The sequence below is a fragment of the Acinetobacter sp. CIP 53.82 genome (genome assembly GCF_000369465.1).
GTDB lineage: Bacteria > Pseudomonadota > Gammaproteobacteria > Pseudomonadales > Moraxellaceae > Acinetobacter > Acinetobacter indicus.
Genome location: NZ_KB850045.1, coordinates 1 through 57,671 on the forward strand (window position 1 = coordinate 1; position 57,671 = coordinate 57,671).

Consider the following 57,671-nt stretch of genomic DNA (forward strand, 5'->3'; position numbering starts at 1 on the left):
AATCATTAACAGATTGGCAAAATTGAGTCTGAAATAAATTGTTCACTCAATCAATATACGTTAACGCGTTGTTATGACGGGTTGATGAACGTAGATTGAATTGAGAACTAGCAAATTAACTGAATCAAGCGTTTTGGTATATGAATTTAGATTGAAGCTGTACGGTGCTTAAGTGCACGAGACTTCGAACTGTAGATTAAATAGATAATTGATTATTTATTTAATTGTCTTAATCCTACTTGTAGGGATTAACGACTGTTTGGGGTTGTATAGTCAAGTAATTAAGTGCATGTGGTGGATGCCTTGGCAGTCAGAGGCGAAGAAAGACGTGATAGCCTGCGAAAAGCTCCGGGGAGGCGGCAAATATCCTTTGATCCGGAGATGTCTGAATGGGGAAACCCACTTACCATAAGGTAGGTATCAATACATGAATACATAGTGTATTGAGGCGAACGAGGGGAAGTGAAACATCTCAGTACCCTTAGGAAAAGAAATCAATTGAGATTCCCTCAGTAGCGGCGAGCGAAAGGGGAACAGCCCATTAAGTTATGTGTGTTTTAGTGGAATGCTCTGGGAAGTGCAACCATAGTGGGTGATAGTCCTGTACACGAAAGGGCACACATAATGATGACGAGTAGGGCGAGGCACGTGAAACCTTGTCTGAATATGGGGGGACCATCCTCCAAGGCTAAATACTCCTGACTGACCGATAGTGAACCAGTACCGTGAGGGAAAGGCGAAAAGAACCCCTGTGAGGGGAGTGAAATAGATCCTGAAACCGCATGCATACAAGCAGTGGGAGCAACTTCGTGTTGTGACTGCGTACCTTTTGTATAATGGGTCAGCGACTTACATTCAGTAGCAAGGTTAACCGCATAGGGGAGCCGTAGGGAAACCGAGTCTTAATAGGGCGTATAGTTGCTGGGTGTAGACCCGAAACCAGGCGATCTATCCATGAGCAGGTTGAAGGTTGGGTAACACTAACTGGAGGACCGAACCCACTGTCGTTGAAAAGCCAGGGGATGACTTGTGGATAGGGGTGAAAGGCTAATCAAGCCTGGTGATAGCTGGTTCTCCCCGAAAGCTATTTAGGTAGCGCCTCGGACGAATACCATTGGGGGTAGAGCACTGTTTCGGCTAGGGGGTCATCCCGACTTACCAAACCGATGCAAACTCCGAATACCGATGAGTACTATCCGGGAGACAGACTGCGGGTGCTAACGTCCGTAGTCAAGAGGAAAACAATCCAGACCGCCAGCTAAGGCCCCAAAATCATAGTTAAGTGGGAAACGATGTGGGAAGGCATAGACAGCTAGGAGGTTGGCTTAGAAGCAGCCACCCTTTAAAGAAAGCGTAATAGCTCACTAGTCGAGTCGGCCTGCGCGGAAGATGTAACGGGGCTAAAACTATGTGCCGAAGCTGCGGATGTATACATTGTATACGTGGTAGGGGAGCGTTCTGTAAGCCGATGAAGGTGGATTGAGAAGTCTGCTGGAGGTATCAGAAGTGCGAATGCTGACGTGAGTAACGACAAAACGGGTGAAAAACCCGTTCGCTGAAAGACCAAGGGTTCCAGTCCAACGTTAATCGGGGCTGGGTGAGTCGACCCCTAAGGCGAGGCCGAGAGGCGTAGTCGATGGGAAATTGGTTAATATTCCAATACTTCAGTGTAATGCGATGAGAGGACGGAGAAGGTTAAGTCAGCCTGGCGTTGGTTGTCCAGGTGGAAGGCTGTAGGCATGCATCTTAGGCAAATCCGGGGTGCTCTATGCTGAGAGCTGATAGCAAGCTAGTTTACTAGCGAAGTGGCTGATACCATGCTTCCAGGAAAAGTCTCTAAGCTTCAGTTACACTGGAATCGTACCCGAAACCGACACAGGTGGTCAGGTCGAGTAGACCAAAGCGCTTGAGAGAACTCTGCTGAAGGAACTAGGCAAAATGGTACCGTAACTTCGGGAGAAGGTACGCTGTTGACGGTGATGGGACTTGCTCCCTGAGCGGTTGATAGCCGCAGAAACCAGGCCGCTGCAACTGTTTATTAAAAACATAGCACTCTGCAAACACGAAAGTGGACGTATAGGGTGTGATGCCTGCCCGGTGCTGGAAGGTTAATTGATGGGGTTAGCGTAAGCGAAGCTCTTGATCGAAGCCCCAGTAAACGGCGGCCGTAACTATAACGGTCCTAAGGTAGCGAAATTCCTTGTCGGGTAAGTTCCGACCTGCACGAATGGCATAATGATGGCGGCGCTGTCTCCAGCAGAGGCTCAGTGAAATCGAAATCGCTGTGAAGATGCAGTGTACCCGCGGCTAGACGGAAAGACCCCGTGAACCTTTACTGCAGCTTGACATTGAACTTTGACCTTACTTGTGTAGGATAGGTGGGAGGCTTTGAAGTTGGAACGCCAGTTCCAATGGAGCCGTCCTTGAAATACCACCCTGGTAATGTTGAGGTTCTAACTCTGTCCCGTGATCCGGGACGAGGACCATGTCTGGTGGGTAGTTTGACTGGGGCGGTCTCCTCCTAAAGAGTAACGGAGGAGTACGAAGGTGCGCTCAGCGTGGTCGGAAATCACGCGTAGAGTATAAAGGCAAAAGCGCGCTTAACTGCGAGACCCACAAGTCGAGCAGGTACGAAAGTAGGTCTTAGTGATCCGGTGGTTCTGTATGGAAGGGCCATCGCTCAACGGATAAAAGGTACTCTGGGGATAACAGGCTGATACCGCCCAAGAGTTCATATCGACGGCGGTGTTTGGCACCTCGATGTCGGCTCATCTCATCCTGGGGCTGAAGCAGGTCCCAAGGGTATGGCTGTTCGCCATTTAAAGAGGTACGCGAGCTGGGTTTAGAACGTCGTGAGACAGTTCGGTCCCTATCTACCGTGGGCGCTGGAAATTTGAGAGGATCTGCTCCTAGTACGAGAGGACCAGAGTGGACGAACCTCTGGTGTACCGGTTGTGACGCCAGTCGCATCGCCGGGTAGCTATGTTCGGAAGGGATAACCGCTGAAAGCATCTAAGCGGGAAGCCTACCTCAAGATAAGATTTCCCTAGGACTTCATGTCCTCTAAAGAGCCGTTCGAGACTAGGACGTTGATAGGTTGGGTGTGGAAGCATAGCGATATGTGAAGCTGACCAATACTAATTGCTCGTGAGGCTTGACTATACAACACCCAAACAGTTGTTGTATCAAGCTGAATTCTAAACTAATCCTTGATTTAGTTAATGCGACACAATAAAATTCAGACCCAATGGCCAATCCGTTAATAACTCATTTGGAACAAAGTAAGGCATTACATGCAAAAGCATCAAGCTTAAGCAAAGTAACTAAGACCCGAACAAGTCCATAACAGTTGTGCTGGCGACAATAGCAAGAGTGAACCACCTGATCCCTTCCCGAACTCAGAAGTGAAACCTCTTAGCGCTGATGGTAGTGTGGGGTTACCCATGTGAGAGTAAGTCATCGCCAGCTCATTATTCAAAATCCCCCGAGCTTAAACAGCAGGGGGATTTTTTTATGCTTTTAATAAAGTTATAGTGCTTCAATATAAATAAAATTATTAAAAAATAATCCATGTATAGAAAATTTTATCCCAGCTATTTGCTGTTAAATCTCTGTATTTCAGTTATTTTTTTGGCTATTGGTATGTATCCTGATCATGTGTTATTGAACTACTGGATGGTGGTAATACATTGGATTCTCGGAATTGTGCTGATGCATATATTGATTATCCGTTTACCGGTTTTTAATCGCTTTTATATTAATCGAAAAAAATTATATTATTCTATTGTACAAACCCCAATATATAAGCATGCAGAGTATAAGGCAGCACCCGTAATGTCTGGATTAGTGGTCTTTGGCTTGGTGTGTACCGTGTTATATGTATTCAACATGACAGAGTTTTATGTTGAGTATGCGTTTATTGCAGGTTTATCTGCAGGGAGTATGAGTTTTTAGTATGCTCCCTAAACCATCTCTAAGGCTCATTGAACTGCCGTAGCAGCATGCTTTAATACGTCCTTTAAGTCTTCTTCAAAGGGGAGATAGGGGGTAAGTAAGAATCTCATCTCAAGATCATACCTTCACCATCTAGCAAGTTGAACGGTATTTATTTTCGTAGTGAGTGTAATGGTAGAGTTGCTGTAGAAAATAAAGAATAGATAAAAAGAAACCCCATCATCCTGACGGGGTTTCTTCGTATTTCGTGCTTTAGGTATAACTCCTGTCGTACCTCACGATCCTGGTGTACAAACTTATTATTGTTGTTTTTCGTTTGGGAAACATCCTGTTTCCTGAGGAATTTAGAATACGAAAATTCTGTGTGTACGCCTAGCCTCAATTATCTTCATTCAGTGTAAGCCAAAACGTACAAGGAGACTGAACTATTTATTGGAAAATTTCAGCCATAAAAAACCGCCTATGTCAGGCGGTTTGGAATCAGACTGCTTAAGCAAACATTTGGCTTGCTGCGCAATATAGAATCCATAGAATCGCAATTGCTACGACAGGTTCCAAAACTTTGGCCCAGCCTGGAACAGTCGGTTCTGCTGCGACTGTGCTTTCTACCGGCGCATGATCGGCTTGTTGATGTAACATTTGATTAAACTCCTTCATCGTATCATCTAATGATAGCTCTTCTTGAGGAAGGGGTTTAGAGCCCTTTAACTCTGTTAGTTCGTTTGTTGACCAAACCCAATCATCTGCCTGACCTGACAGATGTTCAATTTGACCCTGTAGCAGCTCTTTTAAGCCGTTGCTGCCAAAGTTACCGGTTTCATCCAGCTGTTTTAATTCGGTCAGTTGCAGGCTTAAAATTTCACTAATACCGTGTTCGAGTTCAGGTTTAGGCAGTTCAGACTGGTTGTGTACCGAAGTGGTCAGATGACGGGACACTTCCTGAATATACAGCGGATCGAGGGTCTTGATTTCCTGATAGAGCTTATTGTCATCTTCGCGCCACAGACGAATCAGTTTGCCTAGAGTTAGCGCATTGAGTTCCTGGATATATGCATTGCGGCTATCAGCATCGTACTGCTGCAAAAGCTGAGGCTTTTGAATTTTAACCTGATCGCTAAAGTATTGTACTAAATCAAAAGCCATGCATTTACTCCTATTTCTTTTTTAATCTAATAATCTTAGGCTTGGTTTTTTCTTTGGTGTTTCAGTTTGTTCCTCTGTGCTTGATTTTAAAGCATTTGGATCATTTTGGATATGTTCATATTCACTTGGATCAAAGAATAAACCCTGGCCATTTTCGCGAGCATAAATCCCCAAAACTGCAGCAATGGGTACATAAATATCGCGTGCTACGCCACCAAAGCGCGCCGAAAAGCTGATGGCATCATTGGAGATGTGCAAGCCATGGACTGCATGTGGCACGATATTTAACACAATCTGGCCATCCTGAATGAACTGCTCTGGCACCATGGTGTTGGGTTGGGTGGCATCGACCAGAATATGCGGTGTAAGCTGGTTGTCGCAAATCCATTCATAAATGGCACGCACCAGATAGGGACGGGTTGGGCTTAAGTTGAGTTCCTGTTCAGACATATCTACTCTCTACTTATTTATTAAAAATTCGCTATAGCGGTTTTTTTCCTGCACGGTTAAGGATTTTACAAATGCAGGGCGACTAAAAATTCGCTGGCAATATAAATGAATCGGGCGGCAATGCTGTTTTGGCAGTTCAATGCCCATGGCTTTCAGGCGCAGGAAAATTGGGGCCAGCATACAATCCAGGATGCCAAAGTTTTCCGCCATAAAATAAGGGAAATGCTGAAATAATGGTGTGAGTGAGACCAGTGTATCACGAAGCTGCTTTTGTGCCTTGGCCTGTGCTGCGCTATTCAGGGTATCTTCATGGCAAAGCAGGATATCGGCCAGCTTTAGCCAGTCCTGCTCAAAACGCCAGATGTATTGGCGCTGCTCTGCGCGGGGTGCTGGTGCATCGGCATAGAGCTTGTTTTGCCGGTAGCGGTCATCGATATATTCGGAAATAATTGGGGCATGGAACAGTTTTAAATCTTGCTCTACCAGCATGGGTAAGCGATTATAAGGATTCAGGCTGGCTAAATCTTCATCTTCATGGTCGACCAGGACCAGATGATATTTAATATTCTTCTCAGCCAGTACCAGGCGAATCCAGTGCGAGCGGAAATCGTCTGCATGACTGTATAGTGTAATTCCCTGTAGCGGTGTATTTTCCAAGGACATAAATCAGTAAGCAGCAAAATGAATCAGTTAGGATACTAAAATTCAACCTAAAAAGCACGAAGCGAAAAAGGATGAATCGGGTGAAAATGGGTTAGATTATAAAAAAATAACAGGAGCGGCGCAGTATGATGATAAAACTTGTGTTTCTGATGTTCTGCTTAGGAATTGGGGTAGTGAACTATTATTTCAGCAAGGCCTTCTGGCTGCATGAGGGCAGTTGGGGTAAAGATGTACCTGAACAATAAATTCCTTTATCTTTAAAATAACAGCCAATAAAAAAGCCTTGGATAAACCAAGGCTTTTTGTCCAACTCGGTAAACGAATTAACGTTTAGAGAATTGAGGACGTTTACGTGCTTTACGTAAACCAAGTTTCTTACGTTCAACTTCACGAGCGTCACGAGTAACGAAACCAGCTTGACGAAGAGCAGGTTTTAAAGTCTCGTCAGAAGCGATTAATGCACGAGTAATACCGTGACGGATCGCGCCTGCTTGACCACCGATACCACCACCAGCAACAGTGATGTAAAGGTCATATTTTTCAGTTGCTTCAAGAAGCTCTAAAGGTTGACGAACAACCATACGAGCAGTTTCACGACCGAAATATTGCTCTAATGAACGGTTGTTGATCACGAGTTTACCAGTACCAGCAGATAAGAAAACACGTGCAGTTGCGGTCTTACGGCGACCTGTACCATAGTTAGTAGCCATGTGCTGTATCCCTTAGATATCCAAAACTTGTGGCTGTTGAGCAGTATGAGGATGCTCGCTACCAGCGTACACTTTCATTTTCTTGATCATTGCATAACCAAGAGGACCTTTTGGCAACATGCCTTTCACAGCGCGTTGGAAGATTTCTTCAGGTTTGTGAGCAACTAACTTTTCAAAGTTAGTTTCTTTTAAACCGCCTGGGAATTCAGTGTGGCGATAGTATTTTTTGTCAAGTGACTTGTTACCAGTTACTTGAACTTGTTCAGCGTTGATAACAACGATGTAGTCACCAGTGTCAACGTGAGGAGTATAAGAAGTCTTATGCTTACCGCGTAAACGACGAGCGATTTCAGTCGCAAGACGACCTAAAGTTTTGCCAGAAGCATCAACAACGTACCAGTCGTGTTGAACTTCAGCTGGCTTAGCGCTGAGAGTTTTCATTAAACCACTACCTATTATAGTTGGTTTGGACGGTGAATCAGTCCAAACAAAAAGGAGACGAGATTCTAAACGAAATTGTCGAGAACCACAATGAAAATATAAAATTTCAAGCGCTGTATTTTAATCAAAATCCTGAGAAAAGAAAAGACTTGCCAAGAACATCCATCTGCCGTGCCTAGTACTGATCAACTTTCAGCTAAATATCCGCCTTCAAAAGCAGTTTAGATTGCCCCAAAACCGGCCAATCTACCCGAATCTTCAGCAGAATTCACGGCCGCTGCGGTCAAAGTCTGCTTATAATGGGAGATGCCTTATTGTTTAGGATCAATCATGCTGCCTTTATATGTGACCAGTGGTGAACCTGCCGGCATTGGCCCGGATATTTGTCTGCATCTTGCTGACCGTGTAGATGAGCGTCCCGTTGTGGTTCTGGCCGATCTGGCCATGCTGGCCCAGCGTGCGCAAGTGTTGAAGATGCCGGTAGAACTGATTGAATACAGCGGGCAAACTGCTTCTTCAGAAAAAGGGCAGCTCTATGTCGAGCATGTGCCTTTACAGCAAGCTGTGGTGATGGGCGAGCTGAATCCGCAAAATGCCGCTTATGTGTTGGAACAGCTACGTCGTTCGGCCGATTATGCCATGTCAGGCAAAAGTGTCGGGGTAGCGACTGCGCCGGTACAGAAGTCAGTCATCAATGACGCTGGTATAGCCTTTAGTGGCCATACCGAATATTACCAGGAGTTTGCGGGCGTGCCGCGCGTGGTGATGATGCTGGCCACCAAAACCCTAAGAGTGGCCCTGGCCACTACGCATTTACCGCTGCGTGCAGTGGCTGATGCGATTACCGCTGAACGTCTGCATCAGGTGATTGATATTCTCATCCACGATTTAAAATCCAAATTTAAAATTGAGCAGCCGAATATTCTGGTCTGTGGTTTAAATCCGCATGCCGGTGAGGGCGGTTATTTGGGCATGGAAGAAATTGAGGTGATTAATCCGGTGCTGGAAAGCTATCGCGCGCAGGGCATCCAGATGAGTTTAAGCCTGCCGGCTGATACCTTATTTACTCCGGAAAACCTAAAAGATGCCGATGGGGTTCTGGCGATGTATCACGATCAGGGCTTACCTGTGCTAAAATCGCAAGGATTTGGTGAAGCCATCAATATTACTTTGGGCTTGCCGTTTATTCGCACTTCAGTTGATCATGGCACAGCACTCTCCCTCGCAGGCAGCGGTCTTGCGAAAAGCTCAAGCCTGAATGTGGCTGTTGATTTGGCGCTGGATTTAGCGCGTCACTGATCTTGTCTTTATTACACGTTGGAAATCTTTATGTATCAGATTAATGCCTTAAACCCGAAAGATGAAGGGCACCACACGCGCAAGCGTTTTGGTCAAAACTTTTTACATGACCAACGTGTGATTGCGAAAATTGTACGCTCGGTCAATCCGCGTCCGGGCGATAATATTGTTGAAATTGGCCCGGGTCTGGCGGCCTTAACTTCACCATTAATTGGTGAATGTGATGCCTTGACCGTGGTGGAACTGGACCGTGATCTGGCTGCCGGTTTGCCGGGGCGTGTGCCACATCCGGAACGTTTAACCATTATTGAAACCGATGCGCTGAAATATGATTTTAGCAATCTGTTTGAAGATGACCGTCCACTCCGTGTGGTGGGTAACCTGCCGTATAACATTTCAACACCATTGTTGTTCCATCTCTTGGAGTTTGGTGACAAAGTCAAAGACATGCACTTCATGCTGCAAAAAGAAGTGGTCGACCGGATTACTGCTGCGCCAAATACCAAAGAATACGGCCGTTTGTCGGTGATGATTCAGTATTACTGCAAACCAACTTTCCTGTTTGAAGTGCCACCGGGCTCTTTTAACCCGCCACCAAAAGTGACTTCTGCGGTGTTTCGTTTAGAGCCGTATGAAGTGAAACCGATTGTGGCAAAAAATGAAAAGGCTTTATCGCGTCTGGTTTCGCATGTGTTTACCCAGCGTCGTAAAACCTTGCGCAATAGCTTAAAAGGCATGCTGGCAGAAGATGGTTTTGAAAAAGCCGGTGTTGATCCGATGGCACGTCCAGAAACCCTGACCCTGGCCGAATTTGTGGCTTTGGCAGATCAAATGGTGGTGTAAAACAACGATGGCACGTTATAACTATGTGATTGGCGATGTACAGGGCTGTTTTGAAGCCCTGAAAGCCTTGCTCAAGGAAATCCGCTTTGATCCGGATCAGGACTTTATCTGGTTTGCCGGTGATCTGGTGGCACGTGGTGAAAACTCGCTTGGCGTGTTGCGCTTTGTCAAAAAGCTGGCTGATCGTGGTGTTGCGACCACAGTGCTGGGCAATCATGACCTGACTTTGCTGGCTGGTGCACGTGGCCTGAAAGAGATTAAAGACAAAGACCAGACCCGCGATGTGATTGATGCCATTGACAGCGATGAATTGATTGACTGGTTACGCAAGCAGCCGTTATGTGTCTGTCCGAATGAATCGACCATCATTACCCATGCCGGTATTCCGCATTTGTGGAGTGCGGAAAAAACTCAGGCGCTGGCCAAAGAAGTTGAAGCGGTGATTCAGCATGACGATTTTGCGGTGATGGATCATTTTCTGGCCGAGATGTTTGGCAAAGAGCCAGCCCTCTGGTCAGATGATTTGCAAGGCAATGAACGCTTACGCTGTATCGTCAACTATCTAACCCGCATGCGCCTGACCGATGCAGAAGGACGCCTGGAGTTCAGTTTTAAAGACAGTCTGGACGATCCGATGCCGGCCGGCTTTAAACCGTGGTTTGAATATGTTTCGGCTGCAGCTGAAACGCATCAGATTATTTTTGGGCACTGGGCCGCGCTGCAAGGCAAAACTATTTCCGCCCAGATTCAGAATGTCGATGGGGGCTGTGTCTGGGGGCATCAACTGGTGGCTTATCGTTTGGAAGACCAGCAATTGTTTACAGTGGATAATCCACTGGAAGAATGGTAACAATATTTTATCTTTATAATTTAAAAATGTGATGTCGAAGTGAAAACAGCCACCTATTAAAGTGGCTGTTTTTTTGAATTTTATTGAATTCGAATCCAAGTTTGGCTGCGCCCTAGTGTAGACACCCCCATATAAGCGCGCAAAGTCAAACGCTTACCTGTCGAGTTGAGGCGGATTTTTGCATCGTAAATACGACCTGCCAATGGATCAATTACGCGTCCTTTTTCGTAATTATTGCTGTCTTTGATCTGTTTTAAGCCTTTTAAAATATCCATCCCTAAAATAGGTTGGTCAGTATAAGGCGCAGGACACTTATTACAAAGTTCACGTGGGGTATAACCTGGACGTGGAGTTACTTTAATAATTTTACCCGTATAGGTTTGATTGGCTTCTTTACGAATTTCGATGACAGCTTTAGGTGAGCCTGTTTTATCATCAATTTGTTGCCAAGTCCCTGCTAAATCTTGTGCCATCGCCAAAGTGCTTAGACTGCCGAAGATGACGGCTATTCCTAAAGCCAATTTCTGAATCATTTTATTTCCCTTACTCGGTCTTTGCGGCTAGTCTAATCTGTGAATTGACTGACACAAAGTCCCGAGTATCTAGAAAAAATGACCGATGCGACACAATTACTCGCTTATTGTTGGCGAATCCACGTTTGTGTCCGACCAATGGCTGAAATTCCGACGTAACCACGTAAAGTTAGACGTTTATTATTAGACGCTAAACGGCCTTTCAGGCTATACATTTTGCCTGTAAGTGGATCTAAAATACGTCCATCGGCATAGTTGTTATTTTCCACATGCTTTAAGCCATGAATAACTTCCAAACCCACCAAAGGTTTGTTGGTATAAGGTGCAGGACAATTCACACACATAGTTTTTGGAGTATAGCCTGGTCTTGGTGTGACTTTAATAATTTTACCTGTAAAGCTGCCATTTTCAGCTTGGGTAATTTCAATAAGTGCTTTAGGTGAGCCTGTTTTGTCATCAATACTTTGCCAGATACCCGTTAGGTCTGATGCAAACGCTGAGCCACTGAAGATGAAGCTTGCAAATGCGCCCATCAATACATTTTTCTTCATATCAGTTCCTTTGATTGTCGAAAGTTATCACAGAGGTTAATTCAAGGTATAAAGCGAGTTGTGGAAGGAGTCAAGCGATTTGAGAGGTAATTAATCTTAAAGTTGCAACTAAGATGCAGAAAAACCAATAAAAAATGCCACGAACGTGTGGCATTTTATGTGAAAAGAGAAGTGATTAATTATTCGCTTTTAATCCAAGTTTGGCTGCGTCCTAAGGCCGATACACCGACATAACCTCTGAGGGTTAGACGTTTACCGTTGCTGCTCAGTTTAGCTTTGGTACTGTAAATATTGCCAGACAGCGGATCAATAATCTTGCCGCCGCTATAGTTGAGTTTGCCCTTATACGCCAGTCCTTTTAGTACATCCATGCCTAAAATGGGCTGATTGGTATAAGGCGCAGGGCAGTTGACACAGGTTTCTTTTGCTGTGTAACCCGGACGTGGCGTTACTTTGACGATTTTAGCGGTATAAGTGCCATTAGCTTCTTGACGAATCTCTAAAATGGCTTTGGATGAACCGGTTTTATCATCAATATTGCGCCAGGTACCGGAGAGATCTTCCGCGAAAACGCCAGCACTGAATGTGGCTGCCAGAAGTGCCACTGTATATTTAAATTTTCCCATGTTTCTATCCCTTTAATACACTTCAAAAAATTCAATTTTCATCTTAAGAATATTTTTTCATCAACACAAGATGTAAATATTGATTCTTGAGTCACATTTTTTGAATAAAGAGTATAAATGTTGGCAGCCAGACTGCGGTAAACACGGCATTCACCGCCATCCCAAATGCAGCATAACGACCGGCTACACTACCACGCTGCCAGGCCTGTGCTGTGCCAATTGCATGCGCAGCAAGGCCTAAGGCCAACCCTGAGGCGCGCTCATCATTAATATCACGTAGCAGCAGCGGTGAGAAAGCGGCACCAATCACCCCGGATAAAATCACAATCAGAATGGCCAGACTGACCGGTGCTTCCAGCAGGGTGGCAATATTGATGGCAATTGGTGTGGTCACGGCACGGGTGGCAAATGCCATGATGTCATCGCCGGCCATATGTAAGAGATAGGCCAGTCCCATTGGCAAGGCTACGGCACTGATGCTGGCAAACAGCAAAATACCCAGAATAGCTTTGAGTGGCAGATCATCATAGCGCATGGCCGCCAGCGGAATCGCCAGTGCCACGGTCACATAACCCAGCAGATGGTTAAACAGTGGATTGACCTGTGCCATATAATCTTCATAGGGAATGCCAAATACATACAGCAGCAGCACAATAAAAATCATGCCAAAGACAATGACTGGAATTTGCGGCAGTTTCTGGTTACAGGGTTTGGCAAGCAGATAGGCCACCAGGGTGATTAAAAAGCCATAAACAATTGCGAGCATGTTTTAATCTCCTAGAGCCAGCGTTTGGCCATTTTGGCATACAGCCATAACGGCAGCAGGGTGCTGAGGAACAGCACCACCAGAAAGGCCGGAATTTTATTGCCCATATGGGTCAGCATCAGCAGTGAGCCGGCACTAATCGGCAAAAAGGCAAACGCACTTTCTTTCATGATTTTATTGTTGATATCGACAATCCGGGCTGGAATTTTATGCAGTCGGCGCCACAGGAAAAGCACCACCAGCAGGCTGAGTAAACCCATCAGGTTGCCCAGTTCAGGATGGTTGAAATAGGTCGCAATCCAGACGGCTGTTTCACGAAATACAATAATTAAGAGCAGTGTGCCAATCCAAGCTGGCCAGTCGATACGTTTAAGCCTGTTCATTTTTTATCAGTCGGTCATATTTTACTGTTCAAGTTTTAACTGATCTCATCATCAATTTCAAATTCTTCTAAAGGCCGTTTAAATTGCTGAGCCTTGGCACCCAGAATTTCGTCCAGCGGCAAGTGCGCCTGACGGATCATCTGTTCCAGTTTGGCAGGGGCCATATTTACGCGCAGATTCAGTTGTCCCTGCTCATCATAGTGCTCGGACTGAATCACATTCAGTTCATAAAACTGGTTGCGTAATTTGCCATAGGCCGGTTTTAATACCACATCAAAACTTTGAATCTGGCCCATCAGACATTCATGTACCGCCTGACGTAACAGTTCCAGTCCCTGACCCGAATGTGCTGAAATATACACTCGCTCCGGCTGATGAGGCTTGGCATAGACAATTTTGGCCTGCTCGCCGGTGCAGTCGATTTTGTTATAAACCCTGAGCACCGGCACATCTGCGCCAATTTCTTTCAGGACGCGCTCAACTGCTTCAATCTGTTCCAGCATGTCCGGACTGCTGGAATCAATCACATGCAGCAACAAGGTCGCTTCCAGAGTTTCTTCCAGCGTGGCCTTAAATGATTCCACCAGCGAGTGCGAGAGATTACGGACAAAACCCACGGTATCGGCCAGCACCAGCGTACCAATCCCATCCCATTCCAGCCGGCGTAAGGTCGGGTCGAGCGTAGCAAAGAGCTGATCGGCGGCGTAGACATCGCTATTGGCCAGAATATTAAACAGCGTCGATTTGCCGGCATTGGTATAGCCAACCAGTGATACGGTAGGAACGGCGGCTTTTTGACGGGCCACACGACCCTGCATACGGGTCTGGCGGACTTTATCCAGTTTGGCTTTCAGCTGGCCCATACGAATTCTTAACAGGCGGCGGTCGGTTTCCAGCAAGGTTTCACCCGGACCACGTAAACCAATCCCGCCTTTTTGACTGTCCAGATTGCCGCGGCTACGAATCAGGCGTGAGGAGAGGTGATGCAATTGTGCCAGCTCGACCTGCAATTTCCCTTCATAGGTCCGGGCGCGCTGGGCGAAAATATCCAGAATCAGCTCGGTCCGGTCGACCACACGGCATTTCATGATTTTTTCAAGATTACGTGCCTGTGCCGGCGTCAACGCATGATCGAAAATCACCAGTTCAGCCTCGAGTTCTGCAACCAGCGCAGCAATTTCGTCCGCTTTACCAGAACCGATAAATAACTTGGCATCGGGTTTAATCCGCTGGGCAAACACATGCTGCAAAACTTCAGCGCCTGCAGACTTTGCAAGCAGATGAAATTCTTCTGCATCAAGGTCTTCTAAAATCTGTACGCTGACGCTCACGAGCACAACGCGTTCACCGCCTTGATGTTGCTGGTAATCTGGCACCTGGGCATTTCTCCTCATGAAAATTCTATTCTAGAGCAAAAAGCGCCAGCTGCGTGAACTAGATGAAGATGATTACAGCAGCATGACAAAAAGCAGGCGAATCCTCACAATCCTCAATTTGGAATCAGTATCATCCTCTTTGTGAGAGGGAGGCATGGAAAGCTTGATCGTTGTATCTGATTCATCAGCATGATCATTACATCAAGGGATTTGCTGTGGATTTATCCATTGCAGCAAGACTGTAGAAGAATTGGTATAGCGCATTTCAATTGAGCGATCTGGACAGTTTTTCGGTGCTTATGATCAATGTCTGGTCAATTGCTTCAAGATAGAATACAGTTCTCTGAACAATTCTTGCTGTGATTTTCGCAATTCACGATTATGCTATGTCTCAAGTTTCTTTATCTTCATCCGCTTCAATGAATAGTTTGTCCAAATTTTTTCTCTATTCTAAAAAAATCACTGCCGGTCTGGCAGCGGTGAGCGAAGGCTTTTATCTGGTGTATCGTCACAGCTTGTATAAGCAGCCGAATAATCCGCAGAATACCCGTTATGTGCAGCATTTTTGCCGTCAGTTGTGCAAGGTGTTCAATATTGAAGTTGAAGTGCATGGAGAAATTCCCACCCAGCCGGCCTTATGGGTCAGCAACCATGTGTCGTGGCTGGATGTGCCGGTGCTCGGTTCAGGTGCGCGGGTATTTTTTCTGGCCAAAGCTGAAATTGAGCAATGGCCGGTGTTTGGAAAGTTGGCCAAAGGTGGCGGGACCTTATTTATTAAACGCGGTTCCGGGGATTCAATTAAAATCCGCGACCAGATTACCCAGTTTTTAAAACAGGATGTGCCGGTACTGTTTTTCCCGGAGGCCACGACTTCGGATGGGACTAAAATTAAAAAAGTACATGGCCGTTTATTGGGCGCGGCAATTGAAGCGCAGCGTCCGGTGCAAATCTGCCTGATCTGTTATATCAACCAGCAGGGCGAGCTGGATACCGTAGCGCCGTTTATCAATGAAATGACCTTTATTGAGCATGTTAAAAATGTGCTGGAAATGCCGAAAGTCACCGCACATTTAATGGCTCTAAACCCGATTTCGGTAGAAGGGCATACGGTGGAAAGCCTGACCTCGCTGGTTCAAAACAAGATGATTGAGGGCTTAGAGCAGCTGCATCAAAAAGTCCTGATTCAGCAGGCCAGTGCTTAAGCTTTAACCTGTGTTGCAGGCTTACATAAAGCCTTCAATTGGCAGCCAGGAAATGATTTTCATGGCTGCTTTTTCATACCATTTCATTTTCGGTTCTTTAACAAATACGCGTTCTTCGCCTTTGCTGTTCACGACGCGCCAGTTAATGTTGTTTTGTGCATCCAGCACCAGACGGTAGGCATATTTGGATAAATTGGCATCCATGGTCTGATGCACCGATTTTGCCAGCGTTGGACTGTTGAGCAATACCCCAATTTCACTGTTTAAATAGGCTGAGCGCGGGTCAAAGTTAAAAGAGCCAATAAAGACCTGTTTTTCATCCAGTGCCATCAGTTTGGCATGCAGGCTGGAACGGCTCAGGCCTTTTAAGCTGACTTTGGCTTTTTTCGACAGTTCTTCGGTATTGCTGTTCAGATGCTCGGCCTCGGGTGCATATAAAAACTCATACAGCTCGACATCATTTTCCAGTAAGTCCTGACGGTATTTGGCATAAAACGCGTGTACCAGCGGAACGTCATTGGCCTTATAGGAATTGGTCAGTACCCGCACCTGTACGCCGTCATTGGCCAGCTGTTTTAAGCGGTCAGCCCCGGATTCTTCCGGCACAAAATAGGCCGAAATAATATCCACACTTTCAGTCGGTTTTTCCAGATGACTGAGCAGCTGGAAATTCAGTAATTCTTCTTTGGGTGCGCGGTCTTTAATCTTGCTTGGCGAGTCTTTCACCACTTCTGCTTTGACCCAGTCAAACTGGATTTTGTGGTTAAACCACTGTTCAATGGCTTGGGAGCGTGTGGCTAAATCAAGATAATTTTGTACCGCCACTTCTGCAGAATGGTCTTCGAGCTGCTGTTTCAGGCTTTCATAACGCAGATGATGCTGCTGTGGATTGACCAGCTGCTTGACCGAATAGGCATAATCATCATTCCAGTATTCATCAAAGGAGTGAATGATTTCATCGGAGGCAGAACCGACCAGCATCACATCGACATCGGAAAACTGATAGCTGTCGCTGACGTTATAATACTGGTTACTCATATTGCGCCCGCCAATCAGGGCAATCTGGTTATCAGCAATAAAGCTTTTATTGTGCATGCGCCGGTTGATACGTTTTAAATCCAGCACCATGTCCATGGCGCGGTATTTACGGAAGCGGTACGGATTGTACAGCTTGACGTCGATATTGCTGTGCTGGTCCAGCGCCAGATAAATACCTTCCATTTTCTTGGCATTGTTATCATCGACCAGCAAGCGCACTTTCACGCCGCGATCAGCCGCGCGAATAATTGAATGTAGTGCCAGCGCCCCGATTTTGTCGTTGTCCCAGATATAATATTGCAGGTCTAGGGTTTCTTCTGCCTTATCAATTAAATACAAGCGTGCTGACAGGGCTTCCAGCGGATCGTACAGTACCCGATAACCGGTCAGCTGCGGATTTTTTTCACGCAGCGGCAATACAACCTGGGCCAGATGGGTATGCTCGGTTGGCGTTTCAAAGGCCATTTGAACCGGATATTCAATCTGTTTGGGCAGGGTTGAACAGCCACTGACTCCCAACACTAAACTGCAACTCAACAGCATGGCCGCGGTAGAAGCAGATGCAGAGCTTCTCGCGTATGTATTTGATTGCAAATTAAATTTGTCAGGATGTATCATATTGTCTAAAACAAGTCCAAAATTTGGTTTGAGTATAATTGCCAGCTGTGAAAAGATAAATATAAGAACGGACGAATTTAGTCGCCGGGGGAGAGTCGGGCATAACTATGTGGGATAGCCAATCAATTATACTGTATTTCTATATCGGCTTGGCCATACTGGCAGTTTGGGCTGTGTCGCAGGCATGGCGCAGTCAGGCCAATACAGAAACGATTCATCCCTTTAAAGCCTTTGTGCATCTGCTGGCCTTTTATCTGTCTTACTTATTAATTCCGCTGTTTTTCTTTAGTATTTATGCCGGCTGGATTGGCTATTACTCCTTGCATGAAGCCATTTTTATCGGGCTGGTCAGTGGTGTGCTGGTCTATGCGCGTTTTATTGAACCGCATCTGATTTTGGTCAAAACCACCCGCTATCAGATGCTGCCCGATCAGCCGCTACAACGCCCGGTCCGAATTGCCCTGATTGCCGACCTGCACATTGGTCTGTTTTCCGGGCATGAACGCCAGCTCAAGCAGATTGTCGCCAAGATTAACCAGGAAGAACCGGAAATGGTGCTGGTGGCAGGTGACTGGACCTATGAGCCGGAAAATAAACTGGCCGATGAACTGGCAATACTAAAAGAGATTAAAGCGCCAATTTATTCCGTGACCGGCAATCATGATGAACAGTATCCCGGACCGCCGATTCAGGAACTGCTCAAACATGCGCTTGAGGTCAATCATGTGATTGATATTGAAGGGAAGATTGTCGAATTTGACGAGTTTCGCCTGATTGGGATTGGTGACTTATGGTCCGGCCGTACCGATATGCGCTATATGCCGGATTTACCGCAAGACAAGCCGTGGCTGATTTTGTCGCATAACCCTGATACGGTTGATATGGTGCCAAAATTGCCGACCCATCCCTTAATGCTGTCGGGGCATACCCATGGCGGTCAGGTGGAATTGCCGTGGCTGACCGATTATGTAATGAAACGCGTATCTATTGTCGGCCATAAAAAAGGCCTGTACCGGCATGAACATGCCGATGTGTTTGTCACTGTCGGTACCGGAATGGTGGGTGTGCCATTTCGTTTCCGGGTACCACCGACCATTGATATTATTGAACTCTGCTAATGCCAAAGGGGGTATTTTAAAAGACCCACCACAGCAAGGCAATCAGAATCACGACGCCAATCAGGACCAATACCCCGATATTCAGGCGGTGATTGTTCCGGTTTAAATCTTCAATGCCATTTGCCGCTGTTTCGACCGGGGCTTGTGCTTCGGTATGTAGCTGCGGGCGCGGTGGATCTTCAGTATCAAAATAAGGTGTGCTGATGTCGTCTATCGGTTTGGGGGCACATTCACCCTTGGAGGCATCCATGGCCAGACCGTGCTGGCGAATCAGTTCATCAATCAGCTGCTGGGCTTCTGCTTCAGTCAAATGACTGTCTGTGCGGAGGTATTGCACCGCTTCATGGCGTTTGCCATCATCCAGCAACAAAATAACTTTCACCAGTTGTTCTTCCCGAAGGGTTTCAATCAGACGATCCATACAATGACCTGCTGGCGGGGGATAAGCTTTTATTGTTTCTAAACTTGGCCAGATGCAATAGTGTGTTTGTGTATGATTTTGCATCACAAATAAAAAACCAGCGTTATCTACGCTGGTTTTTTCAGTCAGATGAATGTTTTAAATCTGGTTGTTGACATCATCATGCTTGGTTTCACGAATCGCTAAGAAGGCCAGAAGTGACAAGATAGATGCAGCTGTCAGGTAATAACCCACGGCAGCCAGACCATATTCGGTCGCCAGTTTGGTGGCAATCAGCGGTGCAAAAGAGGCACCGAAAATACCGGCCAGGTTAAAGGTCAAGGCAGAACCGGTATAACGCACCGAAGTCGGGAAAATCTCTGACAGGACGGTCCCAATTGGACCATAGGTCAGCCCCATAATCGCCAGACCAATACACAGGAACAGGAACACCACCAAGGTATTGCCGGATTCCAGCATACTGGCAAAAACCAGACCAAAGAGCGCCGATACAACACACACACCAATAGACGTGGCTTTACGGCCAAATTTTTCTGCCAAAATCGCTGAGAGTGGAATAAACGCTGCAAAGCACAGGGTAGCAATCAGCTGTAATTCCAGGAAGTCGGCGCGGCTATAACCGAGCTGGGTGGTGCCCCAGTTGAGCGCGAATACCGTGGTCAGATAGAACACCACGAACGTACAGATCGCGGCAATGGTGCCTAAAATCAGCATGCCCCAATGTTTGGTCATGACTTCTTTAAACGGTACATTCACTTCTTTCTGTTTGTTTAAAACATTCTGGAAAGCCGGTGTCTCATGCAGTTTTAAACGAATCCACAGACCAACAATTACCAGTAAGGCACTGGAAATAAAGGGAATACGCCAGCCCCAGCTCATGAATGCTTCTTCGCTCATGAACGCACCCAACAACAGGAAGGAGCCGGTGGCCAGAATAAAACCAATTGGAGCCCCCAGTTGCGGGAACATGCCGTACCAGGCACGTTTGCCTTCCGGTGCATTTTCGGTGGCCAGTAAAACCGCACCTGACCATTCACCGCCCAAGCCCAGCCCCTGACCTAAACGGCACAGGGCCAGCAGTAACGGTGCGGCAATGCCGATTTGTGTATAGGTGGGTAACAGGCCAATAGCTACAGTGGAAATCCCCATGGTCAGCAGCGCAGCGACCAGGGTGGCTTTACGCCCAATACGGTCACCGAGGTGACCAAACAGTGCCGCGCCAATCGGGCGGGCAATAAAGGCAATGGCAAAGGTGGCCAGAGACTGAATGGTGGCGGTCATTGGATCGGTACTGGTCGGGAAGAACAGGTACGGGAAAATAATGACCGCAGCAGTCGCATAAATATAAAAATCGAAGAATTCGATGGTAGTGCCTACCAGACTCGCGGTGAGGACACGAAATTTTGAGTTCGTTGGTGCTGCTTCTTCATTGATTGCAGCAGAAGTTGATGACGCCATGAATGACCTTACACTTATTAAAAATAAAAAATTAGTTTTACAAGCGTAATCTTTTTAAAAAAGGCGTAATTTCTTAAAAAAACAACGGCAATCGTTTCGATTCAACGCGCTCAGGGTCACTGAAATGGAGAATCAAAACAATTAAATCACGTACAGATAGATAGACAGAAAATGTGATCCTGCCCCGATCAATACAAAAATATGCCAGATAGCGTGTGTGTATCTTACCCGTTTTAACGCATAAAACAATGCACCAATCGTATAAGAAATTCCACCAATCAATAAAAAAGTTAGCGCAGGTGGACTTAAAAAGCGTTGCATATCATCAATCACCAGAAGTGCTAACCAGCCCATTACCAGATAGGCAATCAGTGAAATTTTCTGAAATCGGTTGATGAACACCAGCTTAAATACAGTGCCAATCAGGGCAATAATCCACAGTGCAATTAACAGATATTGCGCTTTGGCAGTAGGAATGGCGATAGACAGAAAAGGGGTATAGGTGCCGGCAATTAAATAATAGATGGCGGTGTGATCGAGCTTTTTATACCAGCCGCGGCGCTGTGGGCTGTCGGCATAATGGTACAGACTGGACGCCGAAAACAATAGGAACATACTCAGCGCATAGACCCACAGCCCGATCCAAGGGCCAATACTTAAATAACTGCCTTTAATCACTAAAAAAATACCGGCCACCAGCGCCAAAGCCGCGCCTATGGCATGGCTGATGAAGTTCATTCGTTCTTCAACCGGATCGTAGTCGGGTGCCAAGGGTGCATTCATAAGCGTGGGATCGTTATAATTAAAATATACGAATGTATAGTAATTCAATTTTGCATTTCGCGTAAGACGCTTTACACTTTAGCTGCAATTCATTTCAGGTTTTACTCATGTCTCAATTGGCGACTTCTCCCAATCCGGAACAACAATTTCTAGATACGTTTCAGCAAGCCATTGAAACACAGCGTTTTGAGCGTTTAATTCTGAGTCAGTACAAAGGCGAACTTGAACAGCTGGAAAAAATGACCTTCCGGGTCATTTCTTTGCAAAATGAAGCTGTACTGAACTGTGTGTACCGATATAAAACCCAGGATGTTACCAAAAACTATCCTTTATCTGAGGCTGTGGCTCAGGTCAGCGCGCTGCTAGGCTGCTGCAAACAGGCCAATTTATTGACGCGAGATGAAGACCTGCAGCTGAAAAAGAACAAGAAAAAAGCCATACTGATGGTGAACAAGAAAAAAGCTGAGGTTGCACCGGCAACTGTTACGCAAGGTCATGACCGCAGCAAACAGCGTTATGTCGAACAGGACAGCCCATTTTTGCAGCATTTAAGCATTACCGATCAGCACGGCCAGATCATTCCGAGCATGGCGCGAAAATGGAAACAGATTAATAAATTTGTGGAAATTTTCTCCGGGGCAGTGGAGCAGCTCAACACTCAAGATCAGCCTTTGCATATTGTCGATTTTGGTTCTGGCAAAGGCTATTTAACTTTTGCCCTGTATGACTATCTGGCCAAGCATCAGCAGACGCCGTATGTGACCGGTGTGGAACTGAATCCGAAAATGGTCGCGTTCTGCCAGCAGGTGGCGCAAGATTCCGGCTTTCAGCAACTGGACTTTTTCCAGGGCGATGTCCGTACCTATGCCCCGGAACAGCTCGATGTGATGATTGCCTTGCATGCCTGTGATGTCGCCACCGACTTTGCCATTCACACCGGCATTCGCCTGAATGCACAAATGATTATGTGTGCGCCGTGTTGTCATAAAGAGTTACGTCCACAATTACAAAGCCCAAGCGTTTTGCAACCGATGCTGCACTTTGGAATTCATGCCGGACAGCAGGCGGAAATGCTCACCGATACCATCCGGGCCTTATTGCTGAAAGCCTATGGCTATGAGACCAAGGTGTTTGAGTTTGTGTCACTGGAACATACCAGCAAAAACAAGATGATTCTGGCCACCAAACGCAAAGACTATACTGCGCCAGATGTGGCAGTGCTGGCCCAGATTCAGGCCTTAAAAGAACTCTATGGCATTCAGAAACATTCGCTGGAGCTATTGCTGAATGATCAGTGGGACCAGCAGGATATCGGACGTAAATGTTAAGGATAAAACAATGAGCCAGATCAGTATTCATGCCGGCAGCTGGCAGGACTTGCAGGCCGATGCCAAAGTAATTCGTGAAGCGGTTTTTATTCAGGAGCAGGCAATTGCCCCGGAAGATGAATGGGATCAGGAGGATGCAGTAGCGCTACATTTTGTCGCGTATGCACAGCAGCAGCCAATCGCTACCGCACGTTTGCTCTCCAACCATAGCATTGGCCGGGTTGCGGTCTTAAAGTCTTACAGAGGTTTAGGTCTGGGCAAGAAAGTGATGGAAGCCATTATTCAGCAGGCCCAGCAGGAGCAGCGTCCTTTTCTGGTGTTATCAGCACAAGTCTATGCCACCGGTTTTTATCAGCAGCTTGGTTTTCAGGTCGAAGGTGAGGAATATCTGGACTGTGGCATTCCGCATATTCGGATGCGCCGTGAACTGCACCCAACTGAAGAAAAATAGCAATCTGCATCCAATAAAAAAGCGGACGTGAAGTCCGCTTTTTTAATATTTGCTGATTAGTGACCGTGTCCCGTGGTATCGCTATGGCTTTCATCCATGGCAGCGTATTCCGCTTCGGTCATCTGATGCTGTTCTGCGCTGGCCGCCGCACGAGCTTCACGCGCTTCGCGGTCAGCCTGAGCTTTGGCCAAAGCCTCTTCAGACATGGCAGGCGCATTTTTAAACGCATGTTGCTGGGTGTTGTGTTTATTCTGCTGGCTTGGCATATAGTCCGGTTCATTGCTCACGGCAAGATAGAACAGGCCAAGAAATAACGCACCTAAAACCGAGAAAATAATAAGTGCTTTCCAACCCCAAGGAGATTTTTCTGGAGATGAGTGGTCGGTCATAACAAACTGCCCAATTGGATAAAAAGAAAACTGAATCTGTTGAAACTTTATAACATAATTATTTCAAAGTCCAAGCCAAGAAAATGCTTTCCTTGCGCCGAGGCGCGGCTCAATACTGTCGCCAGAACAGACAAGAGGCCCTAAAGGCCTCTTGAATGCTACCCAGATGGATGGGTTTAAATTTGTTCGCCTTGCGCGACTTTATCTTTCAATAACTGCGGTGGGGCAAAACGCTCACCATAGCGTTGTTCCAGAGCTTGTGCTCGGTTTAACGCATCTTTTAGTCCATATTGATTCAGGAACTGCAGGGCACCACCTGTCCACGGGGCAAAACCAATCCCGAAAATCGAGCCAACGTTACCATCTACCACCGATTCCAGCACGCCTTCTTCCAGACAGCGCAAAGTATCCAGCGATTGGACAAACAGGAAGCGGTCAATCAGTTCCTGCTCATCGACAGTCTGCTCTTTTTTCCAGTAACTGAGGCCTTCCCAGAGCGATTTTTTGCCACCTTCAGGATAGTCATAGAACCCGGCGCCGGCTGCTTTACCTTTACGGTTAAACTGATGGATCATGGTTTCAATGACTTCATCTGCACCTGAGCGTGGGCGTTCTTTGCCTTCCGCCTGCAAGGCTTTGCGGGTTTCTGCCGCGACATGCTCGGATAAGGTCAGCGAGACTTCATCCTGAATCGCCAGCGGTCCAACAGGCATCCCGGCTTTGAGCGCGGCCATTTCAATTTTGGCCGGATGGATGCCCTCTGCCAGCATACGCAGACCTTCCTGCACAAAGGTACCAAACACACGGCTGGTAAAGAAACCACGACTGTCATTGACCACAATAGGCGTCTTGCCAATCTGCTGGACAAAGTCATAGGCCTTGGCCACGGTTTCACGATTGGTGTTCTGGCCTTTAATAATTTCAACCAGTTGCATCTTATCGACCGGACTAAAGAAATGCAGGCCAATAAAACGGCTTTGATCTTTCGCGGCTTGCGCCAGACCGCTAATGGGCAGGGTCGAAGTATTAGAGGCCATCACGCCATCGGCAGCCAGATAGCCTTCGGCTTCCTGGGTCACCTGTGCTTTTAATTGCTGATTTTCAAACACCGCTTCAATGATCAGGTCACAACCAGCCAGATCTGCGGTTGAGGCCGTTGGGGTAAGGCGTGCCAGAATCTGGTCACGTTTTTCTGCAGTCATCCGCCCTTGAGCAACTTTTTTATCCAGCAGTTTCTGGCTGTAGGCTTTGCCTTTTTCGGCATTTTCTATAGCAACATCTTTTAGGATGACTGCAATGCCTTTAATGGCTGCGGCATAGGCGATTCCGGCACCCATCATCCCGGCACCTAAAATACCGACTTTTTTCGCCTGCCACTGCGGAATATCCTGTGGGCGGCTGGCGCCGGATTTAATGGCATTCAGGCCGTGCCAGAAGGTGCCAATCATATTTTTAGAGACCTGACCTGTCGCCAGATAGGTAAAATAACGTGATTCAATGGTCAGTGCGGTATCGACATCGACCTGCGCGCCTTCGACCGCAGCCGACATAATCGCTTCCGGTGCCGGATAACAGCCTTTGGTCTTGTCACATAAAATCGCCGGAGCAATCGCCAGCATCTGCGCCACAGCCGGATGTTTCGGATCACCACCCGGAATTTTATAGCCTTTTACATCAAACGGTTGCTGTGATTTCGGATGTGCCTGAATCCAGTCGATGGCTTTTTGCAGCATTTCATCTGCTGAGTCGGCCGTGTCATGGATCAAGCCCAAAGACAGAGCTTTTTCTACCCCAAACTGTTTGCCTTCGATTAAAAATAGAAAAGCAGTTTGCAGGCCGAGCAGGCGTACCATCCGCACGATGCCGCCACCACCTGGCAGCAAACCTAAAGTCACTTCCGGTAAACCGAATCTGGTTTTCGGATCATTTAAAGCAATGCGGTGATGGCAGCCTAGCGCCAGTTCCCAGCCACCGCCGAGTGCTGTGCCATTTAAGGCAGCCACCACCGGAATACCACGTGTTTCGATATAACGCAGCTGGGCTTTCATGCCTTCCACCATCTGGAAAAAATCGCTGGCCTGTTCCGGCTGGGCTTGAATCAGTTCATCGAGATCACCGCCGGCAAAGAAGGTTTTTTTGGCCGAACGGAAGATAATCCCGGCAATCTGTTCATCGGCTTTGAGTTTTTCCACGGTTTCCGCCAAAGCTGCACGGAAATCTGCATTCATGGTGTTGGCGGACTGGTTTGGCGAGTCTAGCGTTAAGATTACAATATTGTCGGCGTTTTTTTCGAATTGAATAGCGCTCATGCGGTTCCTCCTTAAACCAGTTCAATAATGGTGGCAATGCCCATACCGCCACCGACACATAAGGTGGCCAGACCACGTTTTTTGCCCTGACGTTCCAGCTCATCCAGCAGGGTGCCTAAAATCATGGCACCGGTGGCCCCGAGTGGATGACCCATGGCAATTGCACCGCCGTTGACATTGACTTTGGCCGGATCGACCTGCATCTCGTTAATAAACCGCATGACCACCGCCGCAAAAGCTTCATTGACTTCAAACAGGTCAATGTCCTCAATGCTTAAGCCAGCTTTGGCCAGAGCTTTACGGGCTGCCGGTGCAGGACCGGTGAGCATGATGGTCGGGTCAGCACCAACCAGTGCTGTGGCCAGCACTTTGGCGCGTGGTTTCAAACCCTGTTCCTGCACGGCTTTTTCCGAGGCCAGTAACACCAGCGCGGCACCATCGACAATACCGGAGGAGTTACCAGCATGATGCACATGCTGAATTTTCTCGACTTCAGGATATTTTTGCAGGGCGATGGCATCAAAACCCATCTGTCCCATCATTTCAAAACTTGGATTGAGTTTGGCCAGGCCTTCCGCGGTGGTATTCGGCTTAATAAATTCATCTTTGGCTAGAATTACAACACCGGCTTTGTCCTTGACCGGCACAATTGAACGCTCAAAATGACCATTGGCCTGTGCAGCCGCGGCTTTCTTTTGTGACTGCTCGGCAAAGGCATCGACATCGGCGCGGCTATAGCCATCAATGCTGGCAATTAAATCGGCACCAATGCCTTGCGGGACAAATTCCGAGGCCATGTTGGTTTCCGGGTCCAGCGCCCACGGGCCGCCATCTGAACCCATTGGTACGCGGGACATTGACTCCACTCCACCGGCGACGACCAGATCTTCCCAGCCAGAGCGGACTTTTTGCGCGGCCAAGTTCACGGCTTCTAGACCGGAGGCACAGAAACGGTTGATCTGCACACCTGCCACATCATTGTTCCAGCCGGCAGCAATCGCTGCTGTTTTGGCAATATCGGCACCCTGATCACCGACCGGTGTGACGCAGCCCAGCACAATATCATCGACCTGGGCAGTATCCAGCTGATGGCGCTGTTCTAATTCACGCAACAGGGTGGTGACCAGACTGATTGGTTTCACTTCATAGAGTGAACCATCTTTTTTTCCTTTTCCGCGTGGTGTGCGAATGGCATCAATAATATAAGCCTCGCTCATGTGCTATCCCTTTGATGAGTTTTAAATTGTTATGCTTTTTGAGTGTAATGATTAATTGATGAAGTGCAATGACGAGAACGGGCGAGGTCAGATGATGCTTTTCGCCAATAAAAAAAGCCCTCACTTGGCGGTGAGGGCGGAGAGGAAGATCAAACCTGAAAAGACGTTGTCTAAAAAATGTTTAGTGATAACCGTGTAACTGGCGATATAGCCCTGGTGTCACTCCAGTCCATTTTTTAAAGGCACGGTGGAAGGTACTGGTTTCACTAAAGCCGACCTGTTGCGCTACATCTTCTAGCGTCAGTTCCGGATTCAGCAACAGGTGAATCGCGGCATCACGACGTAAGGCATCTTTGACGCCCTGATAGCTTTTACCTTCGGCTGCCAGACGGCGGCGCAGGGTTTGCGGCGACAGATACAGCATTGAGGCAACATCATTCAAGGTTGGCATTTCTTCGCCAATCTGGCTCTTCAGGACATCACGAATTCGTGAAGTTAAAGAGTTGGTATTTTTGAATTTCACTAATAACTGTGCCGGTGCCGCTTTCAGGAATTCTTCCAGGGTTTCTTCATTCTGGCGAATTGGCAAGTCCAGATAGTCGGCCGCAAAGGTAATTTCGGTACGCGGCATATCAAACTGCATCACTGGGGCGAAGAACAGCGCATCATATTCATCGGCATGGGCAGGGCGCTCATAACCAAAGTGGACACGTTCCAGCGGCAGACGGCGTTCAATTAACCACGATGCCAGACCATGCCAGATCATCAGCATACTTTCAGTAATAAAGTGGTCCGGGTCCATGCTCTTAGGAATTAACGGCACCAGACGGGCTTCGTGTTTGTCACGTTCCAGCGTCACCGACCATTCATCGCCAAACAGTTTATAGAACTGGGAGGACAGTTCTAAGGCATCACCCAAGGTTTTGGCATGGATGATCAGCTGGCACATGATGGCAAAAGTACCTAAGCGGCGGCCTTGAACATCAAAGCCGATGTGCTCGTCCTGAGTCACCATCCACAGCATTTTAATAAAACGGGTATATTGTTCTGGCGAGATTCGCGCTTTGGGCTGGCGTAACAGCTCGGCCTCAATACCCACGTGTGATAATAAGGTCTCGACGTCCATGCCAAGGCGTTTGACACCGGTTAGAGCCGCATTTACGAAGTGGATACTGATGGTATCGCGGCTCATATTAAAGCCTTCTGACTCTTTGTCTTTGGTAATCACGTATGTTTGACCTAAATGACATTAAAAATAAAGTTTTTGGCAATTTACTTGAGTTGTTTTGCCATTTTCACATATTAAATTGCCGAAATGATCAAGGTAAATGGCTGAACATGACATTGTGTTTATGCTTTTATATTTCTAAGATGATGAAAAAATCAACACAAATAGAGTAAAAACTCCAATGTCATACGCTTTAAACGGACTCAAAGTTTTAGATTTTTCCACCTTGTTACCCGGACCATTTGCCACGCTTTATCTGGCCGATTTAGGCGCAGAAGTGGTGCATATTGAATCACCGAACCGTCCCGATCTGGTCCGGCTATTTCCGCCCTATGCCAATGGCCAGGCGACTTCGCACAGTTACCTGAACCGCAATAAACAGTCGGTGACGCTGGATTTAAAAGACCCCGACAGCATTGCACAAATTAAAGCCAAAATTAAAGATTACGATATTGTGGTTGAGCAGTTTCGCCCTGGGGTAATGCAGCGTTTGGGGCTGGATTATGCCACATTGGCAGAAATTCATCCCGGACTGATTTATTGTTCCATTACCGGCTATGGACAAAGCGGTCCTTATCAGGCCAAGGCTGGACATGATATCAATTATTTAGCGCTTTCCGGTATTGCCGGGCATAGTGGCCGGGCACAGTCTGGGCCACCGCCAATGGGCATTCAGATTGCTGATGTTGCAGGTGGCTCACTACATGCGCTGGTCGGTATATTGGCCGCCGTCATTGAACGGCAAAGCAGCGGACAGGGACAATATATTGATATTTCCATGACTGACTGTGTGGCGGCCTTAAACAATATGGCTGCGGCAGCCAGCCTGGCCGGACAGGAGCCGCAGCGTCCCGAAGCTGGCCATTTAAATGGCGCGATTTTTTATGACTATTATCGTACCTCAGATGGCCGCTATCTTTCGATCGGTGGTTTGGAGCCACAATTTATGCAAGGTCTGGCCGCGGTCCTGGAGTTGCCACTAATTGTGGAAAAAGGAAGTTCTTTTGATTCAGACGACCGGCAGGCGGTGAAACAGGCCATTGGCAATAAAATTCAATCCAAAAGCTGGGTAGAATGGCAGCAAATATTTGCCGAGCAGGATGTTTGTGTCGAACCGGTGCTGTATTTAGAAGAAGCACTGCATTCACCACTGGCCCAGCAACGCGAATGGGTGGTTCAAGTGCCACTGGAACAGGACAGCCCAGACACTGAAGCGCAGTTGGCCTGCCCGATTAAATTCTCGCGCTCCAAAGCTCGTTATGATTTCCGTGGCCAAGGTTTGGGGCAGGGGAACTGGTAACGCGCCGGTCTATAAAAGAGGTTTATCAGCCAATATAAGATGTTTATCCAGACCCAAAAGTGAGGATAAACATCTTATGAAAAAAAATGCTAAATAACGCAAAAAATAATGAAAGATCCAGAAAATAATAATGAATGGCTGCAAAGGCTTGCTTACAGCGCAAGTCCAGCTGACTTATCAATAAAATCGCTATGAAATATGTAAAAAACGCATTTTGTTGATAGATAAAATGTCGCTATCCTGTCGGTCGTTATAATGAAACTACTAGCTGTACGCCATGTATTTATATACTGATTTCGATCAGCAACTGATTAATGAACGTGTTGCGCAGTTCCGTGACCAGACGGAACGTTATTTAGTGGGCAAATTGACAGAAGATGAATATCGTCCACTTCGTCTCCAAAATGGTTTATATGTACAGCGCTATGCGCCAATGTTACGTATTGCCGTGCCTTATGGTTTAATGAGCTCGACCCAGCTGCGTAAAGTCGCTGCCTTGGCCAAGGCCTATGACCGTGGTTATGCCCACGTTTCAACACGTCAAAATATTCAGTTTAACTGGCCTGCACTAGAAAACGTGCCAGATATGCTGGCTGAACTGGCCACAGTTCAGATGCACGCGATTCAAACCTCAGGTAACTGTATCCGGAATACCACCACGGACCAGTATGCCGGTGTGGTCGCTGGTGAAATTGCCGATCCGCGTCCGACCTGTGAGCTGATCCGTCAATGGTCGACTTTCCATCCAGAATTTGCCTTCTTGCCACGTAAATTCAAGATTGCGGTATCTGCACTTGAAGAAATTGACCGTGCGGCAACTGCTTTCCATGATATTGGTGTGTATATTGTACGCAATGCAGCCGGCGAAATGGGCTATAAAATCATGGTTGGCGGTGGTTTGGGTCGTACCCCAATCATCGGTGCAGTGATTAAAGAATGGCTGCCACGTGAAGACTTAATTGCTTACTTGGAAGCAGTGCTGCGTGTCTATAACCTGCACGGCCGTCGTGATAACAAATATAAAGCACGTATCAAGATTCTGGTAAAAGCACTCACGTCAGAAGTATTTGCCGAGAAAGTTGAAGCTGAATTTGCACATACGGTGAAAACCTTAAAAGTCGATGCAGACACCCTGAAAAAAATGGATGAGAACTTTACGCCATTCGATTATCAGGACTATGCAGATGAGGACTTCACCGCGCTGTTTGCACAATATCCGAAGTTCAAGCAATGGTTTAACATCAATACCAATGCACACAAAGTGAAAGGCTACCGTATTGTCACCATTTCACTGAAACGTGCCGGTATTGCCCCGGGTGATGTCACCACGGAAGAAATGAACCTGATTGCCGACCTGGCTGATCAGTACACTTTCGGTGAATTACGTACTACACACGAGCAGAATATTGCGCTGGTAGATGTACCACAAAAAGACCTGTTTGCCTTATGGCAAACCCTGGATCAACACAATCTGGCGCGTGCGCACATTGGTTTCTTGACTGATATTATCTGCTGCCCAGGCGGTGATTTCTGCTCGCTGGCCAATGCCAAATCAATTCCAATTTCTGAAGCGATTTCACGCCGTTTTGATGACCTTGATACCATTTACAACCTGGGTAAACTGGATCTGAACATCTCCGGTTGTATGAATGCCTGTGGTCATCACCATGTCGGCAACATCGGGATTTTAGGTGTTGATAAAAAAGGCGCGGAATTCTACCAGATTACCCTGGGTGGTAATGCTGATCATGATGCCTCAATCGGTGACATCTTAGGGCCATCATTTGCTGCGGAAAAAGTGCCAGATGTGGTGGAAGAAATTTTAAATACTTATCTTGACCTGCGCCAGGAAGGTGAAGAGTTTATTGATACCTATCGCCGTGTTGGCATTCAACCATTTAAGGAGCGTGCATATGCTTAATACCGCACTACAAGTGCTCTCTAAAGATGGCACGATTGCAGACAATACTTACCAAATTATTGGTGAAGATGGCGTGTTACCACAAGGTGATGTGGTTTTAACGGTTGAGCAGCTCGATCAACTTGCTAATGTTTCAGGTAAAAAAGCGCTGTACTTAACGGTAGATGCTTCGCCTGAAACCAATGAGTTTCCGTTAGATCAACTCGATGCCATTTTTATTGAGTTTGCTGGCTTTAATGATGGTCGTGGTTATTCATTTGCTGCACTGCTTCGCCGTCAGGGTTTTGAAGGTGAACTTCGTGCAACAGGTGATGTATTTAAAGACGTACTGAACTATATGAAGCGTTCCGGTTTCGATACCTTCGTGATTAAAGAAGGTAAAGATATTCAGGAAGCGGCAGCCGGTCTGGGTGATTTTACCCATCCTTATCAGGCTTCGACGGCCGTGGCTCAGGCACGTTATCAAACGGGTGCTTAATTTCACCCGTTGCGAAAAACCTCCGTCAGGAGGTTTTTTTGTTTTTATGCGATAGATTTAGATCAGCATCGCGACTGACTTTGCTTTAATTTGGTGCAAATACAACATTGTGGCACAATATGGTGCATTCTGTGAGCAGGCTGAATCATGGCTTGAATCCACAGAAGAAGCACCCAATCATCTTCGTTTTATGAATCTGATTTGGAAAAGTTTAACTATTAGCTTGAAGTGACTTGTCTGTATGCAACATTCTATTCGTATTGGTATTGCTGGTTATGGCAATTTAGGGCGTGGTGTGGAAACTGCCATTCAAAAGAATCCAGATTTACAGCTTGTGGGTATTTTTACTCGCCGTGCGCCTGAAACTGTTTCACCCTGCTTTACTGAAACCAAAGTTTTTCATATGGATGCATTGGTTGACTTCCAGAATCAGATTGATGTACTGATTTTATGTGGTGGATCGAAAGATGATTTGCCTAAACAGACCCCTGAATTAGCAAGTAAATTTAATACTGTCGACAGCTTTGATACACACGCACGTATTCCAGAGTTCTTTGATGCTGTAAATGCGCCAGCACTTGCGAACAAGAAAACAGCCATGATTTCGATTGGCTGGGACCCGGGTATGTTCTCTATCAATCGTTTGTTCGGTGAAGCATTACTTCCAGACGGTGAAACCTATACCTTCTGGGGTAAAGGTTTGAGTCAGGGTCACTCAGATGCGATTCGTCGTGTTGAGGGTGTGAAAGCGGGTGTGCAATATACCATTCCCTCCACCGATGCGATGGACAAGGTGCGTAGTGGTTCACGTCCAGAGTTAAGCACCCGAGATAAGCATACGCGTGAGTGCTATGTGGTACTTGAAGGGGGTGCAGACGCAGCCAAGGTTGAACAGGCCATTGTGACCATGCCGGATTATTTTGCGGACTACAATACAACGGTAAACTTCATTGATGAAGAAACTCTTCGTAATGAACACAATCGTATGCCACATGGTGGATTCGTGATTCGCAGTGGCAATACCAGCGATGCCCATAATCAAGTCATGGAATTCTCTTTAAAACTGGAGAGTAATCCTGAGTTCACCGCAAGCGTACTGGTGGCTTATGCACGTGCGTGTTACCGCATGAACCAGATGGGTCAGTATGGTGCGAAAACCGCATTTGATGTTGCACCAGGTTTATTGTCGATGAAGTCACCGGAACAACTGCGTAAAGAAATTCTTTAAGTATTAAAATTTAAACGGTTACTTTAATTGTGATGATAAAAAGCCTCCAAGTGAAGGCTTTTTATTTTTGTCTTTTAAAATCCCCCTCCTTTAATAAAGGAGGGGCTAGGGGAGGATTGACTGAATTAAATCTCCCTAAACCCTGAACAAATTAAAAGTATTGCTTTTAACGAAGTGCAAGGTAAAGAGGGGTTTAAAAGATTAAATTAACTCAATCGCCACAGCAGTTGCTTCACCGCCACCGATACATAGGGCGGCGATACCACGCTTGCCACCGGTACGTTTCAGGGCATGAATCAGGGTTAAAATAATACGTGAACCGGTCGAACCAACTGGGTGACCAAGTGCACAGGCACCGCCATTGATGTTGACTTTTTCTGGGTCCAGTTTGAACTCGTCCATTGGACACATAGTCACCATGGCAAAAGCTTCATTGATTTCCCACAGATCCACATCTGCAACCGTCCAGCCGGTTTTATCCAGAACTTTTTGAATTGCACCGACTGGCGCAATGGTAAATTCAGATGGATGCTGTGAATTCGAAGCATAGGCAATCAGCTTGGCTAGCGGTTGTAAACCTTTTGCTGCAGCGTTGTCTGCTGAGGTTAATACAAGTGCAGATGCACCATCCGAAATAGAGCTGGCATTGGCCGCAGTAATGGTGCCATCTTTAGCAAACGCTGGGCGTAGTGTTGGAATTTTTTCAATATTGGCGTTGAATGGTTGTTCATCTTTATCGACCACGACATCGCCTTTACGGGTAGACACCGTTACAGGCACGATTTCATCGGTAAAATAACCTTCATTCACTGCAGTTTGTGCACGTTTTAATGAACGAATAGCAAAGTCATCCATTTGTTCGCGGGTATAACCTTTGGTATTGGCCATGTCCTGTGCAAAAGAACCCATTAAACGGCCGGTTTCTGCATCTTCAAGGCCATCTAGGAACATATGGTCTTTGACTTCACCATGGCCCATACGGAAACCGCCGCGTGCTTTTGGCAGGATATACGGCGCATTGGTCATTGATTCCATACCACCTGCAACCACGTAAGTTGCTGAACCGGCTTTAATCATATCTGCGGCTTGCATGACCGCTTTCATGCCTGAACCACACAGTTTGTTAATGGTTACAGCACCGGTTGAATCCGGTAAGCCTGCCTTACGCATGGCTTGACGTGCAGGACCCTGTTTTAAGCCGGCCGGTAAAACACAGCCCATAATGACTTCTTCGATATCGGTCGGTTGTAAGCCAGCACGAGAAATAGCGGCTTGAATGGTGGCTGCACCTAAGTCGGGTGCGGTTAAACTGGCAAGACTACCCTGAAAACCACCCATTGCTGTCCGTGCACCATTAACAATTACGATATCCGTCATCGTTGTATCTCCAATCTGTTTCTAATCAATTCAATATTTATTTTGAGCTTAAGCCCTAGCAGTATAGGGGAAAAATCCACAGAATAAAGCGTAATTTTCATACATCTTTAGACGCATAAGTTTTAGCAGCTATTGGGAAATTCTATGCGTAGAAAACCACGATTACTGAGGAAAATACGCTGATTGGGGGTAAAACCTGAACAATAATAAAAACTGCCATTAGAGCCTAAAGGTAAACCCTGCTGAGCGTTAAATCTGAGACTGGGCAGAGACAGGGCGCCTTTCCATTCCAGGTTACCGTATTTCAGGCGGGTCTTTTCGGTTAAGACAATGGATTCACCAGAATCGAGGCTGCGGTTGCGGTTATGATCGATAAAAATAATAAAGCCATTGTTCCATTGATTATTCTGACATTGCTGCAGATCGGCACTCGGACAAATTACAATATTGGCGCGATAGGTGAGCGCTTGGGATTTGGCCAGGTTAATACTATATTGCAGTAAATAACGGATGCGCTTGGCTTCTTGCTGGGCCAGATATTGCTGAAAATGAGGCAAAGCAATCGCACTAATGATGCCAATGATTGCCATCACCACAATGAGTTCAAACAGGCTAAAGCCTGAAGTGTGAGATTTAATTGGGTACATACTAAGTAGACCTATAATCTTTATATTTTTATTATGTTTCTGTAATACAAAATATTGTTTTGTAATATTTTTCTAGGTTGTCATTATTTTTACGCATCTTTCTATAAAGCTGCTAAAATAAAGTGGAAGTGACAATAAGCTATCCACAATAAAAAATTGAGTAAAAATTTACCGAATTACAACGGAAATTGTAAGTAATTTTGTCAATAATTTACTTGATTAAAATTATCAAGCACTTGGAAAAAGAATAAAGTGTTTGTATGATTCAAAGTGACTAGCTTAAAAAGAAAACTGGGGTAAAAAAAGCCTATCTCAGGATAGCCAAAACTTTAGGCTTGAGCTTGAACAACAATTTGTTATCTCTGGAGGATAAATCCATGAAAATGAGTCGTATTGCATTGGCAATGCTCGTAGCTGCGCCTTTAGCAGCTGCAAACGCAGGCGTAACTGTTACTCCATTAATGCTTGGTTACACTTTCCAAGACACTAAACACAACAATGGTTCTGAACACCTAACTTCATCTGCTGAAATGGAAGATGATTTATTTGTTGGTGCTGCATTGGGTGTTGAACTGACTCCTTGGTTAGGTTTTGAAGCTGAATATAACCAAGTGAAAGGTGATATGGCTGAACAAGCTGGCGCTGAATATAAGCAAACTCAAATCAATGGTAACTTCTATGCGACTTCTGATTTGATCACTAAAAACTATGACAGCAAAGTTAAGCCATATGTATTGTTAGGTGCTGGTCACTACAAATACGAGTTTGACAACGATTTAGGTCGTGAAGGTCGTGGTCTTAAAGAAGAAGGTACTTTAGGTAATGCGGGTCTAGGTGCATTCTGGCACTTAAACGATGCATTAGCGCTGCGTACTGAAGCTCGTGCTACTTATAACATCGATGAAGACTTCTGGAACTACACTGCTTTAGCAGGTCTGAACGTTGTTCTTGGCGGCCGTTTGAAACCAGCTGCTCCAGTAGTAGAAGTTGCTCCAGTTGAGCCAGTTGCTCCAGTTCAACCAGCTCCACAAGAGTTGACTGAAGACCTGAACATGGAACTTCGCGTATTCTTTGATACCAACAAATCAAACATCAAAGATCAATACAAGCCAGAAATCGCTAAAGTTGCTGAAAAACTGGTTGAATATCCAAACGCAACAGCGCGTATCGAAGGTCACACAGACAACACTGGTCCACGTGCACTGAACGAACGTTTATCTTTAGCTCGTGCGAACTCTGTGAAATCTTCACTTGTAAACGAATACAACGTTGACCCAGCTCGTCTGTCAACTCAAGGTTTCGCTTGGGATCAACCGATTGCTGACAACAACACCAAAGAAGGTCGTGCTATGAACCGTCGTGTATTCGCGACAATCACTGGTAGCCGTACAGTTACTGTACAACCAGAAGCAGCTGCTCAATAATTTGAGTAGACCTTAGAAAAAACGACTCTTCGGAGTCGTTTTTTTTTATAATGGAATTTTATTGCCTTAAAAATCCCGCAGTCTGGGTAAGATGGATTATGAGCACAGAAATTCCGGATCAACTCCTTCAACTTGAAGCCAATGGTGGTATTTTTGCTATTTGGAAGATTTTTCAGCACTATGGGATTGATCTGGAAATTGCCGATCTGGTCCAGCTGTGCCGACATAATAACGAAGATGGCACTTTCGGAATTGCGCTAGCAGTGGGGTTGAAAAAGCTCGGGCTTGAGGTGAGTTTTCATACTGATCCTGATCCGCACCAGCACCCGACGGAAGTGCTGTGTTATCAGGAAGCGCAGCAATTACAGATTCCGCTACAGCCGGCACTCAGCTATAGCGCTTTGCAGACATGTGTTGAGCAGGGCCGCTTTGTGATAGTGTTCTATGACACACTAGAAGGCGTGGGGAATCATTCCTTAATCTATTCGATGGATGCAGAAGAGGTCTGTTTCTTTGACAGCTTTGATGCAATGCCAGCACAGGTTTTCGAGCAGCAGCGTCAGGCAGAGGGCATTTGCCGTCAGGCCATTGTGATTGATGACCGAAATTTTGTGATGCGTTATAGCTAAGCCACATTTATCGAGATCATAAAAAAAGCAGTCACTTGGACTGCTTTTTTGTTGAGTGCTTTTAAAGAAAGCTGAATCAATTATTCACGGTCGATCTTCATCGGCTGGACATCCATCTGCTGATAAGGAATCAGCTTGGTTTTGTATTTCCATTTATAGCCTAACCAGATGGCCAGGAACAATAAAATCCCGATATAGGTGGAAAGCACAGCCAGCCACTCACCATCAAGTACCGCCTGATAGTTCTGACCCAAGACGACAATCGCACATAAAGTGAAGGCAAACCATGGTGCGAACGGGAAGAACTTGGCACGATACGCCAGATCTTCAAGTTTATAGCCCTGAGCAAGATAGCCTTTGCGGAAACGATAATGAGAAACCGCAATACCCAGCCAGACAATAAAGCCACACATGCCTGACATATTTAGTAGCCAGTTAAAGACCTGTTCTTCACCAATAAAGGTGGTCAAGAAACATAATGCAGCAATGGCTGTAGTGGCATACAGCGCATTCATCGGTACGCCACGTGGATCAAGGCGGGCAAAGGCTTTTGGTGCACTGCCTTTACGTGCCATATCAAACAGCATACGCGTAGATGAATACATGCCTGAGTTACCCGCAGACAGGATCGCCGTTAGAATGACTGCATTCATGACGCTGGCTGCAAAGGCAAAACCGGCCTGTTCATACAGTAAGGTAAACGGTGACAGTGCCACATCATCTGTTGCAGCGGCCTGCAGTAATCGTGGATCATCATAGGCAATCAGGGTGCCGATAATGAAAATACACACGATATAGAACAACAGGATACGCCAGAAAATCTGTTTGATTGCAATCGGAATAGTTTTCTGTGGATCTTTGGATTCACCTGCAGCCACGCCGACCATTTCTGTGCCCTGGAAGGAGAAACCGGCAATCATCGCCACACCAATCAGGGCTGATAAACCACCGACAAAGGGTGCTTCACCTTGGCTCCAGTTACCAAAAGTTGCAACATCCGGGGTCATCATGATCTTGGCGATCATGACCAGACCAATAATAATAAAGATGATAATCGCAAGCACTTTGACTAAAGAGAAGAAGAACTCGGACTCACCAAAGCCTTTGACTGTCAGGGCATTAATCGCAAACACCACGGTCAGGAACAGGGCACTCCAGTAGAAACCGGGAATATCCGGGAACCAGAACTTCATGATGAACTGTACCGCAACCAGTTCAAATGCCACGGTAATGGCCCAGTTATACCAGTAGTTCCAGCCTAGCGCGAAACCAAAACCACCTTCAACATATTTGCTGCCATAGGTAAAGAATGCACCTGAGGTCGGATTGTGGGTCGCCAATTCGCCCAAGCTGGTCATCAAGAAATAGATCATGACGCCAATCAGGGCATAGGCCAGTAATGCACCACCCGGACCGGCATTGGCAATGGTCGCACCGGAGGCCAGGAATAAACCGGTCCCGATCGATCCGCCAATGGCGATCATATTTAAGTGGCGAGCACCGAGCTTACGCTGCAGCTGTCGGCTGTGTTGAGTTTCGCTCATCATACTTCCTTAACATTTTTTTGAGTGCTCGCGAATAGCACTTTAAAACCTTGTTGATCTGCCTTGACCGTACACTGGCCAAAACTCTGTTCAATCAACAGGGGATAATTTAAAAAGCGGTTGGCCACAATCCACAGTTCACCACCCGATTTCAGGTGGCGGCGCGCAGTTTTACACAGTTTTTCGCTGGCATCATAGTCGGTCTGAATCCCCTGATGAAAAGGCGGATTGCTGACAATGGCATGCAAAAACAGCGGTGCATCTTCAATGCCACTGACGGCTTTAATCTCAAGCTGCTGCGGATTGAGCTGGTTGTGCTCAAAAGTCATTTGGGTTGAAGCGAGTGCAAAAGCATCTACATCCAGCGCGAAGATACGGTTATCTGGATTCAGCTTGGCCAGATAGGCACTGATAATGCCGGCGCCACAACCAAAATCGGCAATTTTACCCGATGGCACCTGGCTTAAATATGGCAGGAAGACCGCTGTACCGACATCAAGACGGTTCTGGCTGAACACACCTGGCAGGGCACAAATCTGTAGATCGCCTTTTGGCGTCGCTACAGTATAACGCTGCGCCCAGTTGGCCAGTGCTTTTTTCTCGACGCTGCAGTCTAGTGTTAATTGCCAGAGTTGGCAATGACGGGCACTGTCGAGTTTTAAGGCTTTACCATAAGGCTGTAACTGTTTGGCTGCACGTTCGACGCCGCCTTTTTTCTCACCGACCAGAAAAACACTACTGCTGGTTTGCAGATGGGCGGCAACATTGTGCAGCACATAATTCAGCAGTTCTTTGGATTTCGGCACAAAAATAATCGCCTGATCAAATTCGCCTTCTGGAAAGTCGGCACCAAAATGAACGGGGGCAGTCTGGTTCTGGAAATAGTGGTAATCGTTAAAATTCCATGTCCAGAAAAAAGGCTGGACCGATTCACCGAATTCAGCGAACAGCTGGTCTGTAGGCGCATTGATCAGTAACACACGACCTGATAAATAATCATATTGTCGTAATAGCACTTCGCTTTTAGCATCCATGAGTCGCTCTCCAATAGAAAAACACTGTCCAAGTCCTGCTCAGACAGTGTTTTCTGGACATGAAATTACTTCTTGGTTTCAGGTAATACAATATTCAGAATCAGTGCTGCAATACCGCCGGTCGCAACACCTGAGCTAAAGATATTACGGAATAATTCTGGCAGATGTTCCAGAATTTGTGGCACTTGCGCAACGCCTAAACCGAGCGCCAGAGAAATGGCAATGATCAGCAGGGCACGACGGTCCAGATGAATACCCGATAAAATATTAATTCCCGATGCGGCTACCGCACCAAACATGACCATCACTGCACCACCCAGAACGGCTTGAGGCACAGCCTGAATCACGCCCGCAACAGCAGGTAATAGGCCTAAAATCACCAGCATCGCGGCAATCCAGATTCCCACATAACGGCTAGCCACACCGGTTAACTGAATCACACCGTTGTTTTGTGCAAATACCGAACTTGGGAAGGTGTTGAAGATACCGGCCAGGAATGAGTTGGCACCATTGACCAGCACACCACCTTTAATACGCTGCATCCATTTTGGACCATCCACGGGCTGGTTCGACAGTTTAGAGGTTGCGGTGATGTCACCAATCGCTTCTAACGACGTAACCAGGTAAATAAAGGCCATTGGAATGAACAGGCTCCAGGAGAATTCTAGACCAAAGTGCATTGGTGTTGGCACTTGTACCAGTGGCGCTTCCTGTAGACCAGAGAAGTCCAAATGACCCATAAAGCCAGCCACAATATAACCCACGATCAGGGCAATCAGGATGGCGGAGCTTTTAATCCAGGTCACATTAATCCGGTTCAGGATAATGATTAAAGCCAGAACGGTACAAGACATGATCAGGTTATCGGCATTGGCGAAAGTCTTGTCCGACATGGCCTGATAACCGCCACCCATACTGATTAAACCTTCTTTAATTAAGGTTAAACCAATCAGCAGGACCACAATCCCGGTTACCAGCGGGGTAATCAGTTTTTTAACCCATGGCAGAATTTGTGAAACACCCATCTCGATAAATGAACCGGCAATCACCACACCAAAAATAGCAGCCATAACCGACTCAACTGGTGTACCTGCTGCGACCATTGCAGAACCAATCCCGATGATTGGGCCAATAAAGTTAAAGCTGGTGCCCTGAACAATTAACAGTCCGGCACCAAAAGGACCTACTTTTTTAGCTTGCAGGAAGGTTGCAATCCCTGAAATCACCAAAGACATCGATAAAATCATATTGGTGTCTTCTTTGGAAACGCCCAAGGCCAGACAGATCAACAGACCTGGTGTCACAATCGGGACAATAATGGCCAATAAGTGTTGGAAGGCAGCAAGAAAAGCAATAAATGGTTTAGGACGGTCATTCAGACCATAGACCAAATCCAGTTGCGGTTTTTGATCAGGAGATGAATTAAATTCAGACATAAGTCAAAAGCAAATTAGGCTAGGTGGCGGTATTCTAATCGAGTTACACGTCTTTACAAACTTTAAATCGTCGCTTCTGTCGAAAAAAGTTCGATTGTCAATAAAGTGTCACTACTAAATGAGAGTATTTTTCTGTATAATTTGCCCTCAAATTTAAAGCGTATCGAATTTACATGTCAGATATTAAAACTCTCCGCAACATCGCGATTATCGCGCACGTTGACCACGGTAAAACCACTCTTGTAGATAAACTTTTACAACAATCAGGTGCTCTCGGTGAACGAGCGGGCGAGATTGAGCGTGTCATGGATTCAGGCGCTATTGAAAGTGAACGTGGTATTACCATTCTTGCAAAAAACACTGCAATCAAATGGTTAGATAAACGTACCGATACTGAATACCGTATCAACATCGTGGATACCCCGGGACACGCCGACTTCGGTGGTGAAGTTGAACGTGTCATGTCGATGGTGGATTGCGTACTTCTTCTGGTTGACTCACAAGAAGGTCCAATGCCACAAACCCGTTTCGTAACGCAAAAAGCGTTCGCACGTGGTTTGAAGCCAATCGTGATCATCAATAAGGTCGACAAGCCAAACGCGCGTCCTGACTGGGTGATTGACCAGGTATTCGATTTGTTCGACAACCTGGGTGGTACTGACGAACAGCTAGACTTCCCGGTGGTATATGCGTCTGGTTTACGTGGTGTTGCAGGTCCATCTCCAGAAGAACTGGCTGAAGATATGACACCGTTGTTTGAAACCATCGTAGACATCGTTGAACCACCAGCAGTTGACGTTGATGGTCCATTCCAGATGCAAGTGTCTTCACTGGACTATAACAGCTTCGTGGGTGTAATCGGTGTTGGTCGTATCCAGCGTGGTTCTGTAAAACTGAACACACCTGTAACTGTCATCGACAAAGATGGTAAAACACGTAACGGCCGTATCTTAAAAATCATGGGTTACCACGGTTTAGAGCGTATTGATGTAGATTCTGCATCTGCGGGTGACATCGTATGTGTAACCGGTATGGACGAGCTGCATATTTCTGACACCATCTGTGATCCGAAAAATGTTGAAGCATTACCACCGCTTTCTGTAGACGAACCAACCGTATCGATGACATTCCAGGTCAACAACTCGCCGTTCGCGGGTAAAGAAGGTAAGTTCGTGACCTCACGTAACATCCGTGAACGTCTAGACCGCGAATTGATTCACAACGTTGCACTGCGCGTTGAAGATACTGACAGTCCTGACCGTTTCAAAGTGTCTGGCCGTGGTGAACTTCATCTTTCAGTTCTGATTGAAAACATGCGTCGTGAAGGTTTCGAGATGGGTGTATCTCGTCCGCAAGTGATCTTGAAAGAGATTGATGGCGAAATGCAAGAACCGTACGAAAACGTAACGTTTGACGTTGAAGAACAGCACCAAGGCGCTGTGATGGAACAAATGGGTAACCGTAAAGGTGAGATGACCAATATGGAAGTGGACGGTAAAGGCCGTATCCGTATTGAAGCAACTGTTCCTTCACGTGGCCTGATTGGTTTCCGTTCTGAATTCATGACCATGACGTCTGGTACCGGTATCATGACCTCTAGCTTCTCGCACTACGGTCCAATGAAACAGGGTTCTGTAGCAAAACGTCAAAACGGTGTACTGATTTCTATGGTTCAAGGGACTTGCTTGGGCTATGCACTGTTCAGCTTGCAAGACCGTGGCCGTCTATTCGCTAAACCTCAGTTAGAAGTTTACGAAGGTATGATCGTGGGTATTAACTCTCGTTCAGACGATATGGTGGTGAACCCAACCAAAGCGAAACAGTTAACCAACGTACGTGCATCTGGTACGGATGATGCGTTAACTCTGGTTCCTGCAATTGAATTCACACTTGAACAAGCACTTGAATTCATTGAAGACGACGAGCTGGTTGAAGTAACGCCGAAGTCAATCCGTATCCGTAAGCGTTACCTGACTGAAAACGAACGTAAGCGTAACAAATCTTAATTTTAAAAATTAAGACGAAAAAAAAAACCGCCAGGTCCACTTGGCGGTTTTTTTTGTATTAAATGTTCTAAAACTACTTGGAAATAATTGAAAAAAGCGTACATTAAGCAGAAATCAAATCCTAGTAATTATGTATACTTCATCACATAAATAAAGATATATTCTGGAGAGCATATGAGCATTTTAAAAGAATTTAGAGAGTTTGCTATTAAAGGCAACATGATGGACCTGGCAGTCGGTGTCATCATTGGTGGTGCATTCGGTAAGATTATTGATTCACTGGTAAAAGATGTGATCATGCCGCTGATTTCATGGATTTTAGGTGGTGATGTCGATTTCACCAATAAATTCCTGATTCTGGGTGATAACCCGAACAATGTCCAAACCTTGGCTGCTGCCCAGGAAGCCGGTCTGAACATTTTCCATTATGGTAATTTCCTGACCATCTTCATTAACTTCCTGTTATTGGCCTGGGTGGTGTTCTGGTTGGTGAAACTGATGAACAAAATGCGCCGTAAGCAGGAAGCAGAGCCAGAACCGGCAGCAACTCCAGAAGATATCGAATTACTGCGTGAAATTCGTGACGAATTGAAAAAACGTCCGCAGGCGTAATTGAAAGCAAAAGAAAATGGCGCAAAGGCGCCGTTTTTTTATAGAATCCCTCCCAACCTCCCTTTAATAAAGAGAGGAGAAGTCCCTCTTTGCTAAAGGGGGATTTAGAGGGATTAAAAATCCATCCGGAATTTAATTTCCACCAAATGAAAACCAAACTGGCTTTTGACCGGACCATGCAACACCCGTTCAGCAGCCGTAAAGACCAGTTTATCAATCACTGGGACCAGTTGGCCTTTTTTCACTTCACCGAGTTCGCCGCCACGTTTGGCTGAGTTGCAGGTGGAATACTGTTTGGCAATTTTGGCAAAGTCTGCACCTGCTTGCAGCTTCTTTTTCAGCTGCTCGGCAGTATCTTTATCTTTTACCAGAATATGACGGACGATGGCCGTTTTCATGGGTATTACCTCGCTGTATGTTTCGGCTTGCTGGCTTTAGGATGAGCCAGTTTGACTTTCTTCAGCGGTTGGCACTCCGGGCAAAACACTGAGGCGCGCTGACCAAGCTTGAGATTTTCCAGTGTGGTTTCACAGTTGACACACATTTCACCGGCACGACCATAGGCCAGCAGGGTTTGCTGAAAATAGCCATTTTCGCCCATGGCATTGCTATAGTCGCGTAAGGTCGATCCACCCAAATCAATGGCCTGTTTTAAAATCCGCTTGATCTCCACAGTTAGTTTGTCAATCTGTTCCAGACTTAAGCTCGACGCCGGTTGTGCCGGGTGAATGCCCAGATTAAACAGACTTTCTGTGGCGTAAATATTGCCCACGCCCACCACCACATGGTTATCCATGATTGCAATTTTAATGCCGACATTTTTGTTTTTCAGTTTATCGGCCAGATAGTGAGCATTGAAAGCATCACTTAAAGGTTCAGGCCCGAGCGTATCAATCAGTTTGCTTTGCGAGTTTTCATCTAGCCAGAGAATGCAGCCAAAACGGCGCGGGTCGTGGTAGCGCAGCTGAATATCATCAAACTGGATAATCAGATGGTCATGTTTGCGCAGTTCGGCCTCGGGCTCACATAGGCGGAAGCTGCCGGACATGCCCAGATGCCACAGCATGCTGTCCTGTTCAAACTGGGCCAGAATATATTTGGAGCGACGGGTCAGGTTCAGTAGTTTTTGCCCGACCAGTTTGTGTAGATCGTCTGGAATTGGCCAGCGTAAGCTGGACTGGCGTACCTGCACGGCGTGCACACGCTGTTCTAGCAGCGGTAATAAACTGGTTTTGGTGGTTTCAACTTCAGGTAATTCAGGCATGGGCAGGCTTCGGCATGAGGATGCAGCTAATATCGGGTTGAATCTTGAAAAATACAAGACAGAGCAAGGCTGCATTATAAAGTGAATTGCCGTACCGCGCAGCCGGATCAGTCTTGCGGCTCAAACTGAACATTCACAGAAAAATAAAAGCGATTCAGCGTCCAGGTAAAAAAATGTAAGCCTGCACATCATTAATGTTGAAAATCACATGCCGCCCATAAAAAAACGCCAAGATAGGGCAAAACAAAAATGAGTTATCCAGATGAGGAGCAATATGCATACGCCGCAACACATCATCGAGATCTGTCAGCAGCAGCAACGTCAATTAAGTCTGTTTCTCGATTTAGACGGTACCCTGGCCGATTTTCAGCTTGACCCGCAGCACAGTTTTATTCCTACCTCGACTTTAAACACTCTGGCCGAATTACTGCAGCTGGGAATTCCGGTGAGTGTGGTCACTGGCCGCTCCATTGAGATGGCCAGACAGCTGTTACAGCAGTTACCGCTGCCGATTGCCGAGTTACATGGATTACAAATTTGGTGGAATAGTACAAAGAAATTACAACTTGATTTAAGTCATATTAATTATAAGCAGCTCCGGGCAGACCTGAGTCAGGCCTGTCGCGCCTACCCGAATTTACGTATTGAGGATAAGCAGTTTTCGGTAGCCCTGCACTACCGGGAATATCCAGAGCTTGCGCCGGTTGCACAGCAGATTATGGCGGTGCTGCAAGTGCGTTATCCTCAACTTAAGCTCAAGCAGGGCAAGTGTGTGGTCGAGCTTTTGCCTCAGCAAGCGAGTAAAGGTTTTGCAATTAGTCGCTTACTGGAAGCAATGCCAGAAAACAGCACTTTTCCCATTTTTATTGGTGATGATGTGACGGATGAAGATGGATTTGCCGTGGTCAATCAGCATCAGGGTTTGAGTATTAAAGTCGGTGAAGGCGAGACACAGGCCCACTATCGGCTGGCCAATACCCAAGCCGTGGCGGAGTTGCTGCATTTAATAAAAATACATTGCGAAACAGGAGCAATGACCATCAAAAGAGGATGTGAGGGTAAAAATGTCAAAGCTAATCGTGTTATCCAATCGGGTCAGTTTACCGAATCCTGAAAAAAAAGCCGCAGGTGGTCTGGCGGTGGCCATGCAAGATGCACTGCATGATATTGGCGGGGTCTGGGTGGGCTGGAATGGTGAAAGAGTCGAGCAATTTTCCCAGCTGAAATTCGACTCGGTGCAGCATCAGGGTGTGGAATATCTGACCAGCCCCTTAACTGAACAGCAGTACCAGCAATATTACTGTGGCTTTGCCAACAATGCCTTGTGGCCGGCCATGCATGATCGCAGCGATTTAATTGAATACTCCACAGACGAATATCTGACTTATCAGGAAGTCAATCGCATGTTTGCCGAACAGCTACAGGCGATTGCTGAGCCGGATGATGTGATCTGGGTGCATGACTATCATTTTTTCAGTATCGCCCGGCATTGCCGCCAGTTAGGCATGCATAACAAGATTGGTTTTTTCCTGCATATTCCTTTTGCCCATGAAGCGGTGTGGCGGGAAATTCCGGTGGCATCACGTTTACTGCAAGACCTCTGTGAATATGATGTAGTTGGACTGCAAACCCAGCGCGATCAGCAGCAATGTATGCGCATTTGCCAGACCATGCTCAGTGGTGAGGAAATTCATCCTTATATCCTGCGTTATCAGAATAAGCTGACCATGATGAAGAGTTACCCCATTGGGGTGAATCCAGACCTCATCCAGCACGCGGCCGCTCAGCCCTTAACGAGCGCCCAAGATATCTTTGATTTTGACTCCCTGGCCCAACAAAAAACTATTATCGGCGTTGACCGGATTGATTATTCCAAAGGGTTGCTAGAACGTTTTGATGCTTTTGCCCATTTCCTGGCTTCTTATCCTGAATATCACCAGCAGGTGGTGGACCTGCAAATTGCCTGTCCATGCCGCATGGATATTCCCGCCTATCAGCGCCTGTACCAGCGTTTAGAAGACCAGATTGCCGCCATTAACAGCCAATATGCTACAGCAGACTGGTTGCCGGTGAATTGCAGTCATCAGACCTTGGCACATGAAGTGCTGATGAAAATTTACCGCCAGTCGGATATTTGCTGGGTCACTTCTTTAAAAGACGGTATGAATTTGGTGGCTAAAGAATATATTGCCGCTCAGGATGCCAATGATCCGGGCGTGCTGATTTTGTCCGATAAAGCCGGTGCCGCAGACCAGATGCCGGATGCGCTGATTGTGAATCCACATGACCGCGAGGCCATGACGCGAGCCCTGAAACAGGCACTGAAGATGCCGCGAGCAGAGCGGATACAGCGTTACAGTCGCTTAATGGATGGTCTGAAAAAATTTGATATTGCCGACTGGCGTACTACTTTCTTAAATGATCTGCGCCATAACAGCTTCCTGTATCACTACAAGATGCCGCTTCGCGCCCAGGTCTCGCCGGTGATTCACTAATACGTTAACAATTTTCAATATTTATCTGCCCAGCCACGTGCTAAATCTAAACAGGGTCATCAGTTAAAAACATCAACATCGCCGTACCGTGACTGCAAGTTTGGCTACTCATGCCCGCTTGTGGTCACTGTGCTGGCAATGATGACAACCGGATAGATTGAGAACAATTATATATTTGGAATATAGAACCACTATGGACCAGATTCTGGCTGAATTTGAACAGCAGACAGCGCCTACCGCCGAAGATTACGTCACCACACTACGCCGTTTGCTGGCAGTATCACCTGAATTTCCTCATCCGGGCAGGGGGCAAACCCTGCTGCGCTGGCAACTGCTGGCCAAAGTTGCGGCCACCGATTTAACTTTGGTGAAATGGCTGGAATCACATTTCGATGCGCTGAGTATTTTAAACGAACTACAGATTCAGTCCGTTCCGGCGGGCTGGTGGGCAGTCTGGGCCGCGGAAGGCCATCCACAACCTGTACAGTATGAGCAGGGCTATTGTTCCGGTTATAAGGCTTGGTGCTCGGCGGCATATGCGGTGGATTTTGGTTTAATGACTTATCGCGGTGCAGATGGCCAGTCACAATTATTGATGGTCGAGATGCAGCAGCCTTCAATCCAAGTAGATGATAGCAGTTGGCAAGCCATCGGTATGCAGCAGACGGCCACAGCAACTGTTCATTTTCAGCACACTCCAGCCACACGCATTGCACAACCCGGAGATTATCTGAATCGGCCGGGCTTCTGGCATGGTGCAGCCGGTGTTGCGGCCTGCTGGTATGGTGCTACAGTACGTCTGGCTGAATATTTACAGCAGCATGTGCAGCAGAAAACCCATGCCTATCATGAATTGTATTTGGGCGAAGTCAGTACCCGACTGGCCGTGACACGACAGTTTTTTACCCATGTGGCTGCCCAGATAGATGCAGCGCCGGCACATAGCCATGAACTGATCATCCGGATGTTACGCGCCCAAGTTGAGGATACTGCGCTATTGGTACTGGAAAAGGTCGGAAAAGCGCTAGGCGCACGACCTTTTTGCGAGCAGGCACATTTTGCCCGGTTGGCTGCCGACTTGCCGGTATTTTTGCGCCAGAGTCATGCTGCTTTTGATCTGGCTGCAATTGGCCGCTTATCGCTACAGGAGGGGCAAACATGGCAACTCTGATCGATCCGGTAGTCGGTGACCGGAAAATCTATGGTAGCGGTACTGATCAGGCGCAGTGGCTCAATTGGTCCGGACTGACCGGGCTGCCGGATTTGAATCTGACGCAGCACTTTCCTGAGCGTGGCCGGGTACTAATTTTCGCGCCACATCCCGATGATGAAATTCTCGGTTGTGCGGGTCTGATGCAGCAACTGGCCGCGGCAGGGCGTGAACTGCTGCTGGTTGCAGTAACCAATGGTACCGGCAGCCATCCTCGGTCAAAACGTTATAGCGTTGAGCAGCTGAATGTGCTGCGGCCACAAGAAAGTCTGAATGCCTTGGCGGTGCTGGGACTGGAACATAAGGTCCAGCGCATTGCCCTGAACATTGCAGATGGCCAGGTGATGCAGGCTGAATCCGAACTGTTGCAGCAGCTACAAAACTGGGTGCAGCCTGAGGATATTCTGGTGACCACCTTCGCTCAAGATGGCCATCCCGATCATGAAGCCACCGGACGGGTGGTGCAGCATTGGGCCAGACAGCACCGGCAGCGCTGTTATCAGGTGCTGATTTGGGCCTGGCATTGGGCCATACCGGCAGATGCACGGATTCCCTGGGCGCAGGCACGAAAACTCCGTTTAACTGCACAGCAGCTGGCTTTAAAACAGCAGGCGATTCAGTGTTTTAAAACTCAGATCGAGGCTGATGACACTATTCACCAGCCGCCAATTTTATCGGCAAAAACCATTTCACGACTCTTAATCCCGTACGAGGTCTATATTGATGCGACTGAACACGGATGACTATTTTGACCAGCTGTATCAGGACAATGATGATCCCTGGCACTATCAGCAGCGCTGGTATGAGCAGCGTAAACGGCAGCTGTGTCTGGCGGCCTTGCCGCAGGCGCGGTTTCAGCGGGTACTGGAAATTGGCTGCAGCAATGGCATCTTCAGTGAATTGCTGGCTCCGCGTTGTCAGCAGCTCATTTGTGTAGATGCCAACCGTCGTGCGGTTGAACTGGCACAGGCCCGTCTGGCGAGGTTTGCGCATGTGCAGGTGCGGCAACAACGTGTCCCTGAAACCCATCTGGCGCTGGAAAATGATAGTCTATTTGATCTGATTATTCTCAGTGAAGTGGCCTATTACCTGCGTCCGGCCGAATTAGCGCAGCTGATGCAGCAGCTGCAGCAGTGTTTGAGTGCAGATGGTACGCTGCTGGCCTGTCACTGGCGTTACCCAATTGTAGGCTTTGAGCTGAATGGCGATCAGGTACATGCCTGTTTAAGGCAACACTTGGTGCTGCATCATTATTTACAGATGAATGATCCGGATTTTCTGCTCGACCTCTGGACTCAAGATGCACAATCTGTGGCTGCGCGGGAGGGACTGATATGAGGATGGCGGTGGTGGTGCCTGCCTATAACGAAGCCGAAACGCTGGGCGCCTGTCTGGCGGCTATTCAGCAGGCCATTGCACAATTACCGCCCGTTGTGTCTGAAGTAAAGGTGCTGGTGGTGCTGGACAGTTGTGATGATCAGTCTGTTGAAATTGTACAACAGGCCGGAATCGACTACTTGTGTTGTGAAGTACGCTGTGTTGGTAAGGCACGGGATTTGGGCGTGCGCGCCATGATTGCCAAAGGTGCTGACTGGATTGCCTGTACCGATGCCGATACCCAGGTTGATGCGCAGTGGTTATCTGCACAATATGCCCATCAGCCGGCAGCACTGATTTGTGGCGTGGTTGAAATTAAAGACTGGTCGCCTTTATCTGCGGCCGCCCGGCAGAAATATCTGCGCCATTATCAGGATAAAATGGACCATCGGCATGTGCATGGGGCCAATCTCAGTTTTTCTGCTGCGGCCTATTTAAAAGCCGGTGGTTTTCAGGCCAGCAGCTGTCATGAAGATGTGCAGCTGGTCGAGCAGATGCAGTGCTTAAATCTGCCGATTGTCTGGAGCAACCAGGTACGGGTCACCACCAGCAGTCGTCTGGACAGCCGGGTCAGTGATGGCTTTGCCGCCTATTTAAACCGGTTGGAACAGGCCTGTCGTGCTGCGTCTGAAGTGTGAGCGATCGTGCAAAAAAATGGCTGTCATCGGGCTGACAAAAACACAGCGTATTTTGATCAACACCACAGTTTAATTCGGTTACATAAAGCGGTAAAAATAAACAGCTTTTAGCCAATTCGGCCGTCTATCTCGGTTAGAATAATTTTCATGAAAATCATAAGGCAGGATCGCCCCATGGCATTATTATTTGAACCTATCCGTTTTGGCACGCTTGAATTAGACAACAGAATTATTATTGCCCCCATGTGTCAATATTCGGCCAATGATAAAGGCGAGCTCAGCTATTGGCATGAGCAGCAATGGGCTAACTATGCCTTGTCGGGTGCCGGTTTATGTATTATTGAAGCCACGGCGGTACAGCCAGAAGGGCGGATCAGCTATGCCGATTTAGGCCTGTGGAATGATTTGCAGCGTGCGCAGATGAAAGCCTTGCTGGCCAAAGTCAAAACCTTGTCACCAATGCCATTTGCAGTGCAGCTGGCGCATGCCGGACGTAAGGCATCTACCGATAAACCGTGGCTGGGCAAGGATCAGTTTGCGCCGGATCATGCCCAAGGCTGGCAAACAGTATCGGCCAGTAATTTGCCGTTTAACCCGACCGATCATGCCCCCCATGCACTAAGTCTGAATGAAATTGAACAGGTAATTGCCGACTTTGCCAGTGCTGCGGTGCGTGCAGTGGATGCTGGCTTTGATTTAATTGAAATTCATGCTGCCCATGGCTATCTGCTACATCAGTTTATGTCGCCATTATCCAATGTCCGCGATGATGAATATGGCGGCAGTTTTGAAAACCGGATTCGTTTAACCCTGGAGGTATTCCAGGCCATGAAACAGGTGGTGCCAGAAGGTTATCCGATTGGGGTGCGTCTGTCTGCTACCGACTGGATGGATGCGCAGGGCGGCTGGAATATCCAGTCTACGGTCGGGGTAGCCAAAGCGCTGGAACAGCTAGGCGCGGCCTATATTCATGTGTCTAGTGCCGGTCTGCATGCCCAGCAGAGTATCGAGATTGGGCCAAGCTATCAGGTGCCTTTTGCTCATGCCATTAAACAGGCGGTGCACCGTATTCCGGTGATTTCAGTGGGCCTGATTACCGAAGCGGTGCAGGCTGAAGAAATTCTGCAAAATCAGTATGCAGATGCCATTGGACTGGCACGAGCGATGCTTTATGATCCACGTTGGCCGTGGCATGCCGCCGCTGAACTGGGCGGGCAGATTGCCATCGCGCCGCAATACTTGCGCTGTCAGCCGCATGGTTTAAAAGATTTGTTCCATCCATTTCCTGTTCAGGAATAAGCAACAGCAGTATCAGGGATGATGCGTTTTAGATCTCGCTCTAGAGAAGGAAGGCACTTTTGTTGCTGAATATTTTACTGCCCTTGGTGGCAGTACTGGCGCTGGGCTATAGCAGCGTACGTACTAATTTTCTGGCGGCCACGCATATTCAGGCCCTGAGCCAGTTTGTGATGAAGGTTTCACTGCCAGCCTTTTTACTGTATGCCCTGGCCAGTAAAGATCTGGCTGAAATCTGGCATCCGGGTTATTTTATTGGTTATGGGCTGGGCTCGCTGATCCTGTTTTTTCTGGCGTTAGTCATTTATAAAACCTATTTCCGGCATAGCCTGACCCACGCCAGTGTGCTGTCGATGGGCGCGTCGATGTCCAATACCGGCTTTATTGGCACGGCTATTTTAACCCTGCTGATTGGCAGTCATTCCGCCATTTATCTGTCATTAACTCTAATTATTGAAAACCTGATTATTGTGGCGATGGTGCTGTTTCTGGCCGAAGCCGGTTTGCAAAAGCAAAACCATCATCTTTCGGCGTTATATCTGAAAACCTTAAAAAGTTTGCTAAAAAATCCGGTGATTCTGTCGATTATTGCCGGGATGGCCTGTGTCTTGCTCAATTTAAAACTACCGGACAGCATCAATCAGATTCTGGAGATGCTCGGCAAAACTGCATCGCCGTTGGCTTTATTTGTGATTGGCGGCAGTCTGGTCGGAATGCGCCTGCATTCGGTCAATCTGCAAAGTGTGCTGCTGGTCGGGATGAAAGTCCTGCTGATGCCGCTGGTTATTTTCACCTTGTTGTGGAGTTTGCCCAATGTCAGCTCAGAAATGCTGTTTGTTGGTACGTTGCTGGCGGCATTGCCGATGCCTGTGGCCTTTGGGATTTTTGGCCAGAATTATGGCCTGAATGAACAGGCATTCCAGCCTTTAATTATGAGTACGGTCCTGGGTTTAATCGGAGTGGCTTTCTGGTTAAGTCAGTCATCGCATTTTCTTTAAATCTTTATGTATCCCAAATAAAAAAGCCCGGTCATCGGGCTTTTTTCGGTCAGGCGCATTAGCTTTTCTTGGCTGCTGCTTTTGGTGGATTCTTGGCTTGATCGGCAATCATCTTGTCCACCACAGCCAGCGATTCTTTGGCTTGCGGGACATTTTCCTTGGCTAGGGCAGAGAAAATCTTTTTCGCTTCCGGCAGGTTTTGCGGCACGATGTTGCCATTGGTAAACATATTGCCAACCGCCATCAGCGCTGGAATATAGCCTTTTTGTGCTAAATCCTGAATGCTCTTTAAGCCTTGCTGAATGGGTGCTTCATTTTTGTTTTTAAAGCCCAGGCTAATGTCATATAAGGCTTTGGCATGAATGGCCTGATTGTTGCCTTTTTTAATGAGGGGTTCCAGTAATTGCAGGCCTTTTTTATCTGAATCGGCTTTGTTTTCAGAGAAATACACCACCGCTAAATCAATGGTGGCATCATGAAAGCCTTGTGATGAAGCTTTTTGCAGATACTGTTTGGCTTTATTGGTATCCTGTTTTAGACCCAAAGTGCCGGTCAGATGGTTTTTACCGAGTACATAATTCGCCACCGGATAGCCTTTTTTCGCGGCCTGCTCATATAGCTCGATGGCTTTCTTTTCATTTTTGGCCGTACCTTGGCCGGTTTGGGTCAAATAACCCAGATTATAAATCGCTTGCGGATTACCGGTTTTGGCCAGTTTGTCTAATTCCTGATAGGCACCGCTCAGGTTGTTGGCTTTGACCATGGCTTCAATTTTGGCGAAAGCCGGATCGGTCGGAATACTGTTATTGCTGTTGGCGAGGGTAAATTGAGTCGAAAGGGCAACCAGACTTGCCAAAATCAGTTTTTTCATCGTTGTATAAAACCTTGTATCAATAACCACATAATTCCATTTATGTGTGGGGAATAAATTGTCACTCATCATCATAAGATGAAATCAAAGAATGTAAATATAGATGTATCGGAATCCGGTAATTTTTTCAAACCACGTAGGAACAATAATAAAAAATCCTGAATTTAAGGATTGCTTCAATTTGTAAATCAGTCTCGTTTTTTTGACGGATAAAAAAACAACCCAAGTTACACGTGTCACTTGGGCTGTTTTTCATAGATCTGCTAGTGACACGCTTAATTTTGCGGCCGCGCCACATCACCGCTTAAAGCTTCAGGTAAATCCAGAACCGTTACATCCATCTCGGCTAAGGCATCCGGTTTTGCTACCACCAAAGCTTGATAACCGCTATCAATAGCCAGGCTATTCACTACTTCTACATCATTGTTCAGTTTGCTGGCGATAGCCGGAGCATCGCCTGTACCCTGAATCAGATGCAGCCAGTGTTTTGGCTTGGCTTTAAACCATAAACGGGCAATCACTTCCTGACCCAAATAACAGCCTTTGTCATAATGAATGCCTCCACGCTGATGCAGGCGCAGTTCCTGTGGCTGGAACAGTTCCGCGGTGCTGGCCTGAATCCAGGCCTGACCACTTTCAAGCGCCTTTAATTGCCATGCTTGAATATCCTGTTCAGTACTTGTGAACTGGGTGTTTAGACCGTTTACGACCGGATAAACCTGACCGGCTTCTTCCAGTTTCATTTTCGAGAAAGCACCAAACTTTTTAATGTGTTTGGCAAAGTCTTCAGCTTGATCGGCCGTTACTACAATTTCAAACTGTTCAGCATTCTGTTTGGTCAGCCATAAACCAAACAGAATACGGCCTTTCAGGCTACAAATTGCAGTATAACGGGTTTCGGTTTGCGGCAGTTTTTCGACATCTACCGTGACTTGACCTTGTAAGAATTTTTGCGCATCTACACCGTTTAAAGTGAATGCAGAGAAAGTCAGATTACTCATGTTCTAATCTCGAAACCGTATCTAATACTAAAGAATGAGGTTAATTTTGCGCTATTTTTCAAAAAAAATCATATTTCTGGCCAGAATTTTCTATTAGATGTAACCAAATTTTTCAAAAATGTATTATTTTTAACTTAAGTTTATGAAATATATGAAATTTGGGAAATAGGCTTCGGGCAGCGTACAATGCCAAGCAGCATGAATGTTAAACAACAAAACTTTGAAAGAAGAAGTCAGAACAAGGCAGGTACGCTATGAATAACAACTACCGTAAACCGCTGCAAGGCACCCCGCTAGAATATTATGATGTGCGACAAGCCGTTGAAGATATTCAGCCAGGCGCATATGCCAAACTTCCTTATACCTCCAAAGTGCTGGCCGAGCAGTTGGTGCGTCGTTGTGATCCAGCCATTTTAGAGCAGTCCTTACGCCAGCTGATTGAACGCAAGCAGGAGCATGATTTTCCATGGTATCCAGCACGTGTAGTCTGTCATGATATTTTGGGGCAAACGGCACTGGTCGATCTTGCCGGTCTGCGTGATGCCATTGCCGATCAGGGCGGTGATCCATCCAAAGTCAATCCGGTGGTGCCAACCCAGCTGATTGTCGATCACTCACTGGCGGTGGAATACGGTGGATTTGATCCGGATGCATTTGAGAAAAACCGTGCAGTCGAAGACCGTCGTAATGAAGACCGTTTCCATTTTATTGAATGGACCAAAACAGCCTTTAAAAATGTCGATGTGATTCCGGCAGGCAACGGCATCATGCACCAGATTAACCTGGAAAAAATGTCACCGGTAATTCAAAACCGTGATGGCGTAGCATTCCCGGATACCTGCGTGGGTACAGACTCGCATACCCCGCATACCGATGCGCTAGGCGTGATTTCAGTCGGTGTGGGTGGTCTTGAAGCTGAAAATGTGATGCTGGGTCGTGCATCTTGGATGCGTCTGCCGGACATTATTGGGGTAGAATTGGTTGGTCAGCGTCAGCCGGGCATTACTGCAACAGATATCGTCTTGGCGTTAACTGAATTCCTGCGTAAAGAGCGTGTGGTCGGTGCCTATTTAGAGTTCTTTGGTGAAGGTGCGGACAGCATGTCAGTGGGTGATCGTGCCACCATCTCCAATATGACCCCTGAATATGGTGCAACCGCTGCGATGTTCTATATTGATCAGAACACCATCGACTATTTAACCCTGACCGGTCGTGAGCCTGAACAAGTCAAACTGGTTGAAACCTATGCCAAAGAAATTGGGCTTTGGGCATCTGACATGACACAGGCGGAATATCCACGTGTGCTGCGTTTCGACTTATCAACGGTAACCCGTAATATTGCAGGGCCATCCAATCCACATGCACGTGTATCCACAAGTGACTTAAAAGAAAAAGGCATTGCCGGCATTGTTGAACAGCGTACCGATGGTTTGATGCCAGATGGTGCCATCATCATTGCCGCGATTACCTCATGTACCAATACCTCAAACCCACGTAATACCGTTGCGGCAGGTTTGCTGGCACGTAAAGCCAATGAGCTCGGTCTTGTGCGTAAACCTTGGGTGAAATCGTCATTTGCACCGGGGTCTAAAGCAGCTGCGCTGTATTTGGAAGAAGCGGGTGTACTGAAAGACTTAGAAAAACTCGGTTTTGGCATCGTCGCTTATGCATGTACGACTTGTAACGGGATGTCAGGCGCGCTTGATCCAAAGATTCAGCAGGAAATTATTGACCGTGACCTGTATGCGACTGCGGTGCTGTCGGGCAACCGTAACTTTGATGGTCGTATTCATCCTTATGCAAAACAGGCTTTCCTGGCATCTCCACCACTCGTGGTTGCCTATGCAATTGCCGGTACCATCCGTTTTGACATCGAAAAAGATGCGTTGGGCACCGACCAGAACGGTAATCCAATTTATCTGAAAGACATTTGGCCGTCGGATGAAGAAATTGATGCATTAGTGAAAACCTCGGTGAAGCCTGAGCAGTTCCAGAAAGTCTATATTCCAATGTTTGACTTGGGCGAAGTGGAGCAGGCGGCAAGTCCGCTATATGACTGGCGTCCGCAAAGTACTTATATTCGCCGTCCACCATATTGGGAAGGCGCGCTGGCTGCACCGCGTACATTAGCCAATATGCGTCCGCTGGCAATTTTGGGCGATAACATTACCACTGACCATTTATCACCATCGAATGCAATTATTCTGGATTCGGCGGCAGGTGAATATCTGGCGAAAATGGGCTTGCCTGAGGAAGATTTCAACTCCTATGCCACCCACCGCGGTGATCACTTGACGGCACAACGTGCAACGCTGGCCAACCCGAAATTGTTTAATGAAATGGTGGTACGTTCTGACGGTACCATTAAGCAAGGTTCCAAAGCGCGTGTCGAGCCTGAAGGCGAAGTAATGCGGATGTGGGAAGCGATTGAAACCTACATGAATCGTAAACAGCCGCTGATTATTGTTGCCGGTAAAGACTACGGCCAAGGCTCAAGCCGTGACTGGGCGGCTAAAGGTGTACGCCTTGCTGGTGTTGAAGCGATTGTGGCAGAAGGTTTTGAGCGTATTCACCGGACTAACCTGGTTGGGATGGGTGTGTTACCGCTTGAGTTTAAGCCGGGCACAGACCGTAAAACTTTAGGTTTGGATGGTACAGAACTGTATAGCGTGATTGGTAATATCGCGCCACGTTCGACGTTGACTTTGGTGATTGAGCGTTCAACGGATGATGGCAA

52 protein-coding genes and 2 rRNA genes (1 of these 54 running past the window's edge) are annotated in these 57,671 nt (G+C 46.9%); 26 read left to right on the forward strand and 28 right to left on the reverse strand.

All coding sequences use genetic code 11. The annotated features are described in order from the left end of the window. The first annotated feature begins 271 nt into the window (after positions 1–271). Positions 272–3,162, forward strand: a 23S ribosomal RNA gene (locus F905_RS00465). A 191-nt stretch (positions 3,163–3,353) separates the two neighbouring features. Continuing rightward, positions 3,354–3,468: ribosomal RNA gene (rrf, locus tag F905_RS00470) — 5S ribosomal RNA — on the forward strand. A gap of 975 nt (positions 3,469–4,443) precedes the next feature. Here the strand turns inward: rrf and F905_RS00480 are convergent. The 5 genes from F905_RS00480 to rplM all read right to left on the reverse strand — a co-directional run bounded on the left by F905_RS00480 (position 4,444) and on the right by rplM (position 7,361). Beyond that, entirely contained in the window at positions 4,444–5,097 is a 654-nt protein-coding gene (locus tag F905_RS00480) for a hypothetical protein (protein ID WP_005175723.1), read from the reverse strand. Between the two features lie 21 nt (positions 5,098–5,118). Next, positions 5,119–5,547 (reverse strand): ClpXP protease specificity-enhancing factor, encoded by a 429-nt coding sequence (locus tag F905_RS00485; RefSeq protein ID WP_005175725.1) that lies wholly within the window; start codon positions 5,545–5,547, stop codon positions 5,119–5,121. 9 nt (positions 5,548–5,556) lie between these two features. After that, a complete protein-coding gene (locus tag F905_RS00490) occupies positions 5,557–6,210 on the reverse strand; it encodes a glutathione S-transferase N-terminal domain-containing protein (protein ID WP_005175728.1) in 654 nt (217 codons plus the stop codon). Between the two features lie 323 nt (positions 6,211–6,533). Beyond that, on the reverse strand, positions 6,534–6,920 hold the full coding sequence (rpsI, locus tag F905_RS00495) for a 30S ribosomal protein S9 (RefSeq protein WP_004785251.1): 387 nt from the start codon (positions 6,918–6,920) through the stop codon (positions 6,534–6,536). A gap of 12 nt (positions 6,921–6,932) precedes the next feature. Further along, positions 6,933–7,361: a 50S ribosomal protein L13 gene (gene rplM / locus F905_RS00500; RefSeq protein WP_004857442.1), complete on the reverse strand. Its 429-nt coding sequence runs from the start codon at positions 7,359–7,361 to the stop codon at positions 6,933–6,935. A gap of 330 nt (positions 7,362–7,691) precedes the next feature. Between rplM and pdxA the strand changes: the two genes are divergently transcribed. From pdxA to F905_RS00515, 3 genes are read left to right on the forward strand one after another with little or no spacing between them, the layout of a single operon-like run. Beyond that, on the forward strand, positions 7,692–8,660 hold the full coding sequence (gene pdxA, locus F905_RS00505; protein ID WP_005175737.1) for a 4-hydroxythreonine-4-phosphate dehydrogenase PdxA: 969 nt from the start codon (positions 7,692–7,694) through the stop codon (positions 8,658–8,660). Positions 8,661–8,690: 30 nt separating this feature from the next. After that, complete coding sequence (rsmA, locus tag F905_RS00510; RefSeq protein ID WP_005175739.1) at positions 8,691–9,503, forward strand: 16S rRNA (adenine(1518)-N(6)/adenine(1519)-N(6))-dimethyltransferase RsmA; 813 nt, start codon at positions 8,691–8,693, stop codon at positions 9,501–9,503. Positions 9,504–9,510: 7 nt separating this feature from the next. Continuing rightward, positions 9,511–10,353: a symmetrical bis(5'-nucleosyl)-tetraphosphatase gene (locus F905_RS00515; RefSeq protein ID WP_005175740.1), complete on the forward strand. Its 843-nt coding sequence runs from the start codon at positions 9,511–9,513 to the stop codon at positions 10,351–10,353. A gap of 80 nt (positions 10,354–10,433) precedes the next feature. Here the strand turns inward: F905_RS00515 and F905_RS00520 are convergent, their stop codons facing one another. The 6 genes from F905_RS00520 to hflX form a co-directional block, all read right to left on the reverse strand. Continuing rightward, positions 10,434–10,886 carry a DUF2147 domain-containing protein gene (locus tag F905_RS00520; protein ID WP_005175746.1) on the reverse strand — a complete coding sequence of 151 codons (453 nt, stop codon included), beginning with the start codon at positions 10,884–10,886 and terminating at the stop codon, positions 10,434–10,436. 104 nt (positions 10,887–10,990) lie between these two features. After that, positions 10,991–11,437: a DUF2147 domain-containing protein gene (locus F905_RS00525; RefSeq protein ID WP_005175748.1), complete on the reverse strand. Its 447-nt coding sequence runs from the start codon at positions 11,435–11,437 to the stop codon at positions 10,991–10,993. A 179-nt stretch (positions 11,438–11,616) separates the two neighbouring features. Continuing rightward, positions 11,617–12,063 carry a DUF2147 domain-containing protein gene (locus tag F905_RS00530; RefSeq protein WP_005175751.1) on the reverse strand — a complete coding sequence of 149 codons (447 nt, stop codon included), beginning with the start codon at positions 12,061–12,063 and terminating at the stop codon, positions 11,617–11,619. A 91-nt stretch (positions 12,064–12,154) separates the two neighbouring features. Next, positions 12,155–12,829: an LrgB family protein gene (locus F905_RS00535; RefSeq protein ID WP_005175754.1), complete on the reverse strand. Its 675-nt coding sequence runs from the start codon at positions 12,827–12,829 to the stop codon at positions 12,155–12,157. Positions 12,830–12,840: 11 nt separating this feature from the next. Further along, positions 12,841–13,212 (reverse strand): hypothetical protein, encoded by a 372-nt coding sequence (locus F905_RS00540; protein WP_005175756.1) that lies wholly within the window; start codon positions 13,210–13,212, stop codon positions 12,841–12,843. 35 nt (positions 13,213–13,247) lie between these two features. Continuing rightward, positions 13,248–14,606 (reverse strand): ribosome rescue GTPase HflX, encoded by a 1,359-nt coding sequence (gene hflX, locus F905_RS00545; RefSeq protein ID WP_034597358.1) that lies wholly within the window; start codon positions 14,604–14,606, stop codon positions 13,248–13,250. Between the two features lie 368 nt (positions 14,607–14,974). Here hflX and F905_RS00550 point away from each other — a divergent pair, with 368 nt between their 5' ends. Beyond that, positions 14,975–15,790, forward strand: coding sequence for a lysophospholipid acyltransferase family protein (locus tag F905_RS00550; protein WP_034597361.1), 816 nt, complete (start codon positions 14,975–14,977; stop codon positions 15,788–15,790). A gap of 21 nt (positions 15,791–15,811) precedes the next feature. Here F905_RS00550 and F905_RS00555 read toward each other — a convergent pair whose 3' ends face one another. Continuing rightward, positions 15,812–17,446 carry a phospholipase D family protein gene (locus tag F905_RS00555; RefSeq protein WP_171065052.1) on the reverse strand — a complete coding sequence of 545 codons (1,635 nt, stop codon included), beginning with the start codon at positions 17,444–17,446 and terminating at the stop codon, positions 15,812–15,814. Between the two features lie 107 nt (positions 17,447–17,553). On the opposite strand from F905_RS00555, the gene F905_RS00565 reads away from it, so the two are divergent. Next, positions 17,554–18,564: a metallophosphoesterase gene (locus F905_RS00565; RefSeq protein WP_005175772.1), complete on the forward strand. Its 1,011-nt coding sequence runs from the start codon at positions 17,554–17,556 to the stop codon at positions 18,562–18,564. 16 nt (positions 18,565–18,580) lie between these two features. Here F905_RS00565 and F905_RS00570 read toward each other — a convergent pair whose 3' ends face one another. From F905_RS00570 to trhA, 3 genes are all read right to left on the reverse strand, one after another. Then, positions 18,581–18,985, reverse strand: coding sequence for a hypothetical protein (locus F905_RS00570; protein WP_005175774.1), 405 nt, complete (start codon positions 18,983–18,985; stop codon positions 18,581–18,583). Between the two features lie 138 nt (positions 18,986–19,123). Next, positions 19,124–20,443, reverse strand: a complete 1,320-nt coding sequence (locus tag F905_RS00575) for an MFS transporter (protein WP_005175775.1) — start codon at positions 20,441–20,443, stop codon at positions 19,124–19,126. A gap of 141 nt (positions 20,444–20,584) precedes the next feature. Then, positions 20,585–21,226 (reverse strand): PAQR family membrane homeostasis protein TrhA, encoded by a 642-nt coding sequence (trhA, locus tag F905_RS00580; RefSeq protein WP_005175777.1) that lies wholly within the window; start codon positions 21,224–21,226, stop codon positions 20,585–20,587. Between the two features lie 107 nt (positions 21,227–21,333). On the opposite strand from trhA, the gene F905_RS00585 reads away from it, so the two are divergent. Together F905_RS00585 and F905_RS00590 are read left to right on the forward strand one after the other, a co-directional pair. Next, positions 21,334–22,554 (forward strand): class I SAM-dependent methyltransferase, encoded by a 1,221-nt coding sequence (locus tag F905_RS00585; protein WP_005175781.1) that lies wholly within the window; start codon positions 21,334–21,336, stop codon positions 22,552–22,554. Between the two features lie 10 nt (positions 22,555–22,564). After that, positions 22,565–23,005 carry a GNAT family N-acetyltransferase gene (locus tag F905_RS00590; protein WP_005175783.1) on the forward strand — a complete coding sequence of 147 codons (441 nt, stop codon included), beginning with the start codon at positions 22,565–22,567 and terminating at the stop codon, positions 23,003–23,005. Positions 23,006–23,061: 56 nt separating this feature from the next. On the opposite strand, the gene F905_RS00595 is transcribed toward F905_RS00590, so the two are convergent. The 4 genes from F905_RS00595 to F905_RS00610 all read right to left on the reverse strand — a co-directional run bounded on the left by F905_RS00595 (position 23,062) and on the right by F905_RS00610 (position 28,112). Further along, positions 23,062–23,394, reverse strand: a complete 333-nt coding sequence (locus tag F905_RS00595; RefSeq protein WP_005175784.1) for a hypothetical protein — start codon at positions 23,392–23,394, stop codon at positions 23,062–23,064. Between the two features lie 176 nt (positions 23,395–23,570). Beyond that, entirely contained in the window at positions 23,571–25,703 is a 2,133-nt protein-coding gene (locus tag F905_RS00600) for a 3-hydroxyacyl-CoA dehydrogenase NAD-binding domain-containing protein (protein WP_005175786.1), read from the reverse strand. An 11-nt stretch (positions 25,704–25,714) separates the two neighbouring features. Further along, positions 25,715–26,920, reverse strand: a complete 1,206-nt coding sequence (locus F905_RS00605) for an acetyl-CoA C-acetyltransferase (protein ID WP_005175788.1) — start codon at positions 26,918–26,920, stop codon at positions 25,715–25,717. A gap of 181 nt (positions 26,921–27,101) precedes the next feature. Continuing rightward, positions 27,102–28,112 (reverse strand): AraC family transcriptional regulator, encoded by a 1,011-nt coding sequence (locus F905_RS00610; protein ID WP_034597576.1) that lies wholly within the window; start codon positions 28,110–28,112, stop codon positions 27,102–27,104. Positions 28,113–28,329: 217 nt separating this feature from the next. Here F905_RS00610 and F905_RS00615 point away from each other — a divergent pair, with 217 nt between their 5' ends. The 4 genes from F905_RS00615 to F905_RS00630 all read left to right on the forward strand — a co-directional run bounded on the left by F905_RS00615 (position 28,330) and on the right by F905_RS00630 (position 33,075). Next, positions 28,330–29,448 (forward strand): CaiB/BaiF CoA transferase family protein, encoded by a 1,119-nt coding sequence (locus F905_RS00615; protein ID WP_005175792.1) that lies wholly within the window; start codon positions 28,330–28,332, stop codon positions 29,446–29,448. Positions 29,449–29,725: 277 nt separating this feature from the next. Next, positions 29,726–31,369, forward strand: coding sequence for a nitrite/sulfite reductase (locus F905_RS00620; RefSeq protein WP_005175794.1), 1,644 nt, complete (start codon positions 29,726–29,728; stop codon positions 31,367–31,369). Continuing rightward, a complete protein-coding gene (locus tag F905_RS00625; protein WP_005175797.1) occupies positions 31,362–31,847 on the forward strand; it encodes a DUF934 domain-containing protein in 486 nt (161 codons plus the stop codon). Before F905_RS00620 ends, F905_RS00625 begins: the two co-directional genes overlap by 8 nt. Before the next feature lie 241 nt (positions 31,848–32,088). Then, positions 32,089–33,075 carry a diaminopimelate dehydrogenase gene (locus F905_RS00630; protein WP_005175800.1) on the forward strand — a complete coding sequence of 329 codons (987 nt, stop codon included), beginning with the start codon at positions 32,089–32,091 and terminating at the stop codon, positions 33,073–33,075. A gap of 201 nt (positions 33,076–33,276) precedes the next feature. Here F905_RS00630 and F905_RS00635 read toward each other — a convergent pair whose 3' ends face one another. Continuing rightward, complete coding sequence (locus F905_RS00635) at positions 33,277–34,452, reverse strand: thiolase family protein (RefSeq protein ID WP_005175806.1); 1,176 nt, start codon at positions 34,450–34,452, stop codon at positions 33,277–33,279. 122 nt (positions 34,453–34,574) lie between these two features. Then, positions 34,575–35,099, reverse strand: a complete 525-nt coding sequence (locus F905_RS00640; protein ID WP_005175808.1) for a GspH/FimT family pseudopilin — start codon at positions 35,097–35,099, stop codon at positions 34,575–34,577. Between the two features lie 377 nt (positions 35,100–35,476). Between F905_RS00640 and omp38 the strand changes: the two genes are divergently transcribed. Continuing rightward, a complete protein-coding gene (gene omp38, locus F905_RS00645; RefSeq protein WP_005175810.1) occupies positions 35,477–36,523 on the forward strand; it encodes an outer membrane protein Omp38 in 1,047 nt (348 codons plus the stop codon). A gap of 98 nt (positions 36,524–36,621) precedes the next feature. Beyond that, positions 36,622–37,152, forward strand: a complete 531-nt coding sequence (locus F905_RS00650) for a hypothetical protein (protein WP_034597369.1) — start codon at positions 36,622–36,624, stop codon at positions 37,150–37,152. Positions 37,153–37,232: 80 nt separating this feature from the next. Here the strand turns inward: F905_RS00650 and F905_RS00655 are convergent, their stop codons facing one another. From F905_RS00655 to F905_RS00665, 3 genes are all read right to left on the reverse strand, one after another. Continuing rightward, a complete protein-coding gene (locus F905_RS00655; protein ID WP_005175817.1) occupies positions 37,233–38,696 on the reverse strand; it encodes an amino acid permease in 1,464 nt (487 codons plus the stop codon). Beyond that, entirely contained in the window at positions 38,696–39,730 is a 1,035-nt protein-coding gene (locus F905_RS00660) for a class I SAM-dependent methyltransferase (RefSeq protein WP_005175821.1), read from the reverse strand. The genes F905_RS00655 and F905_RS00660 overlap by 1 nt, the downstream gene beginning before the upstream one ends. Positions 39,731–39,795: 65 nt before the next feature. Then, the gene (locus tag F905_RS00665; protein ID WP_005175824.1) at positions 39,796–41,166 is read right to left on the reverse strand and encodes a uracil-xanthine permease family protein; all 1,371 of its coding nucleotides are present in this window, start codon (positions 41,164–41,166) and stop codon (positions 39,796–39,798) included. Between the two features lie 173 nt (positions 41,167–41,339). Between F905_RS00665 and typA the strand changes: the two genes are divergently transcribed. After that, the gene (gene typA / locus F905_RS00670) at positions 41,340–43,172 is read left to right on the forward strand and encodes a translational GTPase TypA (protein ID WP_005175828.1); all 1,833 of its coding nucleotides are present in this window, start codon (positions 41,340–41,342) and stop codon (positions 43,170–43,172) included. A 174-nt stretch (positions 43,173–43,346) separates the two neighbouring features. Then, positions 43,347–43,784 (forward strand): large conductance mechanosensitive channel protein MscL, encoded by a 438-nt coding sequence (gene mscL, locus F905_RS00675; protein ID WP_005175830.1) that lies wholly within the window; start codon positions 43,347–43,349, stop codon positions 43,782–43,784. A 113-nt stretch (positions 43,785–43,897) separates the two neighbouring features. On the opposite strand, the gene F905_RS00680 is transcribed toward mscL, so the two are convergent. Beyond that, the gene (locus tag F905_RS00680) at positions 43,898–44,182 is read right to left on the reverse strand and encodes a peptidylprolyl isomerase (protein WP_005175832.1); all 285 of its coding nucleotides are present in this window, start codon (positions 44,180–44,182) and stop codon (positions 43,898–43,900) included. A 5-nt stretch (positions 44,183–44,187) separates the two neighbouring features. Beyond that, entirely contained in the window at positions 44,188–45,048 is an 861-nt protein-coding gene (gene mutM / locus F905_RS00685; RefSeq protein ID WP_005175833.1) for a bifunctional DNA-formamidopyrimidine glycosylase/DNA-(apurinic or apyrimidinic site) lyase, read from the reverse strand. 274 nt (positions 45,049–45,322) lie between these two features. Between mutM and otsB the strand changes: the two genes are divergently transcribed. From otsB to F905_RS00725, 8 genes are all read left to right on the forward strand, one after another. Continuing rightward, complete coding sequence (otsB, locus tag F905_RS00690) at positions 45,323–46,162, forward strand: trehalose-phosphatase (protein ID WP_005175835.1); 840 nt, start codon at positions 45,323–45,325, stop codon at positions 46,160–46,162. Continuing rightward, positions 46,113–47,543 carry an alpha,alpha-trehalose-phosphate synthase (UDP-forming) gene (locus tag F905_RS00695; protein ID WP_005175837.1) on the forward strand — a complete coding sequence of 477 codons (1,431 nt, stop codon included), beginning with the start codon at positions 46,113–46,115 and terminating at the stop codon, positions 47,541–47,543. The genes otsB and F905_RS00695 overlap by 50 nt, the downstream gene beginning before the upstream one ends. Before the next feature lie 193 nt (positions 47,544–47,736). Then, a complete protein-coding gene (locus tag F905_RS00700) occupies positions 47,737–48,714 on the forward strand; it encodes a hypothetical protein (protein WP_005175840.1) in 978 nt (325 codons plus the stop codon). Next, positions 48,702–49,496, forward strand: a complete 795-nt coding sequence (locus F905_RS00705) for a PIG-L deacetylase family protein (protein ID WP_005175842.1) — start codon at positions 48,702–48,704, stop codon at positions 49,494–49,496. Before F905_RS00700 ends, F905_RS00705 begins: the two co-directional genes overlap by 13 nt. Beyond that, positions 49,477–50,091, forward strand: a complete 615-nt coding sequence (locus F905_RS00710; protein WP_005175845.1) for an SAM-dependent methyltransferase — start codon at positions 49,477–49,479, stop codon at positions 50,089–50,091. Before F905_RS00705 ends, F905_RS00710 begins: the two co-directional genes overlap by 20 nt. Further along, positions 50,088–50,768, forward strand: a complete 681-nt coding sequence (locus tag F905_RS00715) for a glycosyltransferase family 2 protein (RefSeq protein ID WP_005175848.1) — start codon at positions 50,088–50,090, stop codon at positions 50,766–50,768. The genes F905_RS00710 and F905_RS00715 overlap by 4 nt, the downstream gene beginning before the upstream one ends. A 174-nt stretch (positions 50,769–50,942) precedes the next feature. Further along, positions 50,943–52,067 carry an NADH:flavin oxidoreductase/NADH oxidase gene (locus F905_RS00720; protein ID WP_005175853.1) on the forward strand — a complete coding sequence of 375 codons (1,125 nt, stop codon included), beginning with the start codon at positions 50,943–50,945 and terminating at the stop codon, positions 52,065–52,067. A 59-nt stretch (positions 52,068–52,126) separates the two neighbouring features. Next, complete coding sequence (locus tag F905_RS00725) at positions 52,127–53,062, forward strand: AEC family transporter (RefSeq protein ID WP_005175855.1); 936 nt, start codon at positions 52,127–52,129, stop codon at positions 53,060–53,062. A gap of 58 nt (positions 53,063–53,120) precedes the next feature. Here the strand turns inward: F905_RS00725 and F905_RS00730 are convergent, their stop codons facing one another. Both F905_RS00730 and F905_RS00735 read right to left on the reverse strand, forming a co-directional pair. Further along, positions 53,121–53,933: a tetratricopeptide repeat protein gene (locus F905_RS00730; protein WP_005175859.1), complete on the reverse strand. Its 813-nt coding sequence runs from the start codon at positions 53,931–53,933 to the stop codon at positions 53,121–53,123. A gap of 275 nt (positions 53,934–54,208) precedes the next feature. Beyond that, positions 54,209–54,934, reverse strand: coding sequence for a CAF17-like 4Fe-4S cluster assembly/insertion protein YgfZ (locus F905_RS00735; RefSeq protein ID WP_005175860.1), 726 nt, complete (start codon positions 54,932–54,934; stop codon positions 54,209–54,211). 254 nt (positions 54,935–55,188) lie between these two features. Here F905_RS00735 and acnD point away from each other — a divergent pair, with 254 nt between their 5' ends. Then, positions 55,189–57,671 carry the 5' portion of a Fe/S-dependent 2-methylisocitrate dehydratase AcnD gene (gene acnD / locus F905_RS00740; protein ID WP_005175861.1) on the forward strand. Its footprint extends 124 nt past the window's final position, so the window shows 2,483 of its 2,607 coding nt (coding positions 1–2,483); its start codon is at positions 55,189–55,191; its stop codon lies beyond the right edge, outside the window.

What these genes read in the sequence shown, in the direction of transcription:
- F905_RS00480 (WP_005175723.1), bottom strand. Translation starts at nt 5,097, where the DNA reads ATGGCTTTTGATTTAGTACAATACTTTAGCGATCAGGTTAAAATTCAA.
- F905_RS00485 (WP_005175725.1), bottom strand. Translation starts at nt 5,547, where the DNA reads ATGTCTGAACAGGAACTCAACTTAAGCCCAACCCGTCCCTATCTGGTG.
- F905_RS00490 (WP_005175728.1), bottom strand. Translation starts at nt 6,210, where the DNA reads ATGTCCTTGGAAAATACACCGCTACAGGGAATTACACTATACAGTCAT.
- rpsI (WP_004785251.1), bottom strand. Translation starts at nt 6,920, where the DNA reads ATGGCTACTAACTATGGTACAGGTCGCCGTAAGACCGCAACTGCACGT.
- rplM (WP_004857442.1), bottom strand. Translation starts at nt 7,361, where the DNA reads ATGAAAACTCTCAGCGCTAAGCCAGCTGAAGTTCAACACGACTGGTAC.
- pdxA (WP_005175737.1), top strand. Translation starts at nt 7,692, where the DNA reads ATGCTGCCTTTATATGTGACCAGTGGTGAACCTGCCGGCATTGGCCCG.
- rsmA (WP_005175739.1), top strand. Translation starts at nt 8,691, where the DNA reads ATGTATCAGATTAATGCCTTAAACCCGAAAGATGAAGGGCACCACACG.
- F905_RS00515 (WP_005175740.1), top strand. Translation starts at nt 9,511, where the DNA reads ATGGCACGTTATAACTATGTGATTGGCGATGTACAGGGCTGTTTTGAA.
- F905_RS00520 (WP_005175746.1), bottom strand. Translation starts at nt 10,886, where the DNA reads ATGATTCAGAAATTGGCTTTAGGAATAGCCGTCATCTTCGGCAGTCTA.
- F905_RS00525 (WP_005175748.1), bottom strand. Translation starts at nt 11,437, where the DNA reads ATGAAGAAAAATGTATTGATGGGCGCATTTGCAAGCTTCATCTTCAGT.
- F905_RS00530 (WP_005175751.1), bottom strand. Translation starts at nt 12,063, where the DNA reads ATGGGAAAATTTAAATATACAGTGGCACTTCTGGCAGCCACATTCAGT.
- F905_RS00535 (WP_005175754.1), bottom strand. Translation starts at nt 12,829, where the DNA reads ATGCTCGCAATTGTTTATGGCTTTTTAATCACCCTGGTGGCCTATCTG.
- F905_RS00540 (WP_005175756.1), bottom strand. Translation starts at nt 13,212, where the DNA reads ATGAACAGGCTTAAACGTATCGACTGGCCAGCTTGGATTGGCACACTG.
- hflX (WP_034597358.1), bottom strand. Translation starts at nt 14,606, where the DNA reads ATGAGGAGAAATGCCCAGGTGCCAGATTACCAGCAACATCAAGGCGGT.
- F905_RS00550 (WP_034597361.1), top strand. Translation starts at nt 14,975, where the DNA reads ATGTCTCAAGTTTCTTTATCTTCATCCGCTTCAATGAATAGTTTGTCC.
- F905_RS00555 (WP_171065052.1), bottom strand. Translation starts at nt 17,446, where the DNA reads ATGATACATCCTGACAAATTTAATTTGCAATCAAATACATACGCGAGA.
- F905_RS00565 (WP_005175772.1), top strand. Translation starts at nt 17,554, where the DNA reads ATGTGGGATAGCCAATCAATTATACTGTATTTCTATATCGGCTTGGCC.
- F905_RS00570 (WP_005175774.1), bottom strand. Translation starts at nt 18,985, where the DNA reads ATGGATCGTCTGATTGAAACCCTTCGGGAAGAACAACTGGTGAAAGTT.
- F905_RS00575 (WP_005175775.1), bottom strand. Translation starts at nt 20,443, where the DNA reads ATGGCGTCATCAACTTCTGCTGCAATCAATGAAGAAGCAGCACCAACG.
- trhA (WP_005175777.1), bottom strand. Translation starts at nt 21,226, where the DNA reads ATGAATGCACCCTTGGCACCCGACTACGATCCGGTTGAAGAACGAATG.
- F905_RS00585 (WP_005175781.1), top strand. Translation starts at nt 21,334, where the DNA reads ATGTCTCAATTGGCGACTTCTCCCAATCCGGAACAACAATTTCTAGAT.
- F905_RS00590 (WP_005175783.1), top strand. Translation starts at nt 22,565, where the DNA reads ATGAGCCAGATCAGTATTCATGCCGGCAGCTGGCAGGACTTGCAGGCC.
- F905_RS00595 (WP_005175784.1), bottom strand. Translation starts at nt 23,394, where the DNA reads ATGACCGACCACTCATCTCCAGAAAAATCTCCTTGGGGTTGGAAAGCA.
- F905_RS00600 (WP_005175786.1), bottom strand. Translation starts at nt 25,703, where the DNA reads ATGAGCGCTATTCAATTCGAAAAAAACGCCGACAATATTGTAATCTTA.
- F905_RS00605 (WP_005175788.1), bottom strand. Translation starts at nt 26,920, where the DNA reads ATGAGCGAGGCTTATATTATTGATGCCATTCGCACACCACGCGGAAAA.
- F905_RS00610 (WP_034597576.1), bottom strand. Translation starts at nt 28,112, where the DNA reads ATGAGCCGCGATACCATCAGTATCCACTTCGTAAATGCGGCTCTAACC.
- F905_RS00615 (WP_005175792.1), top strand. Translation starts at nt 28,330, where the DNA reads ATGTCATACGCTTTAAACGGACTCAAAGTTTTAGATTTTTCCACCTTG.
- F905_RS00620 (WP_005175794.1), top strand. Translation starts at nt 29,726, where the DNA reads ATGTATTTATATACTGATTTCGATCAGCAACTGATTAATGAACGTGTT.
- F905_RS00625 (WP_005175797.1), top strand. Translation starts at nt 31,362, where the DNA reads ATGCTTAATACCGCACTACAAGTGCTCTCTAAAGATGGCACGATTGCA.
- F905_RS00630 (WP_005175800.1), top strand. Translation starts at nt 32,089, where the DNA reads ATGCAACATTCTATTCGTATTGGTATTGCTGGTTATGGCAATTTAGGG.
- F905_RS00635 (WP_005175806.1), bottom strand. Translation starts at nt 34,452, where the DNA reads ATGACGGATATCGTAATTGTTAATGGTGCACGGACAGCAATGGGTGGT.
- F905_RS00640 (WP_005175808.1), bottom strand. Translation starts at nt 35,099, where the DNA reads ATGTACCCAATTAAATCTCACACTTCAGGCTTTAGCCTGTTTGAACTC.
- omp38 (WP_005175810.1), top strand. Translation starts at nt 35,477, where the DNA reads ATGAAAATGAGTCGTATTGCATTGGCAATGCTCGTAGCTGCGCCTTTA.
- F905_RS00650 (WP_034597369.1), top strand. Translation starts at nt 36,622, where the DNA reads ATGAGCACAGAAATTCCGGATCAACTCCTTCAACTTGAAGCCAATGGT.
- F905_RS00655 (WP_005175817.1), bottom strand. Translation starts at nt 38,696, where the DNA reads ATGAGCGAAACTCAACACAGCCGACAGCTGCAGCGTAAGCTCGGTGCT.
- F905_RS00660 (WP_005175821.1), bottom strand. Translation starts at nt 39,730, where the DNA reads ATGGATGCTAAAAGCGAAGTGCTATTACGACAATATGATTATTTATCA.
- F905_RS00665 (WP_005175824.1), bottom strand. Translation starts at nt 41,166, where the DNA reads ATGTCTGAATTTAATTCATCTCCTGATCAAAAACCGCAACTGGATTTG.
- typA (WP_005175828.1), top strand. Translation starts at nt 41,340, where the DNA reads ATGTCAGATATTAAAACTCTCCGCAACATCGCGATTATCGCGCACGTT.
- mscL (WP_005175830.1), top strand. Translation starts at nt 43,347, where the DNA reads ATGAGCATTTTAAAAGAATTTAGAGAGTTTGCTATTAAAGGCAACATG.
- F905_RS00680 (WP_005175832.1), bottom strand. Translation starts at nt 44,182, where the DNA reads ATGAAAACGGCCATCGTCCGTCATATTCTGGTAAAAGATAAAGATACT.
- mutM (WP_005175833.1), bottom strand. Translation starts at nt 45,048, where the DNA reads ATGCCTGAATTACCTGAAGTTGAAACCACCAAAACCAGTTTATTACCG.
- otsB (WP_005175835.1), top strand. Translation starts at nt 45,323, where the DNA reads ATGCATACGCCGCAACACATCATCGAGATCTGTCAGCAGCAGCAACGT.
- F905_RS00695 (WP_005175837.1), top strand. Translation starts at nt 46,113, where the DNA reads ATGTCAAAGCTAATCGTGTTATCCAATCGGGTCAGTTTACCGAATCCT.
- F905_RS00700 (WP_005175840.1), top strand. Translation starts at nt 47,737, where the DNA reads ATGGACCAGATTCTGGCTGAATTTGAACAGCAGACAGCGCCTACCGCC.
- F905_RS00705 (WP_005175842.1), top strand. Translation starts at nt 48,702, where the DNA reads ATGGCAACTCTGATCGATCCGGTAGTCGGTGACCGGAAAATCTATGGT.
- F905_RS00710 (WP_005175845.1), top strand. Translation starts at nt 49,477, where the DNA reads ATGCGACTGAACACGGATGACTATTTTGACCAGCTGTATCAGGACAAT.
- F905_RS00715 (WP_005175848.1), top strand. Translation starts at nt 50,088, where the DNA reads ATGAGGATGGCGGTGGTGGTGCCTGCCTATAACGAAGCCGAAACGCTG.
- F905_RS00720 (WP_005175853.1), top strand. Translation starts at nt 50,943, where the DNA reads ATGGCATTATTATTTGAACCTATCCGTTTTGGCACGCTTGAATTAGAC.
- F905_RS00730 (WP_005175859.1), bottom strand. Translation starts at nt 53,933, where the DNA reads ATGAAAAAACTGATTTTGGCAAGTCTGGTTGCCCTTTCGACTCAATTT.
- F905_RS00735 (WP_005175860.1), bottom strand. Translation starts at nt 54,934, where the DNA reads ATGAGTAATCTGACTTTCTCTGCATTCACTTTAAACGGTGTAGATGCG.